The sequence below is a fragment of the Stenotrophomonas sp. 2619 genome, assembly GCF_040548725.1.
GTDB classification, from domain to species: Bacteria; Pseudomonadota; Gammaproteobacteria; order Xanthomonadales; family Xanthomonadaceae; genus Stenotrophomonas; species Stenotrophomonas maltophilia_AP.
In genome coordinates, this window is sequence record NZ_JBEPSF010000010.1 from 57,672 (window position 1) to 114,215 (window position 56,544).

At 67.8% G+C, this 56,544-nt stretch carries 51 protein-coding genes (2 of these 51 running past the window's edge); 11 read left to right on the forward strand and 40 right to left on the reverse strand.

From position 1 onward, the window contains the following. Positions 1–51 carry the end of a family 20 glycosylhydrolase gene (locus tag ABIA71_RS11510; RefSeq protein WP_354285312.1) on the forward strand. Its footprint begins 2,292 nt before the window's first position, so the window shows 51 of its 2,343 coding nt (coding positions 2,293–2,343); the start codon falls outside the window, past its left edge; the stop codon is at positions 49–51. A 570-nt stretch (positions 52–621) separates the two neighbouring features. On the opposite strand, the gene ABIA71_RS11515 is transcribed toward ABIA71_RS11510, so the two are convergent. Next, entirely contained in the window at positions 622–1,011 is a 390-nt protein-coding gene (locus tag ABIA71_RS11515; RefSeq protein WP_354285313.1) for a VanZ family protein, read from the reverse strand. Position 1,012: 1 nt separating this feature from the next. Continuing rightward, on the reverse strand, positions 1,013–2,197 hold the full coding sequence (locus ABIA71_RS11520; protein ID WP_038691815.1) for a class I SAM-dependent methyltransferase: 1,185 nt from the start codon (positions 2,195–2,197) through the stop codon (positions 1,013–1,015). Between the two features lie 56 nt (positions 2,198–2,253). Here ABIA71_RS11520 and ABIA71_RS11525 point away from each other — a divergent pair, with 56 nt between their 5' ends. Then, positions 2,254–2,991, forward strand: a complete 738-nt coding sequence (locus tag ABIA71_RS11525) for a pteridine reductase (protein ID WP_354285314.1) — start codon at positions 2,254–2,256, stop codon at positions 2,989–2,991. Positions 2,992–3,384: 393 nt separating this feature from the next. Here the strand turns inward: ABIA71_RS11525 and folK are convergent, their stop codons facing one another. Further along, positions 3,385–3,876: a 2-amino-4-hydroxy-6-hydroxymethyldihydropteridine diphosphokinase gene (gene folK, locus ABIA71_RS11530; RefSeq protein ID WP_354285315.1), complete on the reverse strand. Its 492-nt coding sequence runs from the start codon at positions 3,874–3,876 to the stop codon at positions 3,385–3,387. A gap of 84 nt (positions 3,877–3,960) precedes the next feature. Between folK and ABIA71_RS11535 the strand changes: the two genes are divergently transcribed. Beyond that, positions 3,961–4,698 carry a proteasome-type protease gene (locus ABIA71_RS11535; RefSeq protein WP_128098003.1) on the forward strand — a complete coding sequence of 246 codons (738 nt, stop codon included), beginning with the start codon at positions 3,961–3,963 and terminating at the stop codon, positions 4,696–4,698. 10 nt (positions 4,699–4,708) lie between these two features. On the opposite strand, the gene ABIA71_RS11540 is transcribed toward ABIA71_RS11535, so the two are convergent. The 4 genes from ABIA71_RS11540 to ABIA71_RS11555 form a co-directional block, all read right to left on the reverse strand. Beyond that, positions 4,709–6,226: an ATP-binding response regulator gene (locus tag ABIA71_RS11540; protein WP_354285316.1), complete on the reverse strand. Its 1,518-nt coding sequence runs from the start codon at positions 6,224–6,226 to the stop codon at positions 4,709–4,711. Positions 6,227–6,229: 3 nt separating this feature from the next. After that, complete coding sequence (locus ABIA71_RS11545) at positions 6,230–6,670, reverse strand: response regulator (RefSeq protein ID WP_038686220.1); 441 nt, start codon at positions 6,668–6,670, stop codon at positions 6,230–6,232. Further along, positions 6,667–8,484: a sensor histidine kinase gene (locus ABIA71_RS11550; protein ID WP_354285317.1), complete on the reverse strand. Its 1,818-nt coding sequence runs from the start codon at positions 8,482–8,484 to the stop codon at positions 6,667–6,669. Before ABIA71_RS11550 ends, ABIA71_RS11545 begins: the two co-directional genes overlap by 4 nt. Positions 8,485–8,708: 224 nt before the next feature. Next, positions 8,709–9,086, reverse strand: a complete 378-nt coding sequence (locus ABIA71_RS11555) for a BON domain-containing protein (protein WP_038686217.1) — start codon at positions 9,084–9,086, stop codon at positions 8,709–8,711. Between the two features lie 168 nt (positions 9,087–9,254). Here ABIA71_RS11555 and ABIA71_RS11560 point away from each other — a divergent pair, with 168 nt between their 5' ends. Then, positions 9,255–10,298 carry an oxidoreductase gene (locus tag ABIA71_RS11560; RefSeq protein WP_354285318.1) on the forward strand — a complete coding sequence of 348 codons (1,044 nt, stop codon included), beginning with the start codon at positions 9,255–9,257 and terminating at the stop codon, positions 10,296–10,298. 315 nt (positions 10,299–10,613) lie between these two features. On the opposite strand, the gene gnd is transcribed toward ABIA71_RS11560, so the two are convergent. From gnd to ABIA71_RS11595, 7 genes are all read right to left on the reverse strand, one after another. Beyond that, positions 10,614–11,519: a phosphogluconate dehydrogenase (NAD(+)-dependent, decarboxylating) gene (gene gnd, locus ABIA71_RS11565; protein ID WP_354285319.1), complete on the reverse strand. Its 906-nt coding sequence runs from the start codon at positions 11,517–11,519 to the stop codon at positions 10,614–10,616. 18 nt (positions 11,520–11,537) lie between these two features. Then, a complete protein-coding gene (locus ABIA71_RS11570; RefSeq protein WP_502961238.1) occupies positions 11,538–12,776 on the reverse strand; it encodes a hypothetical protein in 1,239 nt (412 codons plus the stop codon). Positions 12,777–12,828: 52 nt separating this feature from the next. Further along, entirely contained in the window at positions 12,829–13,464 is a 636-nt protein-coding gene (locus ABIA71_RS11575; RefSeq protein ID WP_159497918.1) for a DUF2242 domain-containing protein, read from the reverse strand. Positions 13,465–13,601: 137 nt separating this feature from the next. Beyond that, positions 13,602–15,779 carry a carboxy terminal-processing peptidase gene (locus ABIA71_RS11580; protein ID WP_354285321.1) on the reverse strand — a complete coding sequence of 726 codons (2,178 nt, stop codon included), beginning with the start codon at positions 15,777–15,779 and terminating at the stop codon, positions 13,602–13,604. Between the two features lie 558 nt (positions 15,780–16,337). Continuing rightward, positions 16,338–17,348, reverse strand: coding sequence for a lipoyl synthase (gene lipA, locus ABIA71_RS11585; protein ID WP_354285322.1), 1,011 nt, complete (start codon positions 17,346–17,348; stop codon positions 16,338–16,340). A gap of 17 nt (positions 17,349–17,365) precedes the next feature. Beyond that, positions 17,366–18,073: a lipoyl(octanoyl) transferase LipB gene (lipB, locus tag ABIA71_RS11590; RefSeq protein WP_159497920.1), complete on the reverse strand. Its 708-nt coding sequence runs from the start codon at positions 18,071–18,073 to the stop codon at positions 17,366–17,368. After that, on the reverse strand, positions 18,061–18,339 hold the full coding sequence (locus tag ABIA71_RS11595; RefSeq protein WP_354285323.1) for a DUF493 family protein: 279 nt from the start codon (positions 18,337–18,339) through the stop codon (positions 18,061–18,063). The genes lipB and ABIA71_RS11595 overlap by 13 nt, the downstream gene beginning before the upstream one ends. A 193-nt stretch (positions 18,340–18,532) precedes the next feature. On the opposite strand from ABIA71_RS11595, the gene ABIA71_RS11600 reads away from it, so the two are divergent. Continuing rightward, positions 18,533–19,597 (forward strand): lipid A deacylase LpxR family protein, encoded by a 1,065-nt coding sequence (locus ABIA71_RS11600; RefSeq protein WP_038686205.1) that lies wholly within the window; start codon positions 18,533–18,535, stop codon positions 19,595–19,597. Between the two features lie 223 nt (positions 19,598–19,820). On the opposite strand, the gene ABIA71_RS11605 is transcribed toward ABIA71_RS11600, so the two are convergent. From ABIA71_RS11605 to ABIA71_RS11645, 9 genes are all read right to left on the reverse strand, one after another. Beyond that, on the reverse strand, positions 19,821–21,035 hold the full coding sequence (locus ABIA71_RS11605) for a D-alanyl-D-alanine carboxypeptidase family protein (protein ID WP_354285324.1): 1,215 nt from the start codon (positions 21,033–21,035) through the stop codon (positions 19,821–19,823). A 105-nt stretch (positions 21,036–21,140) separates the two neighbouring features. Continuing rightward, a complete protein-coding gene (locus tag ABIA71_RS11610; RefSeq protein ID WP_354285325.1) occupies positions 21,141–22,373 on the reverse strand; it encodes a septal ring lytic transglycosylase RlpA family protein in 1,233 nt (410 codons plus the stop codon). Beyond that, the gene (gene mltB / locus ABIA71_RS11615) at positions 22,370–23,515 is read right to left on the reverse strand and encodes a lytic murein transglycosylase B (protein WP_354285326.1); all 1,146 of its coding nucleotides are present in this window, start codon (positions 23,513–23,515) and stop codon (positions 22,370–22,372) included. The genes ABIA71_RS11610 and mltB overlap by 4 nt, the downstream gene beginning before the upstream one ends. Positions 23,516–24,169: 654 nt before the next feature. Further along, the gene (gene rodA, locus ABIA71_RS11620; RefSeq protein ID WP_354285327.1) at positions 24,170–25,285 is read right to left on the reverse strand and encodes a rod shape-determining protein RodA; all 1,116 of its coding nucleotides are present in this window, start codon (positions 25,283–25,285) and stop codon (positions 24,170–24,172) included. Between the two features lie 227 nt (positions 25,286–25,512). Continuing rightward, on the reverse strand, positions 25,513–26,625 hold the full coding sequence (gene rodA, locus ABIA71_RS11625) for a rod shape-determining protein RodA (protein ID WP_354285328.1): 1,113 nt from the start codon (positions 26,623–26,625) through the stop codon (positions 25,513–25,515). Further along, positions 26,622–28,685, reverse strand: coding sequence for a penicillin-binding protein 2 (mrdA, locus tag ABIA71_RS11630; RefSeq protein WP_354285329.1), 2,064 nt, complete (start codon positions 28,683–28,685; stop codon positions 26,622–26,624). Before mrdA ends, rodA (ABIA71_RS11625) begins: the two co-directional genes overlap by 4 nt. Position 28,686: 1 nt before the next feature. Further along, positions 28,687–29,172, reverse strand: coding sequence for a rod shape-determining protein MreD (gene mreD / locus ABIA71_RS11635; protein WP_038686193.1), 486 nt, complete (start codon positions 29,170–29,172; stop codon positions 28,687–28,689). Next, positions 29,169–30,272 (reverse strand): rod shape-determining protein MreC, encoded by a 1,104-nt coding sequence (gene mreC, locus ABIA71_RS11640; protein WP_354285330.1) that lies wholly within the window; start codon positions 30,270–30,272, stop codon positions 29,169–29,171. The genes mreD and mreC overlap by 4 nt, the downstream gene beginning before the upstream one ends. Positions 30,273–30,401: 129 nt before the next feature. After that, positions 30,402–31,448 (reverse strand): rod shape-determining protein, encoded by a 1,047-nt coding sequence (locus ABIA71_RS11645; protein ID WP_038686189.1) that lies wholly within the window; start codon positions 31,446–31,448, stop codon positions 30,402–30,404. A gap of 285 nt (positions 31,449–31,733) precedes the next feature. On the opposite strand from ABIA71_RS11645, the gene ABIA71_RS11650 reads away from it, so the two are divergent. Next, positions 31,734–32,672, forward strand: coding sequence for a carbohydrate kinase family protein (locus tag ABIA71_RS11650; RefSeq protein ID WP_128097333.1), 939 nt, complete (start codon positions 31,734–31,736; stop codon positions 32,670–32,672). A gap of 379 nt (positions 32,673–33,051) precedes the next feature. Here ABIA71_RS11650 and ABIA71_RS11655 read toward each other — a convergent pair whose 3' ends face one another. From ABIA71_RS11655 to ubiE, 6 genes are all read right to left on the reverse strand, one after another. After that, the gene (locus ABIA71_RS11655) at positions 33,052–35,091 is read right to left on the reverse strand and encodes an LTA synthase family protein (protein ID WP_354285331.1); all 2,040 of its coding nucleotides are present in this window, start codon (positions 35,089–35,091) and stop codon (positions 33,052–33,054) included. Positions 35,092–35,423: 332 nt separating this feature from the next. After that, positions 35,424–36,047, reverse strand: a complete 624-nt coding sequence (locus ABIA71_RS11660) for an HAD family hydrolase (RefSeq protein WP_354285332.1) — start codon at positions 36,045–36,047, stop codon at positions 35,424–35,426. Further along, entirely contained in the window at positions 36,044–36,775 is a 732-nt protein-coding gene (locus ABIA71_RS11665) for a hypothetical protein (RefSeq protein ID WP_354285333.1), read from the reverse strand. Before ABIA71_RS11665 ends, ABIA71_RS11660 begins: the two co-directional genes overlap by 4 nt. 348 nt (positions 36,776–37,123) lie before the next feature. Further along, positions 37,124–39,049 carry a M1 family metallopeptidase gene (locus ABIA71_RS11670; protein WP_354285389.1) on the reverse strand — a complete coding sequence of 642 codons (1,926 nt, stop codon included), beginning with the start codon at positions 39,047–39,049 and terminating at the stop codon, positions 37,124–37,126. 84 nt (positions 39,050–39,133) lie between these two features. Next, positions 39,134–39,997 (reverse strand): GGDEF domain-containing protein, encoded by an 864-nt coding sequence (locus ABIA71_RS11675; protein WP_354285334.1) that lies wholly within the window; start codon positions 39,995–39,997, stop codon positions 39,134–39,136. 68 nt (positions 39,998–40,065) lie between these two features. Continuing rightward, on the reverse strand, positions 40,066–40,827 hold the full coding sequence (gene ubiE, locus ABIA71_RS11680) for a bifunctional demethylmenaquinone methyltransferase/2-methoxy-6-polyprenyl-1,4-benzoquinol methylase UbiE (protein ID WP_038686180.1): 762 nt from the start codon (positions 40,825–40,827) through the stop codon (positions 40,066–40,068). Between the two features lie 136 nt (positions 40,828–40,963). Here ubiE and ABIA71_RS11685 point away from each other — a divergent pair, with 136 nt between their 5' ends. From ABIA71_RS11685 to ABIA71_RS11700, 4 genes are all read left to right on the forward strand, one after another. Beyond that, positions 40,964–41,416, forward strand: a complete 453-nt coding sequence (locus ABIA71_RS11685; RefSeq protein WP_019186053.1) for a nucleoside deaminase — start codon at positions 40,964–40,966, stop codon at positions 41,414–41,416. Positions 41,417–41,673: 257 nt separating this feature from the next. After that, entirely contained in the window at positions 41,674–41,964 is a 291-nt protein-coding gene (locus ABIA71_RS11690) for a hypothetical protein (protein WP_354285335.1), read from the forward strand. A 62-nt stretch (positions 41,965–42,026) separates the two neighbouring features. Continuing rightward, complete coding sequence (locus ABIA71_RS11695; protein WP_354285336.1) at positions 42,027–42,368, forward strand: hypothetical protein; 342 nt, start codon at positions 42,027–42,029, stop codon at positions 42,366–42,368. A 70-nt stretch (positions 42,369–42,438) separates the two neighbouring features. Beyond that, positions 42,439–42,888, forward strand: a complete 450-nt coding sequence (locus ABIA71_RS11700; protein ID WP_354285337.1) for a low affinity iron permease family protein — start codon at positions 42,439–42,441, stop codon at positions 42,886–42,888. A 131-nt stretch (positions 42,889–43,019) separates the two neighbouring features. On the opposite strand, the gene ABIA71_RS11705 is transcribed toward ABIA71_RS11700, so the two are convergent. From ABIA71_RS11705 to smeD, 3 genes are read right to left on the reverse strand one after another with little or no spacing between them, the layout of a single operon-like run. Next, complete coding sequence (locus tag ABIA71_RS11705; protein ID WP_354285338.1) at positions 43,020–44,411, reverse strand: efflux transporter outer membrane subunit; 1,392 nt, start codon at positions 44,409–44,411, stop codon at positions 43,020–43,022. Continuing rightward, a complete protein-coding gene (smeE, locus tag ABIA71_RS11710) occupies positions 44,404–47,592 on the reverse strand; it encodes a multidrug efflux RND transporter permease subunit SmeE (RefSeq protein ID WP_354285339.1) in 3,189 nt (1,062 codons plus the stop codon). The genes ABIA71_RS11705 and smeE overlap by 8 nt, the downstream gene beginning before the upstream one ends. Before the next feature lie 12 nt (positions 47,593–47,604). After that, complete coding sequence (smeD, locus tag ABIA71_RS11715; RefSeq protein WP_354285340.1) at positions 47,605–48,789, reverse strand: multidrug efflux RND transporter periplasmic adaptor subunit SmeD; 1,185 nt, start codon at positions 48,787–48,789, stop codon at positions 47,605–47,607. 232 nt (positions 48,790–49,021) lie between these two features. On the opposite strand from smeD, the gene ABIA71_RS11720 reads away from it, so the two are divergent. Continuing rightward, complete coding sequence (locus ABIA71_RS11720; RefSeq protein WP_128098078.1) at positions 49,022–49,690, forward strand: TetR family transcriptional regulator; 669 nt, start codon at positions 49,022–49,024, stop codon at positions 49,688–49,690. Between the two features lie 604 nt (positions 49,691–50,294). Here the strand turns inward: ABIA71_RS11720 and hslU are convergent. The 8 genes from hslU to ABIA71_RS11760 form a co-directional block, all read right to left on the reverse strand. Then, positions 50,295–51,668 (reverse strand): ATP-dependent protease ATPase subunit HslU, encoded by a 1,374-nt coding sequence (hslU, locus tag ABIA71_RS11725; protein ID WP_354285341.1) that lies wholly within the window; start codon positions 51,666–51,668, stop codon positions 50,295–50,297. A gap of 178 nt (positions 51,669–51,846) precedes the next feature. Continuing rightward, the gene (gene hslV, locus ABIA71_RS11730; RefSeq protein WP_019183676.1) at positions 51,847–52,398 is read right to left on the reverse strand and encodes an ATP-dependent protease subunit HslV; all 552 of its coding nucleotides are present in this window, start codon (positions 52,396–52,398) and stop codon (positions 51,847–51,849) included. A 91-nt stretch (positions 52,399–52,489) separates the two neighbouring features. Further along, a complete protein-coding gene (gene xerC / locus ABIA71_RS11735; RefSeq protein ID WP_354285342.1) occupies positions 52,490–53,380 on the reverse strand; it encodes a tyrosine recombinase XerC in 891 nt (296 codons plus the stop codon). Positions 53,381–53,399: 19 nt separating this feature from the next. Then, positions 53,400–54,077, reverse strand: coding sequence for a DUF484 family protein (locus ABIA71_RS11740; protein ID WP_354285343.1), 678 nt, complete (start codon positions 54,075–54,077; stop codon positions 53,400–53,402). Continuing rightward, positions 54,074–54,925: a diaminopimelate epimerase gene (dapF, locus tag ABIA71_RS11745; protein ID WP_354285344.1), complete on the reverse strand. Its 852-nt coding sequence runs from the start codon at positions 54,923–54,925 to the stop codon at positions 54,074–54,076. The genes ABIA71_RS11740 and dapF overlap by 4 nt, the downstream gene beginning before the upstream one ends. Further along, on the reverse strand, positions 54,918–55,157 hold the full coding sequence (lptM, locus tag ABIA71_RS11750; protein ID WP_354285345.1) for an LPS translocon maturation chaperone LptM: 240 nt from the start codon (positions 55,155–55,157) through the stop codon (positions 54,918–54,920). The genes dapF and lptM overlap by 8 nt, the downstream gene beginning before the upstream one ends. Positions 55,158–55,300: 143 nt before the next feature. After that, a complete protein-coding gene (locus ABIA71_RS11755) occupies positions 55,301–55,729 on the reverse strand; it encodes a YbaN family protein (RefSeq protein WP_354285346.1) in 429 nt (142 codons plus the stop codon). A 70-nt stretch (positions 55,730–55,799) separates the two neighbouring features. Then, a protein-coding gene (locus ABIA71_RS11760) for a S9 family peptidase (protein WP_354285347.1) crosses the window boundary here: on the reverse strand, positions 55,800–56,544 show its 3' end. 1,373 nt of this gene lie beyond the right edge of the window; the window shows 745 of its 2,118 coding nt (coding positions 1,374–2,118); its start codon lies off the right edge, out of view; its stop codon occupies positions 55,800–55,802.

Below are 56,544 nucleotides of genomic sequence, written 5' to 3' on the forward strand. Positions count from 1 at the left end.
ACCCGCCCGACCATGTGGGTGGTGGATGAGGTGACGTTGCAGCCGCGTTGATCCGGGCGCGTACCCACCACGGTGGGTACCTACCCGTGAACCCCAACCCGGCGCCGGTAGTGCCGGCCGCTGGCCGGCAACCAGGCGATGGTGGGTTCATCCGGTAGTGCCGGCCGCTGGCCGGCAACCAATCGATGGTGGGTTCATCCGGTAGTGCCGGCCGCTGGCCGGCAACCAGGCGATGGTGGGTTCATCCGGTAGTGCCGGCCGCTGGCCGGCAACCAGGCGATGGTGGGTTCATTCGGTAATGCCGGCCGCTGGCCGGCAACCAGGCGATGGTGGGTTCATCCGGTAGTGCCGGCCGCTGGCCGGCAACCAGGCGATGGTGGGTTCATTCGGTAGTGCCGGCCGCTGGCCGGCAACCAGGCGATCGTGGGTTCATCCGGTAGTGCCGGCCGCTGGCCGGCAACCAGGCGATGGTGGGTTCATGAGGAGCCGGCCAGCGGCCGGCACTACCGACCGTGGCCTGCGCGCGCTGGATGTTCTCGACCTGCTGCTTTGATCGCGCGGGTCGGGAGGCAGGGCGACAGCAATGTCACACGAGTGACGACCAACGGTCGTCACCGCCGTTCACCCGCGCAAACGCATCAACAGGTCGCGCAACGGGGTGAAGGCGAGGCACAGGCCGGCGATGACGCCGATGCTGTTGGCCAGCACGTCCATCGGGTCGGCCATGCGGGTGGCGGTCAGGGCGCCCTGGGCGAACTCGATGCCGATGCCCATACCGACCAGGCCCACGCCCGCCCACACCAGCGCGGCGCGCGTGCGGTAGATCTGCACCGCCGAGCCGGCCAGCAGGAAGTAGGCCAGGAAATGCTCCACCTTGTCGCTGTTGTCCGGCAGCGCCATCGGCGGCAACCGGACCAGGCACACGGCAATGGTGGCGACGATGGCCAACCACCACAGCGCCAGCCAGAACCGCGGCCAGCGCAGCGGCTTCAACATCCCTGTCGTGGTCATCTCAGAGCCGCCAGGTGAGATCGCCCAGCGTGAAGGCAGGCTCGAAATCGACGTCACGCTGGAAGCCCATCACCTGGAAGCGCTCGCCCATGGCGGTGGGCAGGGTGAGTTTCTTGACCTGGTCGCGCAGGCGCACCTTGCCGAATTCATCGGTCCGCGCATCGGCCTTGGCCAACAACGCATCCAGGCCATTGCCCAGCAGGAAGTTGGCCTGCGTGCAGTACCCGGCCAGTTCGAAGCCCGCACCGGTGCCGGCTTCGGCCAACGCGGTGAAATCCACCGAGGCGGTCAGGTCCTGCAGGCCCGGCCAGCGGTACAGGTCGTTGTGCACCTGGTGGCGGTAGAACGCGCGCACCGTGCCGTCGTCGCGCTCGTCCTGGTAGTACTCGCCGCGCGGGTAGCCGTAGTCGACGAACAGCATCGCGCCGCGCTGCATGCCGCCGGCCACGGCCTGGATCCAGTACGGCAGCTGCGGCAGCAGTTCGGACCGGTAGCCATCGGCGAACGGCTTCTCGCGGTAATGCTCGATATGCCGCACCGCCGCGCTCAGCATGGCGTCGGCCGGCTGCGCGCCACGCATGAAGGCACCGTCGGCATCCAGCTCCACGGTTTCCTCGAAGACCATGCCGTCACGGGCCAGGAAGCGCGGGGTGGGCAGCGCGTCGATCACCTCGTTGGCGAACACCATGCCGTCCCAGTCGTCATCGAACGGACCGTCCAGCCATTCCACCAGCGCGAACAGCGGCGGTACCAGCGTCTTTTCCAGACGCTCGCGCTGACGCTCGCGCAGGTCCGCGCTGGGCTCCAGGATCGCGTAGCGGTCGGGCAGCGCGTCCAGCTCGAGCATGCGCTTGAGCAGTACCTCGGCAAACGCGCCGCTGCCGCCGCCGAGCTCCATGAAACGCGCCTGCGGCCCCAACTGCTGCATCACCGGCGCGATCGCGTTGGCCAGGGTGGCGGCGAACAACGGGCCCAGTTCGGGCGCCGTGGTGAAGTCGCCGGATTGGCCGAACTTGCTGGCACCGGCGCTGTAGTACCCCAGCCCTGGGGTGTACAGGCTCAGCTCCATGAACCGGGCGAACGGCATGGCGCCGCCATTGGCCAGGATTTCAGCGCGCAGTGCCGCGGCCAGCTGATCGCTGTGGGCCAGGGCGTCGGTATCGGGGGTCGGCAGTGGGGAATGCATGGTGCAGGCGATTGCGGTGACAATGCACAGCATAGCCGAGCAGGGAGTTACCCCCGATGACCGATTCCGCCCCCGTCGTGCTGATCACGGGCAGCGCACGCCGGATCGGCGCAGCGATCGCCCGCCAGTTCCATGCCTGCGGCTGGTCGGTGGTGCTGCACGCGCATACCTCCACCGCCGAACTGCAGCAGATGGCCTTCGACCTGGACATGCTGCGCCCGGGCAGCGTGCTGGCGCTGCAGGCCGACCTGCGCGACGCCGACGCCCTGCCCGACCTGGTCGAGCAGACCGTGGCCCAGTTCGGGCGGCTGGACGCGCTGGTCAACAACGCCTCCAACTTCTACCCCACGCTGCTGGGCCAGATTACCGCCGAACACTGGGATGACCTGTTCGCGGTCAACGCGCGGGCCCCGCTGCTGCTGGCCCAGGCCGCCGCTCCGCAGCTGCGCCGGCACCAGGGCTGCATCGTCAACCTGACCGACCTGCACGGCACCCAGCCAATGCGTGACCACCCGGTCTACAGCGCGGCCAAGGCGGCGCTGGAAATGGTGACCCGTTCACTGGCGCTGGAACTGGCCCCCAAGGTGCGGGTGAACGCGGTGGCGCCCGGCGCGATCCTGTGGCCCGAGCAGGGCAAGGACGATTACGCCCAGCAGGCCCTGTTGCTGCGCACGCCGCTGGCACGTACCGGCACCGTGGAAGAGATCGCCGAGGCGGTGTACTGGCTGGTGACCGACGCACCGTTCATCACCGGGCATACCCTGCGCGTGGATGGCGGGCGCACGTTGTCGTAACGGCTTGGCCGCACCCCCGCGCCCCGCTCGACGGTAGTGCCGGCCGCTGGCCGGCTCTGCATGGAACCTGCATCGCGGGGTTGCCGGCCAGCGGCCGGCACTACCGGGTGCGGTAGGCATCGCGGGTTGCCGGCCAGCGGCCGGCACTACCGGGTGCGGTTGGCATCGCGGGCTTGCCGGCCAGCGGCCGGCACTACCGGGTGCGGTTGGCATCGCGGGGTTGCCGGCCAGCGGCCGGCACTACCGGGTGCGGTGGGCATCGCGGGCTTGCCGGCCAGCGGCCGGCACTACCGGGTGCGGTGGGCATCGCGAGTTGCCGGCCAGCGGCCGGCACTACCGGGTGCGGTGGGCATCGCGGGTTGCCCGCAGCTGCCGGTATCACCGGTCCACTGCTTACCCCTGCAACAGGTCCATCGTCTCGAACGTCTCGCCATGCTGGCGGTGCGCGCGCCACAGCGTGGCCAGGTCCAGCCCGCTGACCGGGTCGATGAAGGTCGGTGCGATGTCGGCCAGCGGCTTCAGCACGAAGGCGTGTTTGAGCTCCGGGCGCGGAATGCGCAGGTGGCCGGGGCCTTCCACGATCAGGTCGCCGTAGAACACCACGTCCAGGTCCAAGGTGCGGTCGGAGAAGCGCGGGCCGCTGCGGTCGCGGCCGTGCGCGTCTTCCAGCGCATGCAGCCAGGCATCCAGCGCGTCGAGCGGCAGGTCGGTCTCGATGGCTACCGCATTGTTGAGGAAATCCGGGCCGTCAAACCCGACGGCGGCGGTGCGGTAGGCCGGGGAGACCGCAATGGCGCCGAAGCGCGCGCGCAGGGCCTCCACCGCGGCGTGAAGGTGCTGTTGCGGCTGCAGGTTGCTGCCCAGGCTCAGGAGCACAGTGGTCATGGTATTCAGCATGCGTGGGGCGAATCCACACCGGGCCAACAGGGCCAGCGCATAGAATCGGGGTGCACATCATAGGACACCGACATGACCTATTGCGTCGGCATCGAGGTGGACGAAGGCCTGGTCTTCGCCGCCGACACCCGTACCAACGCGTCGCTGGACGACGTGCGGGTGCATCGCAAGCTGCACGAATTCGAGTTCCCGGGCCAGGCCGCCTTCGTGATCATGGCCGCCGGCAACCTGGCCACCACCCAGCTGCTGATCTCGCGGCTGCGGCGTGATGTGGAGGAACAGCGCGCGGAGAACCTGCGCGCCTACCGGCACCTGTTCGAGGTGGCCGAGTACGTGGGCCGCATCCTGGTCGACAGCCAGGTCAAATCCAGCACCCCCGAGCACGGCCACGACGGCGTCAACACGCAGGCCACGCTGATCCTGGGCGGCCAGGTGGGCGGCGAGCAGCCGGGCATGTACATGATCTACCCGCTGGGCAACGCCATCGCCGCCTCGCCGGAAACCCCGTTCCTGCAGATCGGCGAATCCAAGTACGGCAAGCCGATCCTGGACCGCATCATCCGCCCGCAGACGCGGCTGGAAGACGCGGCGCGCACGGCGATCGTGTCGCTGGATTCCACCATCCGCTCCAACCTGTCGGTCGGCCTGCCGGTGGACCTGGTGCTGATCCGCACGGGCGATCTGCGCATCAGCCAGCGCATGCGTCTGGCGGGCGATTCGCCGCTGTACGCCGAAATCCACGGAAGTTGGTCGCACAAGCTGGAACAGGCCGTGGCCAGCCTGCCGGGGTTTCCGTGGGAAGCGGGATGACCGCGCCCGGTTACGCCGTCTCCAGCGCCTCGGCCACCGAACGGAACACCTGCTGCATCTCCAGCGGCTTGCGCAGCACGTGCACGTTGATGATCGGCGGGAACACCGCCAGCGGCACGGTGACATCGGCCTCTTCCAGCACCAGGGCCGGACCGCGGTAGCCCAGCGTGGCCATCTCGCCCAGCAGGTGGCTGGCCGACAGCAGCTTGGAACCGGCGTCGGCAATCACCAGCGCCGGCATCGCCTCCTGCTGCATCCAGCGCAGCGCCGCGGCGCCGTCCGATGCCAGCTGCAGGTGGTAGCCCTGGCTGGAGAGCGCATTGCCCAGCAGCGACAGCCGCGTGGCTTCGCCATCCACCACCAGGATGGTCTGGCCTGCACCCGCGGCGATAGGCGCGTCGATCGCCTCGCCTTCGGCCGGCACTTCGCGCATCGGCAGCAGCAGGTCGAAGCGCGTGCCCACGCCGGGCGTGCTGTCCACGTGGATGGTGCCGTTGGCGCCTTCCACGATCCGCTTGCACGAAATCAGGCCCAGGCCGGTGCCGTTGGCCTTGGTGGTGAAGAACGGATTGAACAGGTGCGACAAGGTCTCGGCATCCATGCCGGTGCCTTCGTCGCTCACCGAAATGCGCAACCACTCTTCCCCCTGCCCGCCCGCGTCGGCAGACGCGCGCAGGGTCAGGCGGCCGCCGCTCGGCATCGCCTGGATGGCATTCAACGACAGGTTCAGCAGCACCTGCTGCAGCTCGGTGTAATTGGCGTCCACACCCAGGCCTTCGTCGGCCACGTCCAGGTGCAGGCTGACCTTGTCGGGCAGGTTGCTGCGCAACAGCAGCTCCACGGCCTCGAACAGGTGCGCGATGCAGATGTGCTCGCTCGGCTTGCGCGACCCGCGCACGAACGACAGCATCGATTCGGCCATCTCGTGCCCGCGCCGGCCGCACTCGGCGATGATGTCGGCCAAATGATGCAGCTGCGGGTCGTCGCTGCGCGCCTTGAGCAGGTCCGGCATGATCAGCAGCGGCTGCAGGATGTTGCGCAGGTCGTGGCTGAGCCCGGCCGCCAGCAGCGACAGGCTTTCCAGTCGCTGCGCGCGCATCAGTTCGGCTTCCACCCGCTGGCGGTCCATCGTGCTGCGTGACTCGCGCACCGCGCGTGCCACCGCCGAAGGCAACCGCGCCGGCTGGTGCTTGATGATGTAATCGTTGGCGCCCTGGTGCAGCGCGGCCACCGCGTTTTCCTCGCCCATCGTGCCGGACACGAAGATGAACGGCACATCGGGATGCCACGCACGCACGATCCGCAGGGCCTCGTTGCCGGAAAAGCCCGGCATGCTCAGGTCCGACAGCACGATGTCCGGCGAGAAACGGGTCAGGGCATCGCGCAGTTCGCGCGCGCTCTCCACCCGCTCGAAGCTGGCTTCAAGCCCCGCATCGAGCATCTGCTCGCACATCAGTTCGGCGTCCTCGGGGGAATCTTCCACCAGCAGGACGCGCAACATACCCAGGGAGGGGCCAGTCAGCGGCATGGATTATTCGACTTCCGGCGCCTGGTTGATGACGGCCCAGAACTTGCCCAGGGTCTGCACGGCACCGAAGAACTGGTCCACGTCCACCGGCTTGACCACGTACGCGTTCACGCCCATGTCCCAGCTGCGGGCCAGGTCGCTTTCTTCGCGCGAGGACGACAGGATCACCACCGGCAGGCGCTTGAGCTCGTCGGTGTTGCGGATTTCCTTGAGGACTTCCAGGCCGTCCATGCGCGGCATCTTGATGTCCAGCAGCAGCACCGCCGGCAGGCCTTCTTCGCGGTTGGCGTAGGCGCCGCGGCGCAACAGGTAGTCCATCGCTTCCACGCCGTCTTCGACGTGCACGATGGGATTGGCCAGACGGGCCTCTTTCAGGGCATCGACGGCCATCTCGGCGTCGGCAGGGCTGTCCTCGGCGAGGAGGATGGTGCGGAGAGCGGTCATGCGGCAGAGCCTTTATTGATTGCGTCGAGCGCAGGAGGAAGCAGGAAGTGGAAGGAGGCGCCCTGGTCGACGGCCGATTCGGCCCAGATGCGGCCGCCGTGGCGGGTCAACACGCGGCGCACACTGGCCAGGCCAATACCGGTGCCCGGATATTCGCTGGCCTTGTGCAGGCGCTGGAACACGCCGAACAGTTTGGCCGCGTAGGCCATGTCGAAACCGGCGCCGTTGTCGCGCACCGTGAACAGGTGGCCACCGTCGGGTTGTTGCTGGTACTCGACCTCGATCCGGGCCGGATCGCGGTTGGATGAGTATTTGATGGCGTTGCCAAGCAGGTTCAACCACACCTGGCGCATCATGTTTTCGTCGGAGACCAGGATCGGCAGCGGCGCGATCTTCCACTCGACCTGGCGTGGCACGCCGGTTTCCTCGGCCTCGCTCTGCAGGTTGGCGTCCAGCATCGCGCGGGTGTCGGCCACCAGCGACTGCATGTCCACCGCCTGCATGCGCATCGCCGCGCGACCCAGCCGCGAGTAGACCAGCAGGTCGTCGATCAGCGCGGCCATGCGCCGCGCCGAATTGGAAATGACGCCCAGGTAGTGCAGCGACTTCTCGTCGGCCTCTTCACCCAGGTGCCGCGCAAGCTTGTCGGAGAATCCGCCGATGTGGCGCAGCGGCGCGCGCAGATCGTGCGAGACCGAGTAGCTGAAGGCCTCCAGCTCGCGGTTCACTTCCGACACCTGCTCGACCTTGCCTTCCAGCTGCCGGTTCAGTTCTTCCACGCGCTGCTGCACGGCGCGCTGTACGGTCACGTCGCTGACCGTCATCAGCACCACCTCGTCGTCCTTGTCGGGCAAGGGCATGCGGCGGGCATTGATCAGCATGGTGCGCACCTGGTCGTCGGCGGTGCGCTGTTCGTGTTCGTAGTCCCACAGTTCGCGGCCACGCAGCAGCACGTCGGTCAACCGCTGGCGCACCACCGCATCGCTCCAGGCGCCGGCACCGATGCTGTCCAGCGGCCGGACCTCGCTGCTTTCTTCATCCAGGCCGTAAAGCTCGGCGAACGCAGGATTGTGCAGCTGCACTTTCAGGTCCCGGTCCAGCAGCACGATCGGTTCGCGCACGGTGTGGAGCACCGAGGCGGCACGCGCGGCCGACCGCAGCGAGGCGCGTTCGGCGGCAGCGCGATGCCCTGCCTGGCGATACAGCAGCCACAGCACCAGGGCCAGCAGCGACAGCTGGATGGCCAGGGCCGTCCATGAAATGAATTCGCCCTGGCGCTGCTGCTTCTGGAACGTCGCGGTGCGCTGTGCCAGCAGCCTTTCTTCGCTGGCCTGCAGTTCTTCGATCAGGCTGCGGATCGGGTAGCGCGTGGTCAGGTCCTGGACCAGCTCGCGCTGGTCGGAGTTGGGCGAGGTTTTGGCCAGTTGCTTGGCCACCTCCATGCGCCGCTCGACCATCGACTGGATGCGCCCGATGCGCACCAGCTGTTCGGGATTGTCGCGGGTCAGGTCGGCCAGCTTCTGCAGCCGCAACGGGATGTCCTTGGCCTGGCCCAGGCGCTCACGCAGTCCCGGCGCGTCGATGCCCTTGGACATCGTCAGCGCGGCCGATTCCACGTCGCGCACGTCGGCCTGCAGCTGGTACACCGCCACGCCTACTTCCTGGGTATGGGTGACCCAGCGCATGGCCTCGACGTTGTCGTCGGACAGTTTGCGCAGGGTGACCCACGGCACCACGATGATCGCCGCCGCGGCCAATGCCAACGCCGGCAAACGCCACCGATCCCAGATTTCATCACTGAAAGCCAGCGCCATAGTCCCTCTTCAACCGTGCGATGCCGTTGCCGGCGGTGCCCTGTCGCGGCAGCCTCGGCTTCCCTGGCACGCCGTCGCGGGCGAAGCCGTCAATATACCGCAGCGCATTGTGAATAGGATGCGCCCTATTTTATGAACAATTAAGCAAGCGCGACGGTGGGGTCGGGCCCACAAAAAAGGGCGCGCCCGAAGGCGCGCCCTGTTGGGTACTACAGCGGCTGGACTCAGCGCTTGGCAGCGGCGGCAGCCACCTTCAGACCGCTGGCATCGACGCTCTTGACGCCCTTGATGCCCTTGGTCACGCGCAGTGCCTTGTCATGCTCGGCCTGGCTGGCCACGGTGCCGGTCAGGGTGACCACGCCGTTGACGGTCTCAACCTTGACTTCGGTACCCGGCACATTCTTGCTGGTGAGCAGGTCGGTCTTGACCTTGGTGGTGATCCAGCTGTCGGTCACCGGCTCGGCCGAATCGTGGGTATCGGCATGGGTCATGGCCGCATGATCGGTGGTCTTCGGCGGGTCCTTGGCCATGGCCGACGACGTGCCCAGCACCATGCCGAGGGCCAGCGAAGCAGCAAGCAGATTACGGGTCGTGTTGGTCATGTGCGGTGTCTCCTTGGGTGTGTGGCCAGTCTCCGTGTCGGACCGTGTGCGGGACGTCGGCAAGATATAACGCTGCCGTGAACCGCTCAGGTTGATGCACAACCGTTCATGTTCCGCGCTGCAACAACCCACGCTACGCTGTGCAGCCCGCACGGTTGGAGCCCCACCATGACCACGCCCCTGCAGGTTGGATTGATCGGCTATGGCCTGGCCGGCAGCGTATTCCACGCGCCGCTGATCCAGCACACCCCGGGGCTGGCGTTGCACAGCATCGCCAGTTCGCAGCGCGACCGCCTGCTGCGCAGCTTCACCGACGTACGCATCTGCGACCAGCCGGCCGAGCTGTTCAATGATCCCGCCCTGGACGCGGTGGTCATCGCCACGCCGAACGCCGAACACGCGCCACTGGCGATCGCCGCGCTGCAGGCCGGCAAGCATGTGCTGGTGGACAAGCCGTTCGCGCTGGACCTGGCCGAGGCCGAGGCCGTGGTGCGCGCCGCGCAGACGGCCGAGCGGGTGGTCACGGTGTTCCAGAACCGCCGCTTCGACGCCGATTTCCTCACCCTGCAGCAGTTGCTGGCCGATGGCGTGCTCGGCGAGGTGGCCGAGTGCCATTCGCACTTCAACCGCTACCGCCCGCAGGTGCGTGACCGCTGGCGCGAGAGCGATGCACCCGGGGCCGGGTTGTGGATGGATCTGGGCCCGCACCTGCTCGACCAGATGCTGCAGCTGTTCGGCTGGCCGCAGGCGATCAGTGCCGATCTGATGGCGCAGCGCGACGGCGCGCGCAGCGACGATTACTTCCATGCGGTGCTGCACTACCCGCGGCATCGGGCCATCGTGCATGCCGGCTCGCTGGTGGCCGCTGCCCGTCCGCGCTTTGCCGTGCACGGCCGTCTGGGCAGTTACCTCAAGCACGGTCGCGATGTGCAGGAAGACCAGTTGCGCGAGGGGATCGCCCCGGGCGCACCGGGCTGGGGGCTGGACCCGGTGCATGGCCAGCAGGTCAGCGTGGATGCCGCGGGCCACGAGCACACGGCCAGCGCGGATAACGCCCTGGGCGACTACCGGCGCCTGTATGCGGCGTTCCGCGATGCGATGCTGGGGACCGGCGCGCCCACGGTGAGCGCGGAGGAAGCGTTGCAGCTGATGCGGTTGCTGGCGGCCGGCACGGAGAGCGCGCGCAGCGGGCGGCGGGTGGAGCTGGGGTAGCGCATCCACCGCCCCGCGCGCGTCGGCGCGGGGGGTGGGGTTGGACGGGAGCCGGCCAGCGGCCGGGACTACCTGCGTGGTGGGGTTGGACGGGAGCCGGCCAGCGGCCGGCACTACCTGCGTGGCGCGGTTGGACGGGAGCCGGCCAGCGGCCGGCACTACCTGCGTGGTGCGGTTGGCCGGGAGCCGGCCAGCGGTCGGCACTACCTGCGTGGCGCGGTTGGACGGGAGCCGGCCAGCGGCCGGCACTACCTGCGTGGCGCGGTTGGCCGGGAGCCGGCCAGCGGCCGGCACTACCGGGTGATGGGGCCGGGATTACCGGGTTTTGATGGCGTGGCCGCCGAACTCGTTGCGCATCGCCGCGAGCAGGCGGTCGCTGAAGGAGTTCTTCTCGCGCGAGCGCAGGCGCTCCAGCAGGGACAAGGTGATCACCGGGGCGGGCACGTCCAGGTCGATGGCTTCGGCCACGGTCCAGCGGCCTTCGCCGGAATCCTCTACGTACGGCGCGATGCCGTCCAGCTGCGGGTTGCGCTCCAGTGCATCGGCGCTCAGGTCCAGCAGCCACGACCGCACCACGCTGCCGTGCTGCCAGGCCCTGGCTACCTGGGCCAGGTCCAGGTTGAAGTCGGTCTTGTGCTGCATCAGCGCGAAGCCTTCCGCATAGGCCTGCATCATTCCGTACTCGATGCCGTTGTGGACCATCTTGCAGAAGTGGCCGGCGCCACTGGGGCCCACGTGCGCCCAGCCGCGGTCCTGCGCCGGGGCCAGGGTGCGGAAGATCGCGCCCACCTGCTCCACGGCCGTCGCCTCGCCCCCGATCATCAGGCTGTAGCCTTCCTGCAGGCCCCACACCCCGCCGCTGGTGCCGCAGTCGATGTAGGTGACCTCTTCGCCCTTGAGCTGTTCGGCACGGCGCATCGAGTCTTTGTAGTACGAGTTGCCGCCATCGATCACCACATCGCCTTCGGACAGGTGCGGGGCCAGCGCGGCCAGGGTCTGGTCGACCACCTCGCCGGCGGGCACCATCAGCCACACCACGCGCGGCACCGGCAGCTGCGCCAGCGTATCGGCGATCGAGGCACTGACCTCGAAACCGCGCTTGGCCGCACTGTCGCGCGCGCCCTCACCGGGATCGACGCCAATCACCCGATGTCCGCCGCGGTGCAGGCGCTCGGCCATGTTGGCGCCCATCTTTCCCAGGCCGATCATTGCAATGTCCATGTATCTCCTTCCAGCGTGTCAGTTGTGGTGCGGGGGTGCTGCCGAGGGGGAATCGCACTGGCGAAGGCGTGCGTCGATCCAGCGTCGGTACAGCGTGGTATGCAGGTTGTGCAGGCCCAGTTCGAAGGCAAACGGCGTGCGCGGGTTGCGGTCGAGCAGGCGCGCAATGTGATAACGCACAGGACGTATACCGCGAGGATGCACGTAAATCACGAACCCCTGGTAGAACGGATCGTCCAGCAGGGCGTCCAGTTCGGCCAGCAGCGGTTTCTGCTCTGCGGGCAGGCCATTGCGCCACACCGGGTCACGTTCGACCAGCAGCCGTTCGAAGCGGCGCGGTCCCGGCCCGGGCATGCGCTGGGCCAGCGCCCAGATCTGGCGGTTGATCGTGTCGTAGTGGGCAAACCCGCCGTGCACGCGCAGCGCCTCGGCAGCTGCGCTGCTGACGTCGACCACCACGAAGTTCTCTGCCTGGTTGTTGATGTCGTCCAGGTAGCGCTTGTCGAACACATGCTCGATGAAGCCCGGCGCGCCGACGAAGGCCTGGCGGCCGAGCTGCGCGGTCTTCTCCGCCTTGCCATCGGCGAGGAACGCGCCCGCGTGGCGGCCGAGCAGGATGCTGTCGGTGTCGTGCAGGGTCAGGAAGGTGCCGATCGACAGTTCGCCGGGGCTGAACTCGGCATCGAAGGCCGCATCGCCGTAGAGCTCGCGCTGGGTGGCCAACTGCGCCACCTGCCGCCCTACCCCGCATTCGGAGCGCACCCGGCCGTCGTAGAAGTGCTGCAGCGCGGCGCTGTTGGCGCCGGCCGGCTGGTAGCCACGCCCGAAACTGCGGAAACGCTGCCAGCCCTGCGCCTGCGCACCGCGTGCACCGAAGCCGATCCAGCCCAGCTGCAGGGCCGAGAAGCGGTAGCCGGGGTTGTCCTGCAGCTGCGTGGCGGCCCGGCGCGTGGCCTGGCCCAATTTGAACGTATACGCACACAGCGTGGCCGGGTCGTCGAACAGCCCCGTCATCCACTCAGCGCGCTGGTCGGCTGTCCACGCCTGTGGCACCTGCACCCGCAGGTCGCCCGCCTGCTGGGCCTGCGGCAACGTAGCCCGCGTACAGACCGGGCCGCCGTGGATGACCGGCGTGGCCACCGGCGCGTCGACGAAGCGCCAGCCCAGCTCTTCCAGCAGCGCCTGCGTGCAGATCGGCCCCGGCGCGGCGGCCGCGCTGCCAATGGCCGCGAACAGCGTCGCCGCCACCACCCGCATCCAGCGGCGCGGCCTGCGCGTTACGGTTGGGGATGGCACCCTGCCCGCCTGATCAGTGCGTGGGCACCGGGGTATCGGCCGCCGGCGCGGGGCCCGGCTCGGGCACCGGCGTCGGTGCGGCGGCCGGCGGCGCGGGCGGGGTCGGCTCGACCGGTGCAGGCGGGGGCGTTGCCGGTACCACCGGCAGATACTGCTGCAGGCGGTCGAAGAAACGGCGGTAGAACTGCGCGTCCTGCACGGTACTGCTGGCCACCTTCACCAGCGAGTCGTCGTTGCTGCCGAACGGCAGCGACACCGAGCCCAGCGCGCCCACGCCGACACTGGCCGAGGTCGGGCTCTTCTTCAACGCATAACGGTCCTGCACGGCACTGACGAACACCAGTGCCTGGTCGCCGCGCGGCGCGCAGGAAATGCGCAGCACCAGCTGCTCGTGCTCTTCATCGCGGGGCTGGAAGTTCTTGTTGCCCTCCACCGCCGCCGTGTCGGCCCGCGCGATCGCATAGCCCTGGCTGAGCAGGGTGCGGCGCGCCGCTTCACAGGCCTGCGCCGGGGCACCGGGCACGGTGCGCGAATAGGTGTCGCCGGAATCGAAGGATTCGCGGATCAGGGTGCTGTCGGCGGCGCGGCCGCCGCAGGCGGTGAGCGACACGGCCAGCAGGCCCGCCGGGATTACGTGGGACAGGCGCATACGCGCTCCTGCAGGACAGACTGCCCCAGCATAGCCACCCCGGCGTATGTGCCGGGTCTAAACGGCGAAGGGCCGGCACAGTGGCCGGCCCTTCGTTGCTTTCGGTTCATGCCCCGAGGCGGGGGCGGTGACCGCCCTCAGTCCGCCCAGCGGCCCACGCCGGTGGACTGCGGCAGCACCTGGGCCGACAGCGGGCGGTCGGTCTCCAGCAGGTTCACCGCGTCGGCCAGAATCGCCGCCGACTCGCGCAGCAGCGGGTCCGGGCGCTTTTCGGCGGCCTTTTCCCGGGCGGCATCCTTGACGATGTCACGCTCGTTGCCGGTCAGGCCATCGTCGTTGCTGTCATCGGCCAGCGGGTCCAGATCCAGGCCCAGCTGCTTGCGGATCACCTGGCGATCCACCCGCTGCTTGTCCTGCTTCTCACGCTCGGCGCGGCGCTCGGCCTCGTTGAGCGAGATGTACTTCTTGGCCTTCTCGGCGCGGAACTGTTCGACGTCCTCGTTCCACCACTGGAACTCCTTGTCGGCCGCGATGCGCGAGGCATGGCGGGTTTCCAGCTTGGGCAGCAGCGGGCCGAAGTTGCCGTACTGGGTGTGCGGCACCGAGGCGATGCGGGTCCACGGCAGCGCGTTGTCGTAGGTGCTTTCGCCGTACTCGCTGGCGTCCACGCTGGCCGGGAAGGCCAGGTCGGGCACCACGCCCTTGTGCTGGGTGCTGCTGCCGCTGACGCGGAAGAACTGCGCGATGGTCAGCTTGACCTGCCCGTAGCGCTGCGCTTCCCCGGTGGGCCAGCGATCCAGGTCCACGATGTTCTGCACGGTGCCCTTGCCGAAGGTGGTCTCACCGATCACCAGGCCACGGCCGTAGTCCTGGATGGCGCCGGCGAAGATCTCCGACGCCGAGGCCGAACCGCGGTTGATCAGCACCGCCAGCGGGCCATCCCACGCCACCGCTTCGCTGCGGTCGCTGTTGACGGTCACTCGACCGCCGGACTCGCGCACCTGCACCACCGGGCCCTGCTCGATGAACAGGCCGGTCAGTTCGATCGCCTCGTCCAGCGAACCACCGCCGTTGTTGCGCAGGTCCAGCACCACGCCGTCGAGCTTGTCGGTCTTGAAGCCGGCCAACAGCTTGGCCACGTCACGCGTAGCGGACGCATAGTCGGTGGCATTGCGGCGACGACCTTCGAAATCCTGGTAGAAGGTGGGCAGCTTGATCACGCCCACCTTGCGCGCCGGTTCCCCGTCCTTGGCCGGAATGGTCAGCGTTTCGCCCTTGGCGGCCTGCTCGGCCAGGCGCACCTTCTGGCGGGTCAGCACCAGCATGTGGTGCTTGCCGTCCACGCCTTCCTCGGCCGGGATGAATTCCAGCCGCACCTGGGTGTCGGCCTTGCCGCGGATCTTGGCCACCACGTCATCGATGCGCCAGCCGATCACGTCTTCGATCGGCCCGGACTTGCCCTGGCCGACGCCGACAATGCGGTCGCCCGCCTTGAGCGTGCCATTGACCGCCACCGGGCCGCCGGCGATGACCTCGCGGATCACCACCATGTCGTCCTGGCGCTGCAGCTGTGCGCCGATGCCTTCCAGCGACAGCGACATGGCCTGGTTGAAGTTCTCGGCGGTGCGCGGGGTGAAGTAGTCGGTGTGCGGATCCACCGCGCTGGTGTAGGAATTGAGGAAGAACTGGAACACGTCCTCGCCCTTCAATTCATTGACCGACTTTTCCAGCGTCGCGTAGCGCTTGTCCAGCGTCTTGCGGATCTCGGCCGGCTGCTTGCCGGCCAGCTTCAGGCGCAGCCAGTCGTTCTTGACCGACTTGCGCCACAGGTCGTCCAGTTCGGCATTGCTGGCCGCCCACGGCACGTCCTTGCGGTCGTACTCGAATTTCTCGTCGCTGCTGAAATCAAAGTCCTGCTTGAGCAGCTTGCGGGCATACCCCACCCGCTCGCCCACGCGCTGCTTGTACACCGCAAACACCTGGAACGCCGGCTCCAGCTCGCCGCCGCGGATGGCGGTGGCGATGTTCGCCTCGAACGGCGCGAACCGGGTGATGTCAGCCTGGGTGAAGAACTGCTTGCTGCCGTCCAACGCTTCCAGGTACCGCTTGAACACATCCTTGGAGGTGGCCGCGTCCAGCGCGCGCGGACGGTAGGCATAGCGGCTGTCCGAGAGCAGCCCGTACACCAGCTTGGAGGTTGTCACCTGGTCGGCCGTGGCCGCCGACGGCAGTGCCGGCGAATCGGCATAGGCGGCCAGTGCCAGCGGCGCGGTGAGCGCCAGGGCCATCAGGAATGCGGGGGCTTTGAATTTCATCAACTTGCTCATGGCACCTTGCCAAGGGGGAGACTGCGTGCGGATCAGACCACACGACAGTGCCGAAAGTTGCCGGGTTTGTCATCCATCGCCGCGCAACACGTATTTCCAGCCTAAACCGGGGTCTGTAGCAAATTGTGAATGTGGGGCAGCGCCGGGGAGCCACCGACCGTTGGTCGGTGGAAATGGGCGGAATGTGGGAGGAAACGTGAGGAGCGCGCCCCGTACCGACCAACGGTCGGTACCTACCGGGAGGCGTTTTTGCCGTTGGCAACCGCCAGCGCAGGACACTGTCGGGGAGGGGGCAGGCCGCCCTCTCCGGGACCGTTGGCGCCATGGGCCGGGGGCACTGCGCCCGGCGGGTTGGGCAGGACGCCCAACCCAGGTCTTGCCGTCGGTGCAGGACTGCACCGACGTGCAAGGCGCCAGACGAGCACCATGGAGGGGATTTGGCGTGTCCTGGAGAGGGCGGCCTGCCCCCTCCGGGCATGTGGAGAACTGAAGCGCTGCTTTGTGCCGTTCGCCGTTTGCCGGGCAGAGCCCGGCACCACGGTGGGATCAGGCTACCCCCGCGCCTTTCGCCTGCACGTCGGCATGGTACGAAGAACGCACCATCGGGCCCGAGGCCACGTGGCTGAAGCCCAGCTCGTAGCCGTAGACCTCCAGCGCCTTGTAGTCGTCCGGCGTCCAGTAACGCAGCACCGGATGGTGGTGCGGCGTCGGCTGCAGGTACTGACCGATCGTGATCATGTCCACGTCGTGCGCGCGCAGGTCGCGCATCGTCGCCCGCACCTGGTCCATGTCCTCGCCCAGGCCCAGCATGATGCCGGACTTGGTCGCGATCGACGGATGCTGCGCCTTGAAGTTCTTCAGCAGCGTCAGCGACCACTGGTAGTCCGCACCCGGCCGCACATTGCGGTACAGGTCCGGCACCGTCTCGATGTTGTGGTTGAACACGTCCGGCGGATTGGTCGCCAGGATGTCCAGCGCGCGCTCCATGCGGCCCTTGCCACGGAAGTCCGGCGTCAGCACCTCGATGCGGGTGTTCGGCGACTTCTCGCGGATGGCCCCAATGCAGTCGGCGAAGTGCTGCGCACCGCCATCGCGCAGATCGTCGCGATCCACACTGGTCACCACCACGTACTTCAGGCCCATGTCGGCCACCGTCTGGGACAGGCTGGCCGGCTCGTTGGCATCCGGCGGCTTCGGCCGCCCGTGGGCCACGTCGCAGAACGAACAGCGGCGCGTGCACACCTCACCCAGAATCATGAAGGTGGCGGTGCCGTGGCTGAAGCACTCGTGGATGTTCGGACAGCTCGCTTCCTCGCAGACCGTCACCAGACGGTTCTCGCGCAGCTTGGCCTTCAGCGTCTGCACCGCGTTGCCCGACGGAATCCGCACCCGGATCCACGACGGCTTGCGCAGCACCGGCGCATCGGCGAACTGCACCGGCGAGCGGCCGATCTTGTCCCCGCCCAGCTGTTTGACGCCCGTCTGCAGCGGCGCAACGGACGGCGTGTCGCCCTGCACGATCTGCAGGGGAATGAGGCGAGCGGTGGTTTCAGTCATGGCCTTGGTCGGCGGCGTTACGCCGCCTCTGTCAGATCGGGCAAATCAGTGGTCGGCTGGAGGTCCAGGCCGAACTGGCGGGCCAGATGGCCCAGCAGCACCGGCGTCACGGCCGCCATGCCGGACGGTCCCCCCAAGTCTACCACCGAGGTCACCTGCAGCCCTTGGTAGCCACAGGGGTTGATGCGGTGGAACGGCTCCAGGTCCATGGCCACGTTGAAGGCCAGCCCGTGGAAGGTGCAGCCGCGGCGGACCCGGATGCCCAGCGCGGCGACCTTCGCGCCGCCCACATAGACCCCGGGCGCCCCGTCCAGCCGTTCAGCGCCGATATTCCATTCGTCGAGCGTATCGATGATCGCCTGCTCTATCCGGCACACATAGTCGCGCACCCCGATCCCCAGCCGGCGCAACTGCAGCAGCGGGTAGACCACGATCTGGCCGGGCCCGTGATAGGTCACCTGGCCGCCGCGGTCCACGTGCAGCACCGGAATGTCGCCCGGCGCCAGCACGTGCTCGTCCTTGCCGGCCTGGCCCAGGGTGAACACGGGGTCGTGCTCGACCACCCACAGCTCGTCGGCCGTGCTGTCGTCGCGGTTGTCGGTGAACCGCTGCATGGCATGCCAGACCGGCGCATACGGCTGCCGGCCGAGCTGGCGCACCCGCGCCGGCTGCGGCGGACGGGCACCCGGGCTGGGAACGCTGTCGCAGGCGGCTACAGCGTCCACTTCACTTCCGGGTGGTCACGCAGCGCGGCGTGGGCGGCGGCGTACTGTTCGCGGCTGTCGGCCTTGAACACCAGTCGCACCGACACATACTTGCCGTTGGACGAGTGTTTCCAGCTGACCCGCTCGGTCAGTACTTCAACGCCGGCCTGCTCAAGCAGGCGCGGCAATTCGCGTTCAAGCTCCTGGCCGGCCGCGCCCATGGCGCTGAGTTCGAACTGGCCGGGGAACTGGAAGCCGTGGTCGGGGTTGTCAGACGTGATCTCCATGACCGCGATTATGGGGACGCCGGCGGCCGAACCCAAGCGCTGCATGATCGTGCCCATAGCTGCACCCAACGCTACGTGAAAATCGCCCTTCACCAGCAAAACGCTCCAGTGCGTGCGCGGGTATGGTCAGTACATCACGCGTTCACTACGCTGCATGCGCTTAAAAACAAAACAAATCCTGAGCGGGAATTCCATGTCGTTGAAGCCCTATGCGTTGTCGGCCGCACTTGCCGGCGCCCTGGCGTTCGTCGCCCCCGCGGTGCAGGCCGCCAACCAGTGCGGCCCCGACGCGATGCGCGAGCACCCCCCGCAGGTCAACTTCCGCGTCGACAACGACCTGTTCGGCGGGGCCGACCAGGACCAGGGCTATACCAACGGCGCCCAGTTGACCCTGGTTTCGCCCAATCTGGTGGACTACACCGACGACCCCTGCCTGCCCCGCCTGGCGCGCTGGGTCAACCGGCACCTGGAAAAGCTGCACCCGGGCGAGTTCGAGCAGCAGAACATGATCTTCAGCCTGGCCCAGGGCATCTTCACCCCCACCGATTTCACCCGGAAGGACCTGATCGAGGACGACCGGCCCTACGCCGGCGTGCTGATCGGCAGCTTCGGCTACAACGCCCGCCGCGGCGACCGCCTGCAGACCACCCAGCTGGCCGTGGGTGTGGTGGGGCCGTGGGCACAGGGCGAGCAGGTGCAGAACGCGGTGCACGAACTGCTGGGCGACGAGAAGTTCCAGGGCTGGGACAACCAGCTGCACAACGAGCCGGTGTTCATGCTGACCCACGAGCGCATGCGCCGCTGGCCCGCCGATGCCACCGACAACGCAACCGGCTGGGGCTGGGACGCGATCAGTCATTACGGCGGCGCCGTGGGCAACCTGGCCACCCACGTCAATGCGGGCGGTGAAGTGCGCTTCGGCTGGAAGCTGCCCGACGACTTCGGCAGCACCCCGCTGCGCCCGGCCGGCGAAAACACCGCCCCCACCCGCGGCGGCAAGCCGGCGGGCTGGTCCTGGCACCTGTTCGCCACCACCGACGCGGCCTGGGTGATCCGCGACATCACCCTGGACGGCAACACCTTCCGCAACAGCCACAGCGTGGACAAGCGCCACGTGGTGGGCCAGGCCGGCTACGGCGTGGCGGTGATGCGCGGCCGCTGGAAGTTCGCCGTGGCCCGCTACCACAGCACCCGCGAGTTCGACGGCCAGCGCCAGTCGCCGGTATTCGGCAGCTTCACCATCAGCCGCTCGCTCTAGGCCAAGCACCGGTAGTGCCGGCCGCTGGCCGGCTCCCCATGCGCCCAGCCGGACGTGCATGGAGCCGGCCAGCGGCCGGCACTACCTTGGTGGGATGGGTTACGGGGAGCCGGCCAGCGGCCGGCACTACCTTGGGGGGATGGGTTACGGGGTGGCGGCCGGCGGCCGGCACCCAAAAAAAGACCGGCTTTCGCCGGTCTTTTTTACTACGGTCGGGCAGGAATCACTCCGATTCCCACCACATCCAGAAGCTGTCCCACAGGCGCTTGAAGAAGCCGGCCTCTTCCACCGCGGCCACGGCCACCAGCGGGGCTTCGGCCACCACCTTGCCATCCAGGGTCACCTTCAGCGAGCCGATCTGCTGGCCTGCGGTGAACGGCGCTTCCAGGGTCTTGGGCACGTCGATGGTCGGCTTGAGGTCGTTGTAGCGGCCACGCGGCACGCTCACCAGCAGCGGCTTGGCCACGCCCAGCTGCACGGTGTCGGTCTTGCCCTTCCACACCTTGTGCTCGGCCACGGCCTTGCCGGGCTCGTACATGCGGTGGGTTTCGAAGAAGCGGAAGCCCCAGTTGAGCAGCGCCAGGCTGTCATCGGCGCGCTGCTTTTCCGAGCTGCCGCCCAGCACCACCGCGATCAGGCGCTGGTCGCCGCGCTGCGCCGAGCTCATCAGGCAGTAGCCGGCTTCGGAGGTGTGGCCGGTCTTGATGCCGTCCACGCTGCCGTCGCGCCACAACAGCAGGTTGCGGTTGGGCTGCTTGATGGTGCCCACGGTGAATTCCTTCACCTTGTTGTAGGCGTAGGTCTCCGGGTAGTCGCGCACCATCGCCCGGCCCAGCAGCGCCAGGTCGAAGGCGGTGCTGTGGTGGCCCGGCGCGGTCAGGCCGTGCGCGTTGACGAAGTGCGAGTTCTTCATGCCGATCTTGGCGGCGTAGCTGTTCATCAGCGAAGCGAAGGCCTCTTCGCTGCCGGCCACGTGCTCGGCCAGGGCAATCGCGGCATCGTTGCCGGACTGGATCGCCATGCCCTTTTCCATGTCTTCCAGGCGCGCGGTCTGGTTGACCGGGAAGCCGCTGTAGCTGCCGTCGGTACCGGCGCCACCTTCGCGCCAGGCGCGCTCGCTCATCATCACCTGGTCGTCGGGACGGACCTTGCCGTTCTTGACCTCGGCGGCGACCACGTAGGAGGTCATCACCTTGGTGATGCTGGCCGGGGCCAGCTGTTCATGTTCGTTCTCGCCGGCCAGCACCTGGCCGGTGGCGTAATCCATCAGCACCCAGGCCTTGGACACGCTGGGCTTGGGCGCCGGCGGGGTGGCAACGGTGATCGGGGCGGCGGCAGGAGCAGGCGTCGGCTGCGGGGCCGGCTGCGGGGTCTGGGCAGAGACCACGCCCACCAACAGGGTCGTGGCCATGGCAGCAGCGGCAAAGCGGAATTTCATCGGACAGCAAGCTCCTGGAGGGCGCCAAGGTGGAAAGAGGGGTGGGCCATTGTAGGCCCATGCAACGGTGCGGCGTGTGGCGGCCGGCGGCGGCCGCCGTGCCGGTCAATCCTTCACGATCTGCGGCGATCCAAAGCCCAGACCCACGATGCGGCCGGCAAGTTCCGACGCACTGGCGTGGTCGGCGGCCGGAACCCGCAGGCGCCACAGGGTGCGGCCCCCGCTGACGATGTCGCTGATGCTGGCCCCGACAATGCCGGCCGAGGACAACTGCCCCAGCGCGCGGGTGGCGTTGTCGCGGCTGGCGAAGCTGGCCACCTGCAGGAACACGTTGCCTACCTGCTGTTGCAGGGTACTGGCCGGAACAGGCGTGGCGGCCGGTGCCGGGCGCGGCGCCGGGCGGGCGGCAGCCGCAACGGCCACCGGGGCGGCGGGCAGCGCGCTCACCGTGACCGGGGCATCGTCGATCTGTGCGGCCTGGGTGGCGGCCGGGCGGCCCGCGCTGGGCGAGGCCGGCGACGGCGACGGCAGCCGGCCCACCAGTTTGTCCATGTCGCTGGGCGTGCGCGCCGGCGCGGCGCTGGCCACGCTGGCGGCGGCCACGGCACGGCGCTCGCGGCGCGAGGGCTTGTCAGCCAGCAGGTTGTCGTCGCCCGGGCTGAGCGCACGTACTTCCACGTTGCCGGTGCCGCGCTGGGTGATGCCCAGGCGCACGGCGGCGGCGTAGCTCAGGTCGACCACGCGGCCATCATGGAACGGCCCGCGGTCGTTGACCCGCACGATCACCGATTCGCCGTTGTCCAGGTTGGTCACCCGGGCAAAGCTGGGCAGCGGCAGGGTCTTGTGCGCGGCGGTGAAGGCGTACATGTCGTACACCTCGCGGTTGGAGGTCAGCCGGCCGTGGAACTTGGCGCCGTAATACGAGGCGGTGCCCTTCTCGGCGTAGCCGCTGGTCTTGTCCAGCACCTGGTACTGCTTGCCCAGCACGACGTACGGCGACTTGTTGCCCACCGGCGAGCGCGGCAGGTCGACCACGTCCGGCTCGGGAATGCAGGCCACGTTCGGAATATACGTGGGGGTGCTGTCGTTGACGCCCGGCTTGTACAGCCCGCCGGCACGGTAGTCGCCGCGGGTGCTGGGATCTTCGGTGGCCGCCTTGTACGGCGAGCCGTCCGGGCAATGGGCCGGGCGTCCGCCCTTGCCCTTGCCCTGCACCAGGGTGCCGCCGGGCTTGGCGGCACCGGCGCTGGCCGGCTTCTTGGGCGCGCTGCTGCAGGCGGCAAGCGCCAGGATCAGCAGACCGGGAACCAGCCATCTGCAGCGTGCGCGTGCGTTCATGCCGGGGGCAGCTCCTGTCCGGCGATGGCCTGGGACAACTGGAACACGGCCATCGCGTACATCTTGGAGAGGTTGTAACGGGTGATTGCGTAGTAGTTCTGGAAGCCCAGCCAGTACTGCTTGCCGGTGCTGCCTTCCAGCGTGATCGGGGTGGCGGTGAGCCCGGCCGGCACGCTCACGCTCGGCTGGTAACCGCGCTGGGCCAACGCGGACAGGGTCCAGGTGGGCGCCCATTCGGTGGGATTGAATTCCTCGCGTCCCGCGGCCAACGTGGCCGGTACCGCCACCGGGCCGCCGCGCACCCACCCGCCCTTCTTGACGAAGTAGTTGGCGATCGAAGAGAACACGTCGTCGTAGCTGTTGAACAGGTCACGGCGGCCATCGCCGTTGCCGTCCACCGCGAAGTCCTGGTAGCTGGACGGCATGAACTGGCCCATGCCCATCGCACCGGCGTAGCTGCCCTTGATCGCGGTGATGTCCAGCTTCTCGTCGCGGGTCAGCGCGAACAGGCGCGCCAGCTCATCGCGGAAATACAGTTCGCGGCGCACTTCGCGCTCCAGCTTGGCCGGATCGCCGCTACGCGGGTACTTGAAGGCCAGCGTATACAGCGCGTCGAGCACGCGGTAACTGCCGGTATTGCGGCCATAGCTGGTTTCAACGCCGATGATGGCCACGATCACTTCGGCCGGCACGCCCGTGCGCTGCTGCACGCGGGTGAGTTCGTCGCGGTGTTCGGCCAGGAATTTGCGGCCGCCGTCGATCCGGGACTGGCTGATGAACATCGGCCGGTACTCGTTCCACGGTTTGACCCGTTCGGCCGGGCGCGACATCGCGGCGATGATCGGGTCGCGGATCTGCGCCTGGGCCAGCGTCGCTTCGATCTGCGCGGCCGGAATGCCGTAGCGCTGGGCGGTATCACGCACGAAGTTGGCGCGGGCCACCTCGAACGGCACCGGGGTCAGGTCGACCGGCGCGGCGGTGGCCGCAGCGGCCTCCGGCGCGGCTTCGGCCGGGCCCTTCTGCCCGGGCACCGGCTTGTTCGGTGCACCCGATGCCTGCGGTGACGATGACGGAGAGGGCGGTTGGGTCGCGCAGGCGACCAAACCGAGCGTGAGCATGCAGGCCAGAGTGCGTCGAATCATCGCGGCAGGTTAGCAGGTCAAGGATGAATTAAAACCCCTAAGACCATGAATCACAACGAATTGCGGCAGCCAGTGCCGAGTCGTTAAGGCGGTGTGTATTTCGACCGCGATCCCATCCCCATTCAGATAAAACGCCGTGGGCAACAAGATCACCCGTTCCAGGGCGGTGGGTCCGATGGCCAAAGAGGTCGTGCCGGCTGCGCCCCCATCCCCATGGACGCAACCGGCCAAACCGACCAGGTCGGTACCAGCGCGGCGCGCAACTCCCCAGCGCGCGCCTCGCTCCTTGTACCCGTAAGGTCAACTACTCCCCGTCAAGCTCCCCAGATGCAGCGCTTGGCTCACTGCACCCTGCTGACGGGCCGCCATTGTGCAGGCCGTTTACGACAAGTCCATTGATCAGGATCAAGTGACGTCATATGTGTGCGCCACATCCCACTTTTGCGCCACTTTCTTGACGAAACCTGCACCAAACACGACAGCAGATGACGCGAATTCCGCAATTCTGCGGATGGCGTGCGCCGGGCCGGGTGCCGTGCGTGGGCAACGGTCGCCACGTTTCTCTTTGGATCCTCCGTGAGGCGTCGGCCGGCCAAACTCAGAGCAGCCGACCAACGGTCGGCTCTACCTTCGGCGGGGTTTGGCAGCCGCCGGTCAGTGGCCCGGGCGCTGCCGGCCGTGGACCGGCTGTCTGCCCTGCACCGCCATCACCAATCCGAAGCCGGCCAGCAGCGACACCGCCGAGGTGCCGCCGTAACTGATCAGCGGCATCGGCACGCCCACCACCGGCAGCAGCCCGGAAATCATGCCGCCGTTGACCAGCACATACACGAAGAACACCAGACCGGTGGTGCCAGCCAGCAGCCGCGCGTAGCCGCAGCGCGTGCCCGCCGCGATCCACAGGCAGCGTGCGATGACGAACAGGAACAGCCCCAGCACCGCCACCACCCCGATCCAGCCGAACTCCTCGGCCAGCACCGAGAACGCGAAGTCGGTGGTGTACTCCGGCAGGAAATCCAGCGCGGCCTGGGTGCCCTGCCCCCAGCCTTTGCCGTGCATGCCACCGGACCCGATGGCGATGCGCGACTGGATGATGTTCCAACCGGTACCCAGCGGATCATTCTCCGGATACAGGAAGGTCAGCACGCGGTCCTTCTGGTACTGCCGCAGCAGCCCGAACCACGCCAGCGGTGCCGCAACCGACACCCCGCCCAACGCCAGCGCCACCCAGCCCCAGTGCAGGCCCGCCAGCAGCAGCGCAAACATCCCGCTGGCCGTCACCAGCGTGGCCGTGCCCAGGTTCGGTTGCAGCAGGATCAACACCGCCGGCACCCCGATCAACAGCGCGGCCACCAGCACCACTTTCGGCCGCGGCGGCAGCGCCTGCCGGTGCAGATACCAGGCCATCATCATCGGCAGACTGAGCTTGAGCAGTTCCGACGGCTGCAGGTAGAACACCCCCAGGTTCAACCAGCGCTGCCCGTACTTCCCCGTGCCCACCACATACACCGCCAACAACGGCAGCAGCGACACCGCATAGATCCACGGCGACCACGCCCGCAACTGCAGCACCGGCAGCCGCGACAACCCCCACATCGCCGCCAGCCCCGCCGCAAAGCGCATGGCCTGCGCCTGCACCGGCCCTTCCACGCTGTGCAGCACCGCCAGGCTGGCCAGCATCAACAGGCACAACGCGACCAACAGCGGAAGGTCCAGCGAATGCAGGAAAAAATGAAACGCGGCGCGTACGCGCTGCAGGTGTTCGACCATGCGGGCGACTCCTGGAAATGCGCGACGCACAGCAAACGGCGACACGGCAACAAAAAGCGGACCCGAGCGGCCCGGCGCAAGCGGACGACCCTAGCATGCAGTCCCTCGGGCAAGCTGAGTCACGCCCAACCTACGGCTGGCGTGCGTTGGGTGACTATGTCGTTTTTGATGCAGAAGAGCGGCCGGGCAATACAGAAGAGCTGCCGGGCAGAGCCCGGCGCTACGCGCTAGCCGTAGCCGCCGTGCACCGGCTGGTGGCTGCGCGCGGCCATCACCAGCCCGAAGCCGGCCAGCAGCGACACGGCCGACGTGCCGCCGTAGCTGATCAGCGGCATCGGCACGCCCACCACCGGCAACAGCCCGGAAATCATCCCGCCGTTCACCAGCACGTACACAAAGAAGGCCAATCCCGTCGCGCCCGCCAACAACCGCGAATACGAGTCCCGTGACTGCGACGCGATCCACAGGCAACGGCCGATCACCACCAAATACAGCACCAGCACCGTGGCCACGCCGATCCAGCCAAATTCCTCGCTCAACACCGAGAACGCAAAGTCCGTCGTCTGCTCGGGAATGAAGTTCAGGTGCGACTGCGACCCCTGGCCCCAGCCCTTCCCGTCGAAGCCGCCCGAGCCGATCGCGATCTTCGACTGGATGATGTTCCAGCCCGCGCCCAGCGCGTCCATCTCCGGGTCCAGGAACATCATGATCCGGTCCTTCTGGTAGGGACGCAGCAGCCAGATCCACGCCACCGGCGCCGCGGCCGCCACGCCGCCCACCGCCACCCCCACCCACCACCACGGCAGGCCGGCCAGCAGCAGCACGAACGCACCGCTCGCCGCGATCAGCACCCCGGTGCCGAAGTCCGGCTGCAGCATCACCAGCCCGGTTGGCACGCCGATGATCACCGCACTCACCATCACCGTTGAAAAACGCGGCGGCAACGGCATCTTGTGCAGGTACCAGGCCACCATCATCGGCAGACTCACCTTCAACAGCTCGGCCGGCTGCAGGTAGAACAGCTTCAGATCCAGCCACTGCCGCCCGTATTTGCCCGTGCCCAGCACGAACACCGCCAGCAGCGGAATCATCGAGATCGCATAGATCAACGGGGTGGCCGAGCGGATGCGCAGGATCGAGGCGCGCGAGATGGCCCACATCGCCCCCAGCCCGACCACGAAACGCGCGCCCTGGGCGAACACCAGCCCGTCGCCACCGGCGCTCTTGAGCACCGCCAGCCCGATCAGCATCAGCATCCCCAGGGCCAGGCACAGCACCCAGTCCAGCGAACTGCTGAAGCGCACGACCATGTCGGTCGCCCAACGCAGGAACACCTTCATCGTGAGCGCTCCGGCGCAGTGGGCGGGGCCGTGGCGGCGGGCACCGGTGCGCCGGGCACTGGCGATGGCACCGGGGCTACCGGCAGGCCGACCTGGACCGGCAGCGACTCCAGCGCCGCCGCCGCCGCATCGCCGGCCGCACGCGCGTTGTTGTCGCTGCTCTCGAAGCCGGTGATGCCGATCGCCGTCGTGCCGCGCTCGCTGTCCAGCGGTTCCAGCCCGTCGGGCATCTTGCCCAGCAGCCACGCATCGAACAGCTTGCGCGCGATCGGCGCCGCCGCCGAGCCACCGTAGCCGCCGCCCTCGACCGCGATCGCCACGGCGATCACCGGGTTCTCGGCCGGCGCGAAGCCCACGAACAGCGAACGGTGGCGCAGGTGCATCGGTAGGCTCTTGGGGTTCACCGCGGCGGTACCGCGGCGGCTGATCACCTGCGCCGTACCGGTCTTGCCGGCAATGGTGTACGGCGCGCCGGCCGCGGCCCGCGCGCCACTGCCGCCCGGGCGCATCGTGCCCATCATGCCTTCGCGCACCGCCTGCAGGTTGCCCGGGCTGGGGCTCACCGGCTTGGTGTCGCCGGCCGGCACCGCGGTCCAGTCGGCATCGAAGCCGGCGCGCTGCTGCATCACCAGGTGTGGCGTGCGCAGCTGGCCGTTGCCGATGCCGCTTACGCCGTGCACCAGCTGCAGCGGCGTTACTTTCCAGTCGCCCTGGCCGATGCTCACGTTGACCGTGTCGCCGGGGTACCAGCGTTCCTTGCGCGTTTTGTACTTGTGCTGGGGCGACGGCAGGATGCCGCCGATCTCGCCGGTGAGATCGATGCCGGTGGGCGCGCCGAACCCGTAGTAGCCCATGTACTGGTCGAAGCGCTCGATGCCCATGTCCAGCGCCAGCTTGTAGTAATACGTGTTCACCGACTGGGTGATCGACTTGCGCAGGTCGGTCCAGCCGTGGCCGCCGCGGTTGGCATCGCCCCAGCCGCGCGACGTGCCCGGCAGGTAGAACATGCCGGTGGAGAGGATCTTGTCTTCCGGCTTGCGCGTGCCGCTGTCCAGGCCGGCCAGGCCGATCAACGGCTTGATTGTCGAGCCGGGGGCCACGCCACCCAGCACCAGCCGGTTGAACTGCGGCCGCGACGGGTTGCTGTTGAGCGCCTGGAAATCGGCATGCGAGATGCCGTTGACGAACAGGTTCGGGTCATACGACGGCAGGCTGACCATCGCCAGCACTTCGCCGGTGCGCGGGTCCATCGCCACCGCCGCGCCCTCGAACTCGCCGAACGCGGCCACCATCGCCCGCTGCAGGTCGGCGTCGATGGACAGCCGCAGGTCGCTGCCGGATTGGGCGGCGACCCGGCCGATGGTGCGGATGGCGCGGCCCTGCACGTTGGTCTCGACCTGCTCGTAGCCCACTTTCCCGCGCAGCTGCGACTCGTAGTAGCGCTCCAGCCCGGACTTGCCGATGTGGGTCAGCGCGGCATTGCCCTCGCCCAGGACCTCCAGGTCCTTGTCGTCCACCCGGCCCACGTAGCCGATGATGTGGGCGAACAGGTCGCCATAGGGGTAGCGACGGGTCAGGTAGGGCTCCAGTTCCACGCCGGGGTAGCGCCAGCGGTCCACCGCGAAGCGGGCCATCTCCTCGTCGGTGACCCGCAGCTTGAGCGTGACCGGCAGGAACTTGCGGCGCGCCTTGCGCGACTTGTTGAAGGTTTCGATGTCCTCGGGACTCAGCGCGAGGATCTTCGCCAGCCCGGCCAGGGTGGCGTCCATGTCCTTGACCTTGTCCGGGGTGATGTCCAGCCGGAACGCAGGCACGTTCTCGGCGAGCAGGCGCCCGTTGCGGTCGTAGATCATGCCGCGTCCGGGCACCACCGGACGTGGCTTGATCCGGTTGGCTTCCGAGCGCGTGGCGTAGATGTCGTGGTCCAGCACCTGCAGCTTGAAGTACCAGCCGCCCAAGCCCAGCAGGCAGACCAGCACGCCCAGGAAGCCCAGCGCGGCGCGGCGCCGGAACTGTTCGCCCTCGGCGTGGGGATTCTTGGCCTGGCGGCGCACGTACATGTCAGCGCCCGCGACGCCCGAAGCGGACCGCGTCGAGCAGGATGAACAGCAGCGGCCACAGGCCCATGCCCAGCAGCGGGGCCCACCAGTACGACCACGGCAGGGTCGGTTCGCCCACCACGATGTGCACCACCGAACTGACGATGCGGTCGTTGAACAGCAAGCCGCCAATGGCCAGCATCTGCTGGGACATCGGGAAGAAGCGGATGCGCGCGCGGAAGCGCTGCAGGATGAAGGTGAGCATGACCAGGCGCAGCGCCTGTTCGCCCAGCACCCCGCCGTACAGCAGGTCGGCGACCACGCCGCTGGCAAACGCGATGCCCAGCCCGACCCGGTCCGGAGCCTCGATCACCCAGTAGGCCAGCACCAGCGCCAGCCAGTACGGCCGCAGCGGCTGCAGCAGCGCCGGCAGCGGCAGCAGGCCCAGCAGCAGCGCCAGCACCACGCTGACCGGCAGCACCCACGGTTTGTCGCGCAGGCGGCTCATTCGCGGTTCTCCACGGGTTCGGATTGCCGGGCAGAGCCCGGCACTACCGGCTGGGGTTGCCGGGCAGAGCCCGGCACTACGGGTTGCCGGGCAGAGCCCGGCGCTACGGGTTGGGTCGGCGAGGGTTGCCGGCCAGCGGCCGGCACTACCGGGGTGGCGGTGGGCTGCGGGGGCTGGGCCGTCGTACCAGCTGCCTCCTGTAACGGTCCCCCCGACGGCCCGCCGGCTTCGCCGGACAGGCGCAGGTTGGGCGGAATCCGAATCGCCGCACCGGGGCGCAGCAGGAGGACGTCGCGGCCGCGGTCGAGCTGGGCGGCCGGTTTCAGCTCGCCCACCAGGAAGGCGTGGGTGTCATCGGGGCGCAGCGCGGTGATCTTCCCCACCGGGAACCCGGCCGGGAACCGCCCGCCCAGGCCGGAGGTGACGATCTCATCGCCCACTTCCACGCCCGCGCTGAGCGGAATGTCGCGCAGTTCCAGGGTGTCGCCCCGGCCGTACACGATCAGGCGCACGCCGTTGCGGGCCACGGTCACCGGCACCGCGTGGTCCGGGTCGGTGAGCAGCAGCACGGTGGCATTGCTGCCGGTGGTGGCGATCACCTGGCCCATCAGGCCACCGGCGTCGATCACGGCCTGGCCCAGGTGCACGCCATCGCGGCTGCCGGCGGCCAGCACCAGGCGCTGCCGGACCGGGTCCAGGTCGATGTCCAGGATCGGGGCCAGCTGCACGTCCAAGCCGCTGCGCTCGGCCACGTTGAGCAGCTCGCGCAGCTGCGCGTTGTCCAGCGCGGCGGTCTGCAGGCGGGTCAGGCGGGCGTTGGCGATCAGCAGCTTGTTGCGCAGCGCGCGGTTCTCCTCCACCAGCTGGCCATGGCTGGCGGCATTGTCCTTGACCTGGGTGCCGAGCTTGCCGGGCAACCCGGCCAGCGCCCACACCGGCTGCACCAGCACGTTGGTCTGCGCGCGCAGGCGCGCCAGCCAGCCGGCCTGGTCATCGAGCACGATCAGGGTGATGGCCAGGGCCAGGTAAGCGAGCAGCCGCAGTGGACTGGCGGCATCGCCCTGGCGGGAGGCTACGGGGGGACCGGCGTAGGGCGGCACGACTGGCTTCGACTGGAGGAAAACGAGAGAAGGATGCGACAACGCCCCGGCGTTGCGATACCCGGCGTGGCTGGCACGCAGCGGGCATCACGCCGCAGGGGCGCGTGCAGGGAGCACAGCCGGTTCGGCTTACTCCGGCGCAAAGAACTCGTTGCCGTGCATGTCCACCAGCTCCAGCGCACGCCCACCGCCGCGGGCCACGCAGGTCAGCGGGTCATCGGCCACCTGCACGTGCAGGCCGGTTTCTTCGGAGATCAGGCGGTCCAGGTCGCGCAGCAGCGCGCCACCGCCGGTGAGCACGATGCCGCGCTCGGCGACGTCGGCACACAGTTCCGGCGGGGTCTGTTCCAGCGCCAGCTTGACCGCGCTGACGATGCCCGACAGCGGCTCGTGCAGGGCTTCGAGCACTTCGTTGGAGTTGATCTTGATCATCTTCGGCACGCCCTCGGCGAGGTTGCGGCCGGAGATTTCCATCTCGATCACTTCTGCCTGCGGGTAGGCGCAGCCCAGCTCCACCTTGATCCGCTCGGCGGTGGCTTCACCGATCAGCATGCCGTGGTTGCGGCGCACGTAGTTGGTGATCGACTCGTCGAAGCGGTCGCCGCCGATGCGCACCGAGGCCGAATAGACGATGCCGTTCAGCGAGATCACGGCCACTTCGGTGGTGCCGCCGCCGATGTCGATGACCATCGAGCCACGGGCTTCGGTCACCGGCATGCCGGCGCCGATCGCCGCGGCCATCGGCTCTTCGATCAGGAACACGTCACGCGCACCGGCCTCCTCGGCCGATTCCTTGATGGCGCGGCGTTCGACCTGGGTCGAGCCGGCCGGCACGCAGACCAGCACGCGCGGGCTCGGGCGCAGGAAGCGCGACTTGTGCACCTTCTTGATGAAGTGCTTGAGCATCGCCTCGGTGTAGGTGAAATCGGCGATGACGCCGTCCTTCATCGGGCGGATGGTGGTGATATGGCCCGGGGTGCGGCCCAGCATCTGCTTGGCTTCGGCGCCTACGGCAGCCACGGAACGGGTACCACCGATGGCACGGTCCTGGCGCACGGCGACCACGGACGGCTCGTTCAGCACGATTCCCTGCCCACGCACATAGATGAGGGTGTTGGCCGTGCCCAGGTCGATGGACAGGTCATTGGAGAACATGCCGCGCAGTTTCTTGAACATCTGGGAGTTGATCCTGAGGGGTGTCGCGCCCAACGCGGGATGGCGAAAAAATGGGCAGAATTCGAGGTCGACAAGCCTAGCAATCCCCCTGTGCGCGAGCAAGGACAAATCTGGTGCAAAGCCAGCCTTCACGGCCATTCAGCCGAATTTGGCCAGGCTCGGACAGCGCCGGTTCTGGCCCAAAGCCGCCTCACCCGTTAACCTTTGCGCCGCAGGGCGCCTCGAGGCGCCGTTTCGTTGCCCGCCTGGCGGGCCTCAAACTCCCTTCCGCATAGGCCTTAATCGATGTCCGCTTTGATCTGTGGTTCTCTTGCCTTCGACACCATCATGGTGTTCCCGGACCAGTTCAAGAATCACATCCTGCCGGACAAGGTGCACATCCTGAACGTGTCGTTCCTGGTGCCGCGCATGCGACGTGAATTCGGCGGTTGCGCAGGCAACATCGCCTACAACCTGCACCTGCTGGGCGGCGACCCGATCCCGATGGGCACCGTGGGCTCGGACTTCGGCCCGTACCGCGAGTACTTCCAGGGCCTGGGCATCGACCTGGCGCGGGTCAAGGTGATCGATGAGCTGTTCACGCCACAGGCGTTCATCACCACCGACCACGACAACAACCAGATCACCGCCTTCCACCCGGGCGCGATGATGCGGTCCTACGAGAACCACGTGAAGGACGTGCCGGGCGTGACCCTGGGCCTGGTCGGCCCGGACGGGCGCGAGGGCATGATCCAGAACTCGCAGGAGTTCTTCGAGGGCGGCGTGCCGTTCATCTTCGACCCGGGCCAGGCCATGCCGCTGTTCAACGGCCCGGAACTGCGCACCTTCATCGAGCAGGCCGACTACGTGGTGGTCAACGACTACGAGTCCAACCTGCTGCAGGAGCGCACCGGCTGGGACGAAAAGGCGATCGTGAGCCGGGTCAAGGCCTACATCACCACCCGCGGCCCGAAGGGCGCGGTGATCCACACCCCGGAAAAGACCTATGACATCCCGCCGGCGCACGAGCGTCGGGTGGTCGACCCGACCGGCTGCGGCGACGCGTTCCGCGCCGGCCTGATCTACGGCATCGAAAAGGGCTTCGACTGGCTCACCATCGGCCGCATGGGCAACCTGATGGGCGCGCTGAAGGTGGAACACCCGGGCACGCAGAACCAGCGGTTCACCTTCGACGAGTTCAACGAGCAGTTCAAGCAGCAGTTCGGTTACGCGCTGAACGTTTGATCGCGCTGCGATCAGACACCGCCGAAGACCAGCGTCACCACCAACGGTGGTGACCTACCGGCACGTTGGCGTCACCACCAACGGTGGTGACCTACCGCTGTATCAGGTCGTGGCCCATCCAGGGCCCCCCGTAAAAGCGCACCCGCCTGACTCCCGCTGTCTGCCACCGCAAGCCGAGCCGCTTGGCGGCCGGCAGGTCCTTGGCAAACTAAAGGAGGAGGTCGGCGCCGCAGGCGTCGGCCGGGGGACATTTGCGAAAGGGCCTGCCGGCTGCCAAGCGGCCCCGGACGCGCGCATCGCGCCCAAACCAGGACGCGCAGCTGCGCCCGCTCCGGCGCAGCAATCCCCAAGCTCCCCGCTCCGCTGCCCGCCTCAGGACTCAAGGCTTGGGCTTGGGCTTGGGCTTGGGCTTGGGCTTGGGCTTGGGCTTGGACGTGGACGTAAGCGTCGGCTTGGCCTTCTCCGGCAACCGGTACAGCTCTTTTTCGTAGGCCAGCGTGCCCCACATGGCATAGGCGTGGGCGCGCCGTGCCAAGGCCGGATTCAGCGGCTGCGGCTGCAGCTGATCGCTGGCCGGGTCGTAGCGGTAGCCCTGCGCGGGTTTGTCCGGCTGCAGGATGGCCACGTCGTTGCCCTCCATCCACGCCAGGTTGCGGTCGTACTGCATCAGCGCGCGCCCGGGCTGCAGCCGCCGCGCGTCGGTCAGGTCCTGCCCCACCAGCGGCGTGGGATCGCCAATGCCCAGCAGCGACAACAACGTCGGCGGCAGATCGATCTGGCTGACGATGCGGGCATCCCGGCGTGGCGCGATGCCCCCGCCCAGGATCAACCCGGGAATATGGAAGTTGCCGATGGGCACCATGTCCTTGCCGAACACCCGCGAATCATGGTCTGCCACGACCAGGAACACGGTGTTTTCCCAGTACGGTGACGCCATCGCCTTGCGGAAGAATTCGCCCAGCGCGTAATCGGCGTACTTGGCGGCATTGTCGCGGGTCTGCTTGGGCTGCTCGTACAGGTCGATGCGGCCGTCAGGGAATTCGAACGGATCGTGGTTGCTGGAGGTGAACACCAGCCCGAAGAACGGCTTGCCCTGCGCATTCAACTCGCGGAACTGCTGGTCGGCCCGCCCGAACAGGTCCTCGTCCGACGCCCCCCACGAACCCACGAACGCCGGCTTACGGTAGTCCTTGCGGTCCACGATGCGGGTGAAGCCGTTGGCGAGGAAGAACTCGCGCATGTTGTCGAAATGGCTTTCACCGCCGTAGTAGAAGCCGGTGTCATAGCCATGCCGGCCCAGCACGTCGGCCAGGGTGAAGAAGCGCTCGCGGGAGGCGGGCAGCTTGACCACCGATTCGGCCGGGGTGGGCGGGAACCCGGTCAGCACCGCTTCGATCCCGCGCACCGAGCGCGTACCGGTTGCATACAGCCGCTCGAACGCCCAGCCCTGCGTGCTCAAGCGGTCGTAGTTGGGCGACAGCGGGCGTCCGCCCAGGCTGCCGATGAACTGCGCGCCCAGGCTTTCTTCCAGCACGATCACCAGGTTGCGTGGCGTGCCCGTGTGCATCGGCGGCCGCACGGCCAGGCTCGGCAGCTCATCGGACACGTACGCCGATGCTGGCAGACCACTGTTCGCGCGCAGCTCGCCGACCACCTCGGCCAGCGGCATGTCGCCATACACGCGCGAGGTTTCGCTGCGGGTTGCCAGCTGCCGCGCGGCAAAGCCGACGGTGTACAACGAGTTCAGCGGCAGCGCGTTGATGGTGGGGTCGGTGGAAAACGCCACCAGCGCCGGGTTCAGGGGGCGATGCCCCAGGCTCGAGCGCACGCCCATGGCCGCCAGCAGCAGCACCAGCAGCGCCAGCGGCAGCCGCCACAGCCAGCCGGCCTCGACCGGGGCCGTCGGCGTGGGCACTACCCAGCGGCGCGAGCCGCGCAGCAAGGCCCAGAACAGCACGATCACCGCCGTCACCTCGATCACCACCGCCAGCAGGTGCCCCCGCAGCAGGGTCATCCCGACTTCTTCGGGATAGATCAGGTATTCCAGGAACAGCCGGTTCGGGCGCAGCCCGTATTCGGCCATGAAGCTTGGCGTGGCCAGCTCCATGAACACCAGCAGCACGCTCGCCGCGATCAGCCAGCCGCGCAGCAGGTGGCGCCAGGCGCGGCCCAGCCGCCCGTCCACCGGCAACAGCAGCGCCAGCACCGCGGGAATGCCATAGAGCAGGCAGAGCGTGGCCACATCCACCCGTATCCCCTGCAGGAATACCGTGGTCCAGCCGTCGGCCGCGCTGACCCGCGCGGCATGCCACAGCGTCAGCCCCAGCCGCGACAACGACAGGGCGACCAGGCCGAACAGGAAGAAGGCGGCGATCGGAGACAGACGCCGGTACAGCGACACCCATACAGCTCGGAGCATGAAAGGAATCCAGAAATGGAACTACGAACAGCCAGCGCCCGTCCCTGGCAGCGGGCCACACCCGACCACGTGTTACCCGACGCACCCGCCAGCGCAGCGCACACGCCGCCGCCACTGTTCAACGCCCACCGCTGCCTGGACCGGGCCGCACCGGTCAGCGGCGGCGGTTCCCCAACCGCGCACCGCCCCACGCCCGACGCCCGACCCGACGGTCACACGTCTGACACACGGCCGGTTGCGAACAATACAGGGAATAACGCCGGCGTCGACGGGAAACGTGAGCGCCCGGTTACCGGCGCTGCCGGGCGGTTTCCACCGACCGGCGCCCGGCGCTAGCCTTGGCAGTGCGCCAGCACCGCGCGGCAATCGGCCAGGTGCCAGCAGGCCATGCCCGGCCACGGGTTGTCCGGGGCATTGACCAGCAGCGTCCGGGTGCCCGCCGCGCGGCCGCATTCCAGGTCGAAGCGGTAGTCGCCCACCATCACCACCTGCGCCGGGTCCACCTGCCAGCGCCGCAGGAAGTACTGCAGCCCGGCCGGGGAAGGCTTCGGTTCGGCCTCGTCGCGGCCGATGATGTCCTGTTCGGCAAACACGTCGCCCAGCCCGATCGCCTGCAAGGTGATCTGGGCAAGGCTGCGCACGTTGCGGGTCAGGATGCCCAGCCGGCAGCCGGCCCCCTGCAGCGCGCGCACCAGCGCCACCGCGCCGGGCGCGGGCTCGGCCTCGGCGGCCAGCGCACGCTCATGGGCCAGCAGCCAGGCGTGCTTGGCCGTGGCCTCCGCCGCGGGCAACCCGGCCAGGTGGGTGAGGATGTCGTCCTGCACCGGGATCGCCAGTTCGCGCTTGATCCGCTCGAAGTCGTGCACCGCCACGGTCAGGGTGCCGTCCATGTCGAACACCCAATGGCGGATCGCCGACAGCGGCAACGCCGCTGCCGGGTCGCCCGCCGCCGTCATTCCCACCACTTCGGCATGCGGCTGGCGTCCACCCCGCCGGTTTCGAACACCGCAGTGCGGGTGCCGCCGGCCTTGACCGGGAATTCGATGCTGATCACCTTGGCCTTGCGCGCCAGTTTCCACAGCGCCTTCTGGTCGGTGATGAACATCGCGATCGCCTCGTCGGTCTTGGGCCGCCAGGCGGCCATCGCAACCGGCTTGCCGCCGTCCACGCTGACCTGCACCTTGCACTGCGGGCAGCGGAAGTCGCCGGCCTGCAGCACCAGGTAGGCATGCCGCTTCCATTCGGGGTGGTCGCGGAACACCAGCTGCACCGGCTTGGCGCCGCTGCCATCCACGTCCACGCGCTCCTTGCTGAAGATCTGCGCCGAGACCTGGGTGCCCTTGCCGGCCACCGGAATCTGGTTGTACTGCCACAGCCCCTGCATGCGGCGCAGGTCGCGCGCCGCATCGCCCTTGGCCTTGACCTCGGCAAAGCCGGGTTCGATGCGCGCGGCCACGTCGGTGTCCTTGTACTGGTCCAGCAGCGCACCGCCATGGATGCGCGCGCGCTCCCAGTCCTGCGACGCCACGGCCATCTCGTACTCCTTGGCCACGCCTTCGGCCTTGGTTTCCTGCTGCGCCTTCGCAGCGGCGGCGGCGGCTTCCTGCGCCTTGCGCTCTTCCTCGGGGTTGCTGCAGGCCACCAGCGCGAAGGCACAGGCGGCGGCCAGGATCAGTCGTTTCATTGCGTGCTCCGTGATTGGAAAGGCGCCCAGTGGCGTCACCGGCCTACTGTAACGGGGGAGCAGGCGCGGCCGCATCTCCATCGAACGCGTTCATTGGGTCCGCGTGCGGTGGTGGCACGACCTGTGACGGAGCAAACGCCCTCTGCATTGGCGGTCATGCCGATAGCGAACGTGGGCGCTGCAACGGCGGTCGATTGGGATGCGACCCTCCTCGGTAGCGCGGCGTCGATCTGTCGGAACGCCGGTGCGCAGGCGCGACGCATAAAAAAACGGCGGGTTTCCCCGCCGTTTTTCAGGCATTGCATCGCACGGTGCTGGCTGGGCTGAGTTGCCGGCCAGCGGCCGGCACTACCTGCTTGCCTTGTCCAGCATGTCCTGCACCGACGCGGTGGTGATCGGGTGGTAGCCCGGCTTGGCCTTCTCGAAGGCCGCCTTGGCGAACGCCAGGCCTTCGGGCGTCTTCACCAGTTCGGCGTAGATCGGCAGGATCAGCTTGCGACGGCCCACGCGCTCGATGAAGGCCGCGGCCGGCTCATTGGCCTCGGTGTACCCGCTGCGGATGGCCAGCGGGTACCAGCGCATCGCGATTTCGCCATTGGCGGTGCCGGTGAAGTGGTACGCCTTGTCCAGCGCCGCCAGCTTGTCCAGCGGCAGGGTCTTGCCCAGGCCGTCGATGAAGTGCACCCATTCCTGGGTGCCCCACTCGCCGGTGATCTGCACGTTCGGCAGGGTGTTGCTGCCCTGCCAGGCGATGCGGGCGGTGTCGACGATGGAGAAGTTGCGCGAGCGTGCCTTGGTCGCGAACGACGGAATGCCCGGCTCATCCAGCCATGCCTTCAGCTCGGCGTCGGTGACGGCGCCGGGCTTCTTGGACAGCAGGTTCTTCTTCAGGTACACCACGAACTGGTCGGTGTTCGCGCTCTGGAAGGCATGGTCATCGAACCAGCCGCGCAGGAACGGGTCGAAGGTGTCGCGACCAAAACGCTGTTCCAGGAACTGCAGGAACCAGGCGCCCTTGACGTAGGCCACCTGGCTCAGCGCGTCGTCCGGATCACGCTCGGTCAGCGGCGGCAGCGCCAGTGCCTGGTCGGCCGGGCTCATGTCCTTCACTTCGGCCAGCAGGTCGTTCTGGTCGATCTCGCGCTCCATCTCGGCCATTTCCTGGCCATACAGCGCTTCGGTGATGCGGCCCTGCACGTAGGTGGTGAAGCCTTCGTTGAGCCAGATGTCCTTCCAGCTGGCGTTGGTCACCAGGTTGCCCGACCAGCTGTGTGCCAGTTCATGGGCCACCAGCGACACCAGCGACTTGTCGCCCACGATCACGGTGGGGGTGGCGAAGGTCAGGCGCGGGTTTTCCATGCCACCGAACGGGAACGACGGCGGCAGCACCAGCATGTCGTAGCGGCCCCAGCGGTACTGGCCGTACAGCTTCTCGGCGGCACCGATCATCTTCTCGGTGTCTTCGAATTCCTTGGCGGCCTTGCCGACCATGGTCGGTTCGGCCCACACGCCGGAGCGGCCGGAGATCGGCTCGAACACCAGGTCGCCGGCGGCGATGGCCAGCAGGTAGGACGGGATCGGCTGCGGCATCTTGAAGGTGTAATCACCGTCACGCGCGGCCTTGGGATCGTTGTCGGCGCTCATCAGCACCATCACGTCCGGGCGCGAGGTGACATGCGCGCTGTAGGTGAAGCGCACGCTCGGCGTGTCCTGCAGCGGCACCCACGAACGGGCGTGGATGGCCTGGGACTGGCTGAACATGAAGGGCAGCTTCTTGCCCTCGGTCATCGACGGCTCCAGCCACTGCAGGCCCGACGCGGTCGGGGCGGTGTGGTAGGTGATCTGCACCTTGGTCGGCTGCGCAGGTGCCTCGATGCTCAGCTTGCTGCCGAACACCTTGTCGGCCGGGGCCAACACGAACTGCAACGGCGACGCCTTGCCGTCTGCGTCGATCGCCTCGACCTTCGACACGGTCAGCTCGCGGGTGTCCAGCACCAGCTGCTTGGCCGCCTTGTCCTTCCATTCCAGGGAGTAGGTGGCGGTGCCACCGATCTGCTTGGCGTCAAAGTCCAGCTTCAGGTCCAGCGCCAGGTCCTTGACCACCACCTTGTCCGGCTCGGCGTAGGAGCTTTCATCATGGCTGCGGCTGTCGGCTTTCATGGCAGTGCTCGCCGGTGCGGTGTCGGTGGGCGCGGCAGCCGGGGCGGCCGCTTCTTTGGAACAGCCGGCGGCCAGCGCCACGGCAAGGGGAATGAGCAGGAACGGAGATCGCATGGACATCGGGACCGATCAGGGTGAAACCACCAGTTTACCCCCTGTCCGGCCCACCCCGCAGCGCCAGCGCCCCCGGCTGCGCATTCAGTCTGGTTCGCACAGCAGCCGCGCACCGCCAGCGTATTTGGCGCGGTACATCGCCGCGTCCGCGCGGCGGTACACCTCGCGCAGGTCTTCGCCCGGTCGATAGGCGGCGCCGCCGGCACTGGCCTTGAGCGGCGTCTGCTCACCGCTGTCGGCGGCAAGCACGGCCAACCAGTGGCGCAACCGCACGCAGGCCACCGCGTGGCTGGCGTGCACGCCCAGCACGAATTCGTCCCCGCCCCAGCGCCCGATCCAGTCGCCGGGCTGCAACCACTGCCGCGCCGATTCCACCAGCCGCACCAGCACCTGGTCGCCGGCCAGGTGGCCGTGCGCGTCATTGATCGGCTTGAGGTTGTCCAGGTCCACCACGAACAGGCTCAACGGCTGCCGCCGCGACTGCGCCTGCTGCGCCGAGTCGGCCAGGGCCTGCTCGCAGCCACGCCGGTTGAGCGCCTGGGTGAGCGGATCGAGCAGCACGCTGCGGCGCAGGTCACGCAGGCCGGCGTCCACACCGTGCAGGTGGCGGTTGATGCTGCGCAACAGCCGGCCGATCTCGTCATGGCCCAGGTCGGGCAGGTGCGGTAGGCGCTGTTCGTCGTAGTAGGCCTCCAGCGCATCGGCGGCCTGGCGCAGCGGCGCCATCAGCCGGTACAGCGCCATCATCGCCATCGCGGTACCCACCAGGGTGGCGCCCAGCACCACCCCGACCACGGTCCACAGCGTGTCGCGCTGATAGTGGCCGCTGACTGCCATCCACAGCAGCAGACCCAGCAGCGGCACGTGCACGCCGATGAACACCACGGTCATCAGCTTGGCGCTGAACGACCGGGGAAACACGCGGGCCAGGCCGCGGTACAGATGCATGGCAGGCCCTCTCTGACAGCCTGCCCGCAGTGTGGACCAGCTCCCTCAGCGGGAACTGGACCGGTGTCTCAAACCTTGTAGCCGGAGTGGATCGAGACGATGCCGCCGGTGAGGTTCTTGTAATGGCAGCGCGCAAAGCCCGCCTCGCCCATCATGGTCTTGAGCTGTTCCTGCGGCGGGTGCTTGCGGATGCTCTCGGCCAGGTACTGGTAGCTGTCGCCGTCACGCGCGAACAGCTGGCCCAGCTTGGGCAGGATCTTGAACGAGTGGAAGTCGTAGATCGGCTTGAACCAGTCCGCGGTGACTTCGGAGAACTCCAGCACGCGCGCTTGGCCGCCGACCTTGAGCACGCGGTACATCTCGCGCAGGCCGGCGTCCTTGTCGGTCACGTTGCGCAGGCCGAAGGCGATGGTGACCAGGTCGAAGCTGGCGTCCGGGAAGGGCAGCGCCTCGGCGTTGCACTGCACGTACTCCAAACCCTTGACCAGGCCGCGGTTCATCAGCCGGTCGCGGCCCACCGACAGCATGCCGGCGTTGATGTCGCCCAGCACCACCTCGCCTTCGTCACCCACCCGCTCCTTGATCAGCGCGGCGATGTCGCCGGTGCCGCCGGCCAGGTCGAGCACGCGGTCGCCCGGCTTCACCTGCGCGGTGGCGACGTAGTAGCGCTTCCAGGCCCGGTGGATGCCCAGGCTCATCAGGTCGTTCATCAGGTCGTAGCTGCGCGCGACCGAGGTGAACACTTCGCCCACCAGCTTCTGCTTGTCCTTGGCTGCGACATCGCGGAAGCCGAAATGGGTGGTGCCAGTCTTGTAGGGGGATTCGCTCATGGCTGGATTATCGCACCGCTCGGCGCGCTGCGGCACCCGCCCCCTGCGACCGGGCGCCGCAGGGGGGCCGGTGCCGGCCGGTGCCGAAGCCGCTGGCGGCCACTATCATGGCGGTCCAGATGCTTACGGACCGCCCATGATCACCACCCCCGACTACGCCGCCCTGCTTGAAACCGCCATCGCCGAGGCCCGCCAGGGCCTGGCCGAAGGCGGCATCCCGATCGGCGCTGCCCTGTACCACAACGACGGCCGCCTGCTGGGCTGCGGCCACAACCGCCGCGTGCAGGAAGGCGACCCGTCGGTGCACGGGGAAACCGATGCGTTCCGCAAGGCCGGCCGCCAGCGCCGCTACCAGGACACCATCATGGTCACCACGCTGGCCCCGTGCTGGTACTGCAGCGGGCTGGTGCGCCAGTTCAACATCGGCACCGTGGTGGTGGGCGAGTCGGTCACCTTCCAGGGCGGCATCGAGTGGCTGCGCGAGAACGGGGTCAAGGTCATCGACATGCAGAGCCAGGCCTGCATCGATCTGCTGGGCGGCTTCATCTCGGCCCATCCGGAGGTCTGGAACGAAGACATCGGCGAGTGATCGCCGGGTGTCGCGCCGTGGGTTGACCCCTTCCACTGCGCATACAGCGTGCTGCGGCATCCGGTCGCAGCACGCTCGGTTCTGAACGCTTCAGTTCCGGTGCCCCGGGTGAACACGCTGTGCCAGCAGCGTATGCGCGTCCTCATGCACCGCAGTGTCCACACCTGCGGCACCGCGCGACGACGCTGCACTAACAAACCGTGCACAGCGACCGCCTATGGTGGATGCACAGGGGGCAGCAGCGTCGAGGAGACGTCATGAATGCCCGAATACGCCGCACCGCCGCCATGGATCCCGCGCTGGCCACCGCCTGGGAACAACTGCAGGTGCATTACGCCGCCTACCAGAACTCCGCGCCGTTCTGGACTGCCTACCAGGCCATCCAGGACGCGCTGACCCATGCCCATCCACACCGGTGCATCGACGTCTGCAACCAGCTGGCCACGTTGGCCGAGCAGCTGGGGGTGGTCAGTCATGCGCAATTGCTGGGCGACCGCTGCGCTGAACATGTCAGCCCGGACCGCCACGCGGAGTCGACGCCACAATGACATCGCATGCACTGCGCTTTACGCACTCTTGTAAAACTCCCTCCTTGCATATCGATGCCACCATGTCTTCCGCCCAGCTTTCCATCCCTGCCGTGATCGACGTAGACGCGGAAGTTGCGTACTGGCGCCAGCGCCACGCCGACGGCAACCTTGGCACGGGCTCCGGGTCGTTCGGCCACTACGTGCCGTGGATCAAGTTCGCCTGCGATTCGCTGATCACCCAGCCGCGCGCGAGCGACGAGCAGCGCGATGAAGCGTTCCAGACCCAGTACGCGCTGCAGATCATGCCGCGCCTGAGCGAAGAGCAGGCCCGCGCGTTCGTCGAATCCTGCTGGGAACATGTGTACCTGGCCAGCCGCCACGACGTGGCCATGCGCCCACGCCTGGGTGCCGCCCGCGCCTGAGCACACGCTGCACGGCGCGTACACGGCGCGCCGCCAATGATGGGGTCCCGTTGCTACCCTGCCGTGCCGTATGAGCCTTCGAAGTGTGTTCAACCTGGTCGCCAGGAAGGCGGCCTATGCAGCAGGAACGCCCTGGACGTTCCTCGCCGCCGTGTCCATCGTGGTGCTGTGGGCACTCAGCGGGCCCATCTTCAAATTCAACGATACGTGGCAGCTGGTGATCAACACCGGCACCACGATCATCACCTTCCTGATGGTGTTCCTGATCCAGCACAGCCAGAACGCGGATGCGGCTGCGGTGCAGATCAAGCTCGATGAGCTGATCCGGGCCACCGCCGAGGCGAACAACGAACTGCTCGACCTGGAAGAGCTCGACGAAGAGCGCCTGGAAGAAATCCGCCGCGAGTACGAACGCATGGCCCGCGAAGCCGGCGATGCGCTGGAACGTGCCCGCCGCTGCCATGGCGACGGGCGCAAGGACGACCAGCGGCATGACCGGGTCGATGAACCGCGGTCATGAGCGCGTTGATGACCAAGGCCCTGATCGGTAGAGCCGACTGTTAGTCGGCTGCTATCCGCTCATGGGCAAGGCCAGCCGACCAACGGTCGGCTCTACCGCGCTACGCGCGCCGCACCGCGTTGCGCGCCCGCTCAACCGCGCTCGTGCCAGCCGCCACCCAGCACCTTGTACAGCGCGACCTGGTTGGACTGCTGCGCCAGCTGCGTGCTGACCAGCGACTTGCGCGCGGTATAGGCCGTGCGCCGCGCATCCAGCAGGGTCACGAAGCTGTCCAGCCCCGCGTCGTAGCGCGCCTGCGACAGCGTCTGCGCCTGCGTGGCCGCCGCCATCAGGGCCTGCTGCGAGGCCAGCTGCGCATCCAGGCTGTCGTTGAGGGCCAGTGCGTCCGCTGCCTCGCGGAAGCCGGACTGGATGGCCTTCTCGTACTGCGCCAGCGCGATATCGCGGTTGGCGGTGGCCACGCCCAGGTTGGCGCGCAGCTTGCCGCCCTGGAAGATCGGCAGGTTCAGCGTGGGCACGAAACTCCACGCACGGGTGCCGCTGTCGAACAGGTTGGACAGCTCCGACGACGCCGACCCGATGCTGCCGGTCAGGCTGATCGACGGGAAGAACGCCGCGCGTGCCGCCCCGATGTTGGCATTGGCCGACAGCAGCGTGTGCTCGGCGGCCATCACGTCAGGACGGCGCAGCAGCACCTCGCCGGGCACGCCGGCTGGCAGCGGCCGCACCGCCGCGACCTCGGTGACTTCGGTGGCCGGCAACAGGGTGTCATCGACCGGACCACCGGCCAGCAGCACCAGCGCGTTGCGGTCCTGCGCCACCTGCCCGGCAAAACGGGCCACGTCGGTGCGCGCGGTTTCCACCAGGGTGCGGGTCTGGCTGAGTTCCAGCGACGATGCGCCGCCAAGCTGATGACGCGCCTCGGCCAGCCGCAGCGAGTCTTCATAGCTGGCCAGGGTAGCCTGGGCGATGCGCAGCTGTTCGTTGTCCGCGCCCAGCGTCAGCCAGGCATTGGCCACTTCGGCCACCAGGCTGAGCTGCGCGCTGCGGCGGTTGGCCGCTTCGCTGAAGTACTGCTGCAACGCCGCCTGGCTCAGGTTGCGCACGCGGCCGAACAGGTCCAGCTCGAACTCGACCACGCCCAGGTTCGCGCTGAACTGCTCGGTCACCGGGGCATCGCCGCCGGTGCGGGTCATCTGCCCCTGCACGCCAAGGGCAGGCACGCGGTCGGCACGCTGGATGCGGTACTGCGCCCGCGCCTTTTCGACGTTGAGCACGGCCACGCGCAGGTCGCGGTTGTTGTCCAGCGACTGGGCAATCACCGCCTGCAGGCGCGGGTCGACGAAGAAATCGCGCCAGCCGATGTCGGCCACCTCGACGGTGGCCGCGGACGTGCCGCTGGTGGTGGCCGGCCACTGCGCCGGGATCGCCGGGGCGACCTCGGTGCTGGACGGCACCAGCGTGGCGCAGCCGGACAGCGACGCAGCCACGGCGAGGGCCAGCAGGGAGGATGCCTTACTCATGGGTGTCACCTTCCGGCGTAGTGCGGTTGTGTTGCGTGCCGGCCTGTGGGGATGCCCCGGCCGCGCGCAGCTTGCGGTTGAACAGGCGCTGCACCACCACGAAGAACAGCGGGATGAAGAACACGCCCAGCACGGTGCCCACCACCATGCCGCCAAGCACGCCGGTACCGATCGCGCGCTGCGCGCCGGAGCCGGCACCGGAGGCGATCGCCAGCGGCAGCACGCCCAGGCCGAAGGCCAGCGAGGTCATGATGATCGGGCGCAGACGGTCGCGCACGGCATGCATGGTGGCCTCGATCAGGCCGGCGCCCTTCTCCAGGTTTTCCTTGGCGAACTCCACGATCAGGATCGCGTTCTTGCTGGTCAGGCCCACCGTGGTGAGCATGGCCACCTGGAAGTAGATGTCGCGTTCCATGCCGCGCATGGTGTTGGCCAGCACCGCGCCGAGGATGCCCAGCGGGGCTACCAGCAGCACCGAGGTCGGCACGCTCCAGCTTTCGTACAACGCGGCCAGGCACAGGAACACGATCAGCAGCGACAGCGTGTACAGCAGCGGCGTCTGCGAACCGGCCTGGCGTTCCTGGTAGGACAACGCGGTCCATTCGATCTCGAAGCCCGGTGGCAGGTCCTTGGCGAGGCGCTCGATTTCCACCATGGCATCGCCCGAGGCCACGCCCGGGGCCGGCTCGCCCTGGATTTCCATGGCCGACACACCGTTGTAGCGCTCCAGGCGCGGCGAACCGTAGTCCCAGCGCTTGGAGGCGAAGGCACTGAACGGCACCATCTCGCCCTGGCTGTTCTTCACCGACCACACGTTGAAGTCGTCCGGGTTCATGCGGAAATCCGCATCGGACTGCACGTACACGCGCTTGACCCGGCCACGGTCGATGAAGTCATCGATGTAGCTGCTGCCCCACGCGGTGGCCAGCGTGTTGTTGATCGACGCCACCGAGAGGCCGAGTGCATTGGCCTTCTCCACGTCCACGTCGATGCGCAGCTGCGGGGTGTCTTCCTGGCCGTTGGGACGCACGTTGGCCAGCAGCTTGCTGCCGCCTGCGCCGCCGAGCAGCTGGTTGCGTGCGTTGAGCAACGCCTCGTGGCCCTGCCCGCTGGTGTCCTTCAGGAAGAAGGTGTAGCCCGAACCGATGCCCAGCTCCGGCATGGCCGGCGGCGGGAAGGCGAAGATGAAGGCGTCCTTGATCTGGCCCAGTGCGCCCATCGCGCGGCCGGTGATCGGCCCCACGCCCTGGTCGGCGTCGCGCTCCTTCCAGTCCTTGAGCTTGATGAAGGACATGCCCGCGTTCTGGCCCATGCCGGCGAAGCTGAAGCCCTGCACCGAGAACACCGACTCGACCGCCTCGGTTTCATTCTTCAGGAAGTGCTCTTCCAGCTGGTACATCGCTTCCAGGGTACGTTCCTGGGTAGCGCCGACCGGGGTCTGCACCAGCGCCATCAGGATGCCCTGGTCTTCGTTGGGCAGGAACGAGCTGGGCAGGCGCATGAACAACAGGCCCATCACCAATGCCAGCACCGCGAAGATCGACATGAAGCGCCACGGCCTGGCCAGGATGCCCTTGACGCCGCGCTGGTAGGTTTCGCTGGAGCGGTCGAAGCCCCGGTTGAAGCCGCCGAAGAAGCGGCCCGACCAGCCCTTGTGCGCTACGTGGTGCTCGCCCTTCTTCAGCGGCTTGAGCATGGTGGCGCACAGCGCCGGGGTGAGCACGATGGCCACCAGCACCGACAGCGCCATGGCCGACACGATGGTCGCCGAGAACTGCCGGTAGATGACGCCGGTGGCACCGCTCATGAAGGCCATCGGCACGAACACCGCCGACAGCACGAGGCCGATACCCACCAGCGCGCCGGTGATCTGGCCCATCGACTTGCGGGTGGCCTCCACCGGTGACAGGCCCTCTTCGGACATGATGCGTTCGACGTTCTCCACCACCACGATGGCGTCATCGACCAGCAGGCCGATCGCCAGCACCATGGCGAACATGGTCAGCATGTTGATCGAGAAGCCCAGCGCGGCCAGGATGCCGAACGTGCCCAGCAGCACCACTGGTACCGCGATGGTGGGGATCAGGGTGGCGCGGAAGTTCTGCAGGAACAGGTACATCACCACGAACACCAGCACGATCGCTTCGATCAGGGTCTTGATGACGCCCTTGATCGAGACCTGCACGAACGGGGTGGTGTCATACGGCACCACCGATTCCAGCCCGGCCGGGAAGTTGGACTTCATGTCCTCCAGCGCGGCGCGCACGCCGTTGGCGGTGTCCAGCGCGTTGGCGCCGGTGGCCAGGGTGATGGCGATACCGGTGGACGGCTTGCCGTTGTAGCGGGTGACGAAGTCGTAGCTTTCCGCCCCCAGTTCCACGCGGGCAACGTCGCCCAGGCGCAGCTCGCTGCCATCGGTGCCGCCACGGACCAGGATGTTGCGGAACTGTTCGGGGGTCTGCAGGCGGTCCTGCGCGTTGATGGTGGCGTTGAGCTGCTGGCCCTTCACCGACGGCGCGCCGCCGAGCTGGCCGATGGCGACCTGCGCGTTCTGCGCGGTGATCGCCGCGGTCACTTCATCCACCGACAGCTTGTAGGTGTGCAGCTTGTTGGGGTCCAGCCAGATGCGCATGGCGTACTTGCCACCGAACACCTGGATGTTGCCCACGCCCGGCACGCGGCTGAGCGGGTCCACGACATTGGAGCCGACGTAGTCGGAGATGTCGTTGGCATCCATGCTGCCGTCGTTGGACACAAAGCCGATGACCTGCAGGAAGCCGCTGCTCGACTTGGCCACGTTGATGCCCTGCCGCTGCACTTCCTGCGGCAGCAGCGGCATGGCCAGCTGCAGCTTGTTCTGCACCTGCACCTGCGCGATGTCCGGGTTGGTCCCGCTCTCGAAGGTGAGGGTGATGGTGGCCTGGCCGTTGGCCGAGCTGTTGGAGGAGAAGTAGATCAGGCCATCGATGCCCTTCATGTTCTGCTCGATGATCTGGGTCACCGAGTCTTCCACCACCTTGGCCGAGGCACCCGGGTAGGTGGCGCTGATTTCGACCGCGGGCGGGGCCACTTCGGGGTACATCGACACGGGCAGCTTCACCACGGCCAGCGCACCGGCGAGCATGATGATGATCGCAATCACCCACGCGAAGATGGGGCGATCAATAAAATAACGAGCCATTGGATTCTCCGCTTACTGCTTGTCGGCCGGCGCCGCCGGTGCCGCCGGCGTGGCCGGCTTGGCCGGCGCGGCGCCCATCTCGGTGGCCTGCACGGGCATGCCCGGCTGGATCTTCTGCAGGCCTTCGACGATGACCTTGTCGCCCGGCTTCAGGCCATCCTCGACCAGCCACGTGCTGCCGACCGCGCGGCTGACCTTGACCGGGCGCACTTCGACCTTGTTGTCCTTGCCGACCACCATGGCGGTGGTGTCGCCCTTGGGATCGCGGGCGATGCCCTGCATGGGCACGAGGAGGCCGTTCTCGCGCACGCCGCTGCCGACCTGGGCGCGCACGTACATGCCGGGCATCAGCACCTGGTCGGGGTTCTCGACCTTGACCCGCAGCGCGTAGCTGCCGGTGGTGGGGTCGACGCTGACTTCGGAGAACTCCAGGGTGCCCTTGTGGGCGAACTCGGTGCCGTCGTCGAGCAGGATGGTGACCGGCAGGGTCTGGTTGTCCTGCAGGCGGCCGCTGGCCAGTTCGCGACGCATCTGCAGCAGTTCGCTGGCCGACTGGGTCAGGTCGACATAGATCGGGTCGAGCTGCTGCACGGTGGCGAGCGCGTCGGCCTGGCCGGCGCTGACCAGCGCACCCTGGGTGACCGAGGACTTGCCGATGCGGCCGCTGATCGGGGCGGTAATGCGGGCGTAGCCCAGGGTGACGTTGGCGGCATCCAGCGCGGCCTTGGCGGCGCCGACATCGGCTTCGGCCTGCTTCTGGGCGGCCACGGCGTTTTCCAGGTCCTGCTTGCTGACCGCGTCGACCTTGGCCAGCTCGGTGATGCGCTTGGCGCTCAGGCGCGCGGCGTTGGCGGTGGCCTCGGCGCGGGCGAGCTGGGCGCGGGCGCTGTTGGCCTGGGCGCGGTAGCTGGCGTCGTCCACCTGGTACAGGGGCTGGCCGGCGGTGACCAGGCCGCCTTCGGTGAACAGGCGCTTGGCGACGATGCCGCTGACCTGGGGGCGTACTTCGGCGACGAGGAAGGCATTGGTGCGGCCGGGCAGTTCGCGGGTGAGGCTGACCTGTTCGCCCTTGAGGGTGGCAACGGTGACCTGGCCCGGGCCGCCCTGTGGCCCCTCCTGCTCACCGCCGCCACAGGCGGACACGGTCAAGGCGATCGCGAGGGACAGCGCGAGAAGACGGTACGGGGTTCGGGACATGGTGGGGGCTCACAGGAAACGAAAAAGGATCGCCTGCAGCACTACCCCGCCTTGAAAAGCGACGAATGACAGCCAACAGGTCGGCAAATACGGCAAATCTGACGGTTTCGGCAGGGGCGCGGGTACGCGCGGTCCTCGCCGAGGTTCAGTGGGACGGAAATATACATACATGCATGTTTGTTTGTAAAGCGGTACAATTCAGGCCGGTTTCATCCAGCAACTGCACAGCGCAATGGCCAGAAAGACCAAAGAAGAGGCGCAGGCCACCCGCGCGGGGATCCTCGACGCGGCCCAGGCCTGTTTTCATGAATTCGGGGTGGCGGGGACCAGCCTGGCGATGATCGGTGCGCGCGCGGGGTATACGCGCGGGGCGGTGTACTGGCACTTCAAGAACAAGACGGAGGTGCTGACGGCGATGATCGACCGGGAGCGCATTCCGTTCATCGAGCGGTTGCGGCGGACGACGTCGTCCAGGCGCACGACGCCGGTGCTGGATCTGCGTTCGGCGTTGCTGGTGTCCTTCCAGGAGCTGGCCGACGATGAGCGGCTGCGCAACATGATGGAGATCATGCTGCGCAACGATCTGTCGGTGGAGAGTCAGGCGATGCAGGAGCTGCAGTTGGAGGCATCCCGCGAGGAGCTGGCCATTTTCGCGGCGGCGTTCCAGCGCGCGCGCGAGTTGGGGCAGTTGCGCGAGGGGGTGGACGTGGACACGGTGGCCCGGATCGTGAGCACGAGTCTGACGGGGGTGCTGTACAGCGCGATGCTGGAGCCGGAGCTGTTCGAGATCAAGCGCGACGGCGCGCAGACGCTGGACGCGATTCTGAGTGCGTTCGTGAAGCCGGGTGTATTTACCCCGGGCGCGGCGCCGACGGCGTTGCCCACTGAGGATGAGGTTTGAGGTTTGAGGTTTGAGGTTTGAGGTTTGAGGTTTGGGGTTTGGGGTTTGGGGTTTGAGGCGTAGAGCCGAAGCCAAGTCAAAGGCAGGTTCCGCCTGTCCATGGCTGGGCGGGGCGGTGTGGGTTCGCGGGACACGCCGTAAATCCATCCATGGAGGCTCGTGAGCGCCATCCATGGCGCCCAACGGTCCCGCGAACCCACACCGCCCCACCCTCGACAGTGGGCTGGTGGCCATGGGAAAGCAGGTCTTCGAATCGGTTTGCTTCCACTACGTTGTGTATTCAGAAGATCCCGGCGTCGCTTGAAGAGAAGTGGCTTTAGGTAAACGTAGGCAAGCGGCAGCTAGAGCTGTCGTTTTTTTCTGTGCACGACAGGAATGTGTCGAGGGTGGGGGCGGGGGAGTTTGCGGGACCGTTGGGCGCCATGGATGGCGCCCACGAGCCTCCAGGGATGGATTTACGGCGTGTCCCGCAAACTCCCACGCCCCCGCCCAACCAGCTCATGCGTCACACGTAATGCTCTTGATCCACCATCCGAAGCGCCAGCAAAAAAAACGGCGACGCTTTCGCGCCGCCGCTTTCCTACCACCCGACTGGTGTGATGCGTTACAGGATGTAGCGGCTCAGGTCCGGGTCCTGTACCAGCTCGCCCAGGTGGGCGTCCACGTACGTCTTGTCGATGCTGATGGTCTCGCCGTCGCGGTCCGGGGCCTCGTAGCTGAGCGTGTCCAGCAGGCGCTCCAGCACCGTGTGCAGGCGGCGGGCGCCGATGTTTTCCTGGCGCTCGTTGACCTGGAACGCGATCTCCGCGAGACGGTCCACCGCGTCCTCGGTGAACTTCATCGACACGCCTTCGGTCTGCAGCAGCGCTTCGTACTGCTTGGTCAGCGCCGCCTTCGGCTCGGTCAGGATGCGCACGAAATCGTTCTTGCTCAGCGCGCCCAGCTCCACCCGGATCGGGAAACGACCCTGCAGCTCCGGGATCAGATCGCTCGGCTTGGCCAGATGGAACGCACCGGAGGCAATGAACAGAATGTGGTCGGTCTTGATCGTGCCGTACTTGGTCGACACGTTCGAGCCTTCCACCAGCGGCAGCAGATCGCGCTGCACGCCCTCGCGCGACACATCGCCGCCGCCCACGTTGTCACCGCGCTTGGCCACCTTGTCGATCTCGTCGATGAACACGATGCCGTGCTGCTCGCAGGCCTCGATCGCCGCGCTGCGGATATCGTCTTCGTTGACCAGCTTGCCCGCCTCTTCCTCCACCAGCAGCGGCCGTGCCGCCTTGATGCTCAGCGTGCGCTTCTGCGCCTTCGCCCCGCCCATGCTCGAGAACATCTGGCGCAGCTGCTGGCCCATTTCCTCCATGCCCGGCGGGGTCATGATGTCCATGCTCACGTTGGCCGACACTTCCAGCTCGATCTCGCGCTCGTCCAGCTCGCCGTTGCGCAGCATGCGCCGGAACTTGATGCGGGTTTCGTTGTCCTGCGCCGACGGCTCGTTGCGCGCGGCTTCGGCATCGAACCCGATACCGGCGCTGCGGCGTGGCAGCAGCGCGTCCAGGATGCGGTCTTCGGCGCGCTCTTCGGCCTGGGTGCGGACGCGCACCTTGGCCTGCTCGCGGTACAGCTTCACCGCCGTGTCGGCCAGGTCGCGGATGATCTGCTCCACATCCTTGCCCACATAGCCCACTTCGGTGAAGCGGGTGGCTTCCACCTTGACGAACGGCGCGTTGGCCAGCGTCGCCAGGCGACGGGCGATCTCGGTCTTGCCGACGCCGGTGGGGCCGATCATCAGGATGTTCTTGGGCATCACTTCATTGCGCAGCTCGGCCGGCAGCTGCATGCGGCGCCAGCGGTTGCGCAGCGCGATGGCCACCGCGCGCTTGGCGTCGTGCTGGCCCACGATGTGCCGGTCCAGTTCCTGCACGATCTCGCGCGGGGTCATGGTGGCGGAAGAGACTTCGATCTTGTGCGGCATGGGTGTGCTCACATGGAAAACGAGGGGGGCAATCCCGTAGTGCCGGGCTCTGCCCGGCAGATGGGGTCACGGTGCCGGGCAGAGCCCGTCAGCTTGGGTCACGGTGCCGGGCAAAGCCCGGCGCTACGCCGTGTATCGGGGGAAGGTCACGGTGCCGGGCAGAGCCCGGCGCTACGCGTTACAGCTCTTCCACCACCACGTTGCGATTGGTGTAGATGCAGATGTCGCCGGCGATGTTGATCGACTCGGTGGCGATGGTGCGGGCGTCCAGTTCGGTGTGGGCCATCAGCGCGCGGGCGGCCGACAGCGCATAGGAACCGCCGGAACCGATCGCGATGATGCCGTCTTCCGGCTCGATCACATCGCCGGTGCCGCTGATGATCAGCGAGGTGTCCTTGTCGGCCACGGCCAGCAGCGCTTCGAGCTTGCCCAGGCGGCGCTCGGTGCGCCAGTCCTTGGCCAGTTCCACTGCAGCGCGCTGCAGCTGGCCGTGCTTCTCAAGCTTGGCCTCGAACAGCTCGAACAGGGTGAAGGCGTCGGCGGCGGCACCGGCGAAACCGGCCAGCACCTGGCCCTCGCGCCCCAGACGGCGCACCTTGCGGGCGTTGCCCTTCATCACCGTGTGGCCAAGGGTGACCTGGCCATCGCCGGCAACCGCGACATGACCGTTGCGCCGCACCGAAATGATGGTGGTGGCGTGAAATACGTTGGGGTTCTGACTGGGGTCCATGGAGCCTCCGGGGTGACAGAGACTGAGGTGGGGTCGTTGCCGGGGGCTTCAACCCACCCTGCCCTGCGGCCCGGTGACGCAGTGGATCGATTCAGCTTTCGTTGCTGCTCTTGCGCCGCTTCGCGCGCGGGTGCGCGGCGTCGTAGACCTTGGCCAGGTACTGGAAATCCAGGTGCGTGTAGATCTGCGTGGTGGCGATATCGGCATGCCCGAGCAGCTCCTGCACACCGCGCAGGTCGCCGGAGGATTCCAGGATGTGGCTGGCGAAACTGTGCCGCAGCATGTGCGGGTGCACATGCTTGAACAGGCCCTGGCGCTGGGCCAGCTGGCGGATGCGGATCTGGATGGCGCGCTGGGTGATCGGCCCACCCTTGCGCCCCGGGAACACCGGTTGTGCGTCGCTGCCGCCGCTTTCGCTGCGCCAGCCCTCCAGCGCGGTGCGTGCGTGCGAGCCGAACGGCACGCGCCGCTCGCGGTTGCCCTTGCCCAGCACGTTCACCAGCCCGGTGGCGAAGTCCAGGTCACGCCAGATCAGCGCGCACAGCTCGCTCAGGCGCAGACCGGAGGAATAAAACAGTTCCAGCAGCGCGCGGTCGCGCAGGCCCAGCGGCACATCGGTGGGCAGTTCCACCAGCTGCACGGCCTCATCGGCATCGAGCACCTGCGGCAGCTTGCGTGGCGCCTTCGGAGCCTTGAGCCCCGCGGCGGGGCTGGCCTCGATGCGGCGGTGCTTGAGCAGCCACGCATAGAAACTGCGGCACGCCGACAGGCGACGCTGCAGCGACGTGGGCGAGAGCCCACGACGGTGTTCGGCGGCGATGAACTGGCGCAACTGCTCGCCATCGAGCGCCTCGATGCGCGCGTCGTGGTCGTTGGCCCAGCCGGTCAGGGCCTCCAGGTCACGGCGGTAGGCGTCCAGGGTGTGCACCGACATGCGCCGTTCCACCTCCAGGTGCGAGAGGAATTCCGCAGCGGCCCCCATGCCAGCGCCCACGTCGGCGTCAGTCGTGGGTGAAACGGGCCAGGCCCACCGCCAACGCCTCGCCCATCATGCGCAGGAACAGCGTGCCCATGCCCGGGTAGAAGCGGTTGGGGTCGTGGCTGCCCACGGCGATCAGGCCGACACCCGGCAGCGGCAGCAATGCGCTGGACTGCACCGTGTCGGCGAGCGCGCCGTACAGCACGGTGTTCTTCTCAGCCTGCAGGCGCCCACAGATCGGCTCGCCGTCCTTGAGGCAATCGCGGAACGATGCCAGCAGCGGGCTGTCGGCTGGGACGACCTGCAGCCACGGCGCCTGCTCCAGCCCGGCCACCGGCTGCAGCATTACCAGGCGCACCTTGTCGCCGGCAAAGTCTTCTTCCAGTGACGCGGCCATGGCCCGCAGCGTGTCGGCGGCCGTGGTCTGCTTCATCAGCGCCAGGGTCAGCTGATGGGTGCGAACGGCCAAGCGCTCGTTGACCTGCGCGTTGGCGGCCAGGTCGGCCAGCCGTCGCGACAGCTCGCGGTTCTTGTCGCGCAGCACGTCCAGCTGGTAGCTGGCCAGCGATGCGGTCGGACCGTCATCGCGCGGGACCACCATCGTGAGCGCCAGGTCCGGGAACTGCTTGAGGAACGCCGGGTGCCGCCGCAGCCAGGCGGCGACCTCGTGCGCACCGATCTTCTCGACCGTCTCGTTCATGCGTGCCACTCCCCTTCAAAGACGAAGGCTGCCGGGCCGGACATCACCACCTGGGCGTCGTCGGCCGGCCAGCGCAGGCGCAGCTCGCCACCGGGCAGCGACAGCGTGGCGTCGCGCTCCAGCCGGCCACGCTGCATCATCACCACCGCCGCCGCGCACGCGCCGCTGCCGCAGGCCAGGGTTTCCCCCACGCCGCGTTCGTACACGCGCAGGCGCGCATGGCGGGGATCGATGACCTGCACGAAGCCGACATTCACCGACTGCGGGAAGGTGGCGTGCTGCTGCAGCAGGTTGCCCAGGCGTTCAACCGGGGCGGCATCGATCAGGCCCACTTCGATCACCGCATGCGGGTTGCCCATCGACACCGCGCCGAAGCGCACCGTGTCGCCCTGCAACGGCAGCAGGTATTCATCGCGCGCGCGGGCAAAGCCCAGCAGCGGCACCTGCGCCGGCTCGAAGCGCGGCACGCCCATCGCCACCGCGTACTGGTCGTTGCCCAGGCGTTCGATGGTGTGGGTGGCCAGCGGGCTGTCGATGGCGAAGCGGTCGCCGTCGGCTGCGCCATCGCGCACCAGCCAGGCGGCCACGCAGCGGGCGCCGTTACCGCACTGCTCGGACTGCGAGCCGTCGGCGTTCCAGATGCGGTAGGACGCCACCGACCCTTCCGCACGCGGGGGCTCAATGGTGAGGATCTGGTCGCAGCCAACACCGGTATGGCGGTCGGCCAGGCGCGCGGCCAGGGCCGGGGTGGGCGCAGGCGTACCGTCACGCAGGTCCAGGACGACGAAATCATTGCCGGCGCCGTGCATCTTGCTGAAGCGCAGCGCCGGGGAGGCGGCCTTAGTCATTACCGTCTTCGGACTTCAGCGGCGCGTCGACCGGATCGGGGACCACCGGCGGGTTGTTGGTGTCGTCCACGGCAGCCGGCGTGGTCTCATCGACGGCCGGCTCGGCGACTTCTTCGACCGGCACCGGCTTCTGCGGCAGCACCAGCGGGCCTTTGTTGCCGCAGGCGGCAAGGAGAAGCAGCGAGGCCGCTGCCAACGGAATCAGGATTCGGTTGCGATGGGGGATGCTCATTGCCCGAGTATAGCCGCGCGGCGCGTCAGCGCATGTGGGCTGACGCCCCACGCGTTGCCGCGCAAAACGCGGGCCCCGCGTTATCACCCGCCACACCCCCGCTGCGGCCGCCCCCTCACTCAGGGGGCTCGTTACCCCATCATTCAGGGAGTTTCTTCCGGTGGCAGCGGGCGGCTCCACAGCCAGATCGCCACCGCCGCCATGCTGCCGATGGAGAACCACTTCACCCAGGCGATCGGCACGCACCAGAGCATGATGCCGGCGCAGATCGCCATGGTCAGGGTGGCCATCCACTTGGCGTAGCGGCTGACCGCGCCATGGGCCTGCCAGTTGCGGATGGACGGCCCAAACCGCGGATGCTGCAGCAGCCAGGTGTGCAGGCGCTCGGAGCCGCGCGAGGCGGCCCAGGCCGAGATCAGGATGAACACGGTGGTGGGCAGGCCCGGCACGAAGATGCCGACGATGCCGGTGGCCAGGCTGGCATAGGCCAGCAGCCACCATGCCCAGCGGAACCGCACCGGCGGCCGCGTGGCGGGGGCATCGGCAACGTCGGGGCGTTCGGGCACGGTCATGTGCCCAGCATAGCGAGGCCGGACGACGACCGCGATGGTCGCCGTCCGGCGTGCGGGGTGCCGGCCGGTGTTACGGGGCGGCGGTCACGCCCAGCTGGTCAAGCACGAACGCATACGATTCGGCCAGCTCGTGGTAGCGCTGGAACCGCCCGGACTTGCCGCCGTGCCCGGCCTCCATGTTGGTGCGGAACACGATCGGATGGGTACCGGTGTTGTCATCGCGCAGCTTGGCCACCCACTTGGCCGGTTCCCAGTACTGCACCTGCGAATCCCACAGCCCGGTGCCGACGAACAGCGCCGGGTAGGCCTGCTTCTTGACGTTGTCGTAGGGCGAGTAGCCGAGCATGTAGTCGTAGTACTCGCGCTGCTCGGGGTTGCCCCACTCGTCGTACTCGTTGGTGGTCAGCGGGATGCTGGCGTCGAGCATGGTGGTGACCACGTCCACGAACGGCACCTGCGCCACCATCACCCGGTAGTCCTGCGGGGCCTGGTTGGCCACCGCGCCCATCAACAGGCCGCCGGCGCTGCCGCCGGACGCGGCCACGCGGTCCTTGGACGCATACCCCAGGCGCACCAGTTCGCGGGTGACGTCGACGAAGTCGTTGAAGGTGTTCTGCTTCTTCAGCAGCTTGCCGTCCTCGTACCACGCACGGCCCATTTCCTCGCCGCCGCGGATGTGCGCGATGGCATAGACCACGCCGCGGTCGAGCAGGCTCACCACGGTCTGGTTGAAACCGGGGTCCATCGACATGCCGTAGCTGCCGTAGGCGTACTGGTACAGCGCCGCGGTGCCGTCCTTCTTGAAGCCGTTGCGG

Coding starts and splice junctions, on each gene's coding strand:
- ABIA71_RS11560 (WP_354285318.1), top strand. CDS start 9,255: ATGACCACGCCCCTGCAGGTTGGATTGATCGGCTATGGCCTGGCCGGC.
- ABIA71_RS11520 (WP_038691815.1), bottom strand. CDS start 2,197: ATGCATTCCCCACTGCCGACCCCCGATACCGACGCCCTGGCCCACAGC.
- ABIA71_RS11570 (WP_502961238.1), bottom strand. CDS start 12,776: ATGCGGGTGGTGGCGGCGACGCTGTTCGCGGCCATTGGCAGCGCGGCC.
- hslU (WP_354285341.1), bottom strand. CDS start 51,668: ATGCCGCACAAGATCGAAGTCTCTTCCGCCACCATGACCCCGCGCGAG.
- hslV (WP_019183676.1), bottom strand. CDS start 52,398: ATGGACCCCAGTCAGAACCCCAACGTATTTCACGCCACCACCATCATT.
- dapF (WP_354285344.1), bottom strand. CDS start 54,925: ATGACTAAGGCCGCCTCCCCGGCGCTGCGCTTCAGCAAGATGCACGGC.
- ABIA71_RS11575 (WP_159497918.1), bottom strand. CDS start 13,464: ATGCGCCTGTCCCACGTAATCCCGGCGGGCCTGCTGGCCGTGTCGCTC.
- xerC (WP_354285342.1), bottom strand. CDS start 53,380: ATGGGGGCCGCTGCGGAATTCCTCTCGCACCTGGAGGTGGAACGGCGC.
- ABIA71_RS11665 (WP_354285333.1), bottom strand. CDS start 36,775: ATGAAACGACTGATCCTGGCCGCCGCCTGTGCCTTCGCGCTGGTGGCC.
- ABIA71_RS11700 (WP_354285337.1), top strand. CDS start 42,439: ATGAGCCTTCGAAGTGTGTTCAACCTGGTCGCCAGGAAGGCGGCCTAT.
- ABIA71_RS11550 (WP_354285317.1), bottom strand. CDS start 8,484: ATGGCGCTGGCTTTCAGTGATGAAATCTGGGATCGGTGGCGTTTGCCG.
- ABIA71_RS11600 (WP_038686205.1), top strand. CDS start 18,533: ATGTCGTTGAAGCCCTATGCGTTGTCGGCCGCACTTGCCGGCGCCCTG.
- ABIA71_RS11515 (WP_354285313.1), bottom strand. CDS start 1,011: ATGACCACGACAGGGATGTTGAAGCCGCTGCGCTGGCCGCGGTTCTGG.
- ABIA71_RS11525 (WP_354285314.1), top strand. CDS start 2,254: ATGACCGATTCCGCCCCCGTCGTGCTGATCACGGGCAGCGCACGCCGG.
- ABIA71_RS11705 (WP_354285338.1), bottom strand. CDS start 44,411: ATGAGTAAGGCATCCTCCCTGCTGGCCCTCGCCGTGGCTGCGTCGCTG.
- rodA (WP_354285328.1), bottom strand. CDS start 26,625: ATGAAGGTGTTCCTGCGTTGGGCGACCGACATGGTCGTGCGCTTCAGC.
- gnd (WP_354285319.1), bottom strand. CDS start 11,519: ATGGACATTGCAATGATCGGCCTGGGAAAGATGGGCGCCAACATGGCC.
- ABIA71_RS11755 (WP_354285346.1), bottom strand. CDS start 55,729: ATGACCGTGCCCGAACGCCCCGACGTTGCCGATGCCCCCGCCACGCGG.
- mreD (WP_038686193.1), bottom strand. CDS start 29,172: ATGAGCCGCCTGCGCGACAAACCGTGGGTGCTGCCGGTCAGCGTGGTG.
- ABIA71_RS11595 (WP_354285323.1), bottom strand. CDS start 18,339: ATGGAGATCACGTCTGACAACCCCGACCACGGCTTCCAGTTCCCCGGC.
- lptM (WP_354285345.1), bottom strand. CDS start 55,157: ATGAGCATCCCCCATCGCAACCGAATCCTGATTCCGTTGGCAGCGGCC.
- smeE (WP_354285339.1), bottom strand. CDS start 47,592: ATGGCTCGTTATTTTATTGATCGCCCCATCTTCGCGTGGGTGATTGCG.
- ABIA71_RS11660 (WP_354285332.1), bottom strand. CDS start 36,047: ATGACGGCGGCGGGCGACCCGGCAGCGGCGTTGCCGCTGTCGGCGATC.
- ubiE (WP_038686180.1), bottom strand. CDS start 40,827: ATGAGCGAATCCCCCTACAAGACTGGCACCACCCATTTCGGCTTCCGC.
- ABIA71_RS11740 (WP_354285343.1), bottom strand. CDS start 54,077: ATGAACGAGACGGTCGAGAAGATCGGTGCGCACGAGGTCGCCGCCTGG.
- ABIA71_RS11655 (WP_354285331.1), bottom strand. CDS start 35,091: ATGCTCCGAGCTGTATGGGTGTCGCTGTACCGGCGTCTGTCTCCGATC.
- ABIA71_RS11535 (WP_128098003.1), top strand. CDS start 3,961: ATGACCTATTGCGTCGGCATCGAGGTGGACGAAGGCCTGGTCTTCGCC.
- mltB (WP_354285326.1), bottom strand. CDS start 23,515: ATGATTCGACGCACTCTGGCCTGCATGCTCACGCTCGGTTTGGTCGCC.
- ABIA71_RS11650 (WP_128097333.1), top strand. CDS start 31,734: ATGTCCGCTTTGATCTGTGGTTCTCTTGCCTTCGACACCATCATGGTG.
- mrdA (WP_354285329.1), bottom strand. CDS start 28,685: ATGTACGTGCGCCGCCAGGCCAAGAATCCCCACGCCGAGGGCGAACAG.
- ABIA71_RS11645 (WP_038686189.1), bottom strand. CDS start 31,448: ATGTTCAAGAAACTGCGCGGCATGTTCTCCAATGACCTGTCCATCGAC.
- ABIA71_RS11555 (WP_038686217.1), bottom strand. CDS start 9,086: ATGACCAACACGACCCGTAATCTGCTTGCTGCTTCGCTGGCCCTCGGC.
- ABIA71_RS11695 (WP_354285336.1), top strand. CDS start 42,027: ATGTCTTCCGCCCAGCTTTCCATCCCTGCCGTGATCGACGTAGACGCG.
- ABIA71_RS11720 (WP_128098078.1), top strand. CDS start 49,022: ATGGCCAGAAAGACCAAAGAAGAGGCGCAGGCCACCCGCGCGGGGATC.
- rodA (WP_354285327.1), bottom strand. CDS start 25,285: ATGGTCGAACACCTGCAGCGCGTACGCGCCGCGTTTCATTTTTTCCTG.
- lipA (WP_354285322.1), bottom strand. CDS start 17,348: ATGACTGAAACCACCGCTCGCCTCATTCCCCTGCAGATCGTGCAGGGC.
- smeD (WP_354285340.1), bottom strand. CDS start 48,789: ATGTCCCGAACCCCGTACCGTCTTCTCGCGCTGTCCCTCGCGATCGCC.
- ABIA71_RS11605 (WP_354285324.1), bottom strand. CDS start 21,035: ATGAAATTCCGCTTTGCCGCTGCTGCCATGGCCACGACCCTGTTGGTG.
- ABIA71_RS11610 (WP_354285325.1), bottom strand. CDS start 22,373: ATGAACGCACGCGCACGCTGCAGATGGCTGGTTCCCGGTCTGCTGATC.
- ABIA71_RS11580 (WP_354285321.1), bottom strand. CDS start 15,779: ATGAAATTCAAAGCCCCCGCATTCCTGATGGCCCTGGCGCTCACCGCG.
- ABIA71_RS11540 (WP_354285316.1), bottom strand. CDS start 6,226: ATGCCGCTGACTGGCCCCTCCCTGGGTATGTTGCGCGTCCTGCTGGTG.
- folK (WP_354285315.1), bottom strand. CDS start 3,876: ATGACCACTGTGCTCCTGAGCCTGGGCAGCAACCTGCAGCCGCAACAG.
- ABIA71_RS11685 (WP_019186053.1), top strand. CDS start 40,964: ATGATCACCACCCCCGACTACGCCGCCCTGCTTGAAACCGCCATCGCC.
- ABIA71_RS11670 (WP_354285389.1), bottom strand. CDS start 39,049: ATGCGATCTCCGTTCCTGCTCATTCCCCTTGCCGTGGCGCTGGCCGCC.
- ABIA71_RS11545 (WP_038686220.1), bottom strand. CDS start 6,670: ATGACCGCTCTCCGCACCATCCTCCTCGCCGAGGACAGCCCTGCCGAC.
- ABIA71_RS11690 (WP_354285335.1), top strand. CDS start 41,674: ATGAATGCCCGAATACGCCGCACCGCCGCCATGGATCCCGCGCTGGCC.
- ABIA71_RS11675 (WP_354285334.1), bottom strand. CDS start 39,997: ATGCATCTGTACCGCGGCCTGGCCCGCGTGTTTCCCCGGTCGTTCAGC.